The following is a 57,671-nucleotide window of genomic DNA, read 5'->3' as shown; positions in this document are numbered from 1 at the left end:
CCCGCGTTGAAGTCTCATCTTCACGGCAGACTCGCTGATCTGCAGAATTCTGCTGATCTCCTGGACAGGGTAATCCTCATAATAGTACAGATGAATCACAGTCTTATACTTCACCGGCAGTGCCAGCACGAGCTGCAAGACCGCCAGCTCCTCGGGGTTATCGGCCGTAACCGGCTCCACCCCTTCGAGCTTGACCTCGCGCTTGCGCCAGCCTCTGCCCAGCAGATTCTTGCAATGATTGGTGATGACCCGGATCAGCCAGGCCTTCTGGTGTTCGTCATCTTTGAATACGGGAGCCTTCTCCATCAGCTTGATGAAGGTGTCCTGCGTAGCCTCTTCGGCATCCTGGCGGCTGCCCAGATGAACCAGGGCAATCCGGTACAGCATATCTGCATATTGTTCGTAGCTCTTCATCACAGGATGGCCCGGCCGGGTCATGGGTTGCTGCATGAGGTTATGCCCTCCTTTATCTATAACACCCTTTAGGACGGCATCCGGTCACATTTTGTTTCCGGGAATTTATTCTGCTTGTTCTAAGCTCACCCTGATACAGCAAAAAACAGGGGATGAAGAAGTCCAAGACTTCCTCATCCCCTGCGATAGAGGCCGTATGAAGCAGCCGGCTCATCCGGCCGCTTGTCTGTTTGCAGCAATCCCGCTGTTACTCCGGCGTTCCTTGGGTTACCCCGTGTACATAAGTCTTCCAGGGGGTGTCCAGCGCCCCTTGGCCCGGATTGTAAGTGAAGAAATACTCTACGGAATCGCCTTGCTGCACGTTATTGACCGCGTAGGTGTAATTGCCGTTGCCTGCGGAGGTCATGGCTACGTTCTGCTGGCCGCCGCCGTTGATCTTGTAATGCAGATCGGCAAAGGTGGCGCCGTTCACATAAAAGAGCAGGTTATTGCCTGTTTTCTTCAAGCCGCGCACCTGATCGCCGATCACAATGGTTGCTGGCGGCGGGGAGACTACAGTGATTGTGCTGCTGGAGGTTTTGTTACCATCCGCGGTTGTTGCAGTAACGGTAGTGGTTCCCGTTGCAATTCCGGTAACAAGACCACTCTGGCTCACTGAAGCAATGTTGCTGTTCGCTACAGTCCAGTTCACCTGTTTGTTGGACGCACCGGAAGGTGCTACGTTAGCTGTTAACTGGACATTCTGTCCAATCTCCACTTGGGAGGTTGACGGAGTTACGGTAACGCCGCTAACCGGAACGGTACCCGGATTGCCCGGGTTCCCGGGATTTCCGCCGCCACTGCCTTCCTTATACACCCGTACATAATCGACCTGCATCGTTGCCGGAATATCGGACGGAGCCGGAGTCAGTCCGCCGTCGAAATGTCCGCCCACTGCCAGATTCATAATCAGATAGAAGGGCTTGTCGAAGGGAGCATTAGGGTTGTTCGGTGCCGCTACAGAATACCACTGTTCTCTATTGACCTTGAAGAAGAATTTGCCGTCCACATACCATTTCACGTTATCTTCTTCCCAGACCATGGAATATACGTGATAGTCGTTCGCAAAGGTCTGACCTTGCGGGAAATGATATTCCCCGGCAATATACTTGTTCACCGGCCATTGACCGCCGAAGTGAACCGCGCCGCTGGTCGTGCCGGGCAGCCGTCCTTTGGCTTCCATAATGTCAATCTCGCCGGATGCCGCCCAGGCACCGTAAGACGCATCCTGTGGAAGCATCCACAGGGCGGGCCAGATCCCGTTCCCTGTCGGCAGCTTGGCACGGATGTCCACCCGGCCGTACTGGAAGGACAGATGGTCTTTAGTGTTGATTTTGCCGGAGGAATATTGTGCATACCGGTTCGGGTCCTGCGGGAAGGACTTCGGATCGCTCTTGGCCCGGATATTCAGTTGTCCGTTCTGGACAAATACATTCTCGTTACTATTCGTATAATGCTGCAGCTCGTTATTCCCCCAGCCCCAGCTGTTAGGGTCATTGGTGATATAGTAACCCTGCTCATAGTTCCACTTGCTGGTATCCAGTGCGGTTCCGCTGAACTCATCCTGCCAGAGCAGGTTCATGCCCGCTACGGCAGGATCTGATGGAGTACCCAACGTAATATCTTCCTGATCGCTTTCATCTGGACGCGGGGCATTCGGATTGCCGGTGAAGGTATAATACACATAATTGCTGCCGATATTGCCGCCCTGCTGGCCGTTTAACGGATAGCCGATGCGGATCTCCATATTCTCCTGGATCGGCTGGAACCACAATCCATACACATAATCTGCCCAATAGCCCCACTGGTTCGCTGCAGACATATTGTTATAGCCGTTGCCTGCGTAGACGAAGCCGCTCTGGGCGGAATTGCTCAGATCGACCCACTGGCCGCCGATTTTGATCTGATACACATATTTGTTCAGCTCGCTGCCGATTGGTGCACCCCCGTCAATCTTAGGCAAAGGGAAACCAATTGATCCGTTGTTATCTGCAGTGAAAGCTGTGCCTTCATAGGCGGTGAGGACATAGGAATTTCTGACCGGCTGGTTGAAGGTAAGGGTGTAGATCAGATTGGCTGATGAGGTCTTAGATTGCAGCTTCACATTGATCGATTCGGTGATGTTGAACCAGTATCCGCCGCCGCCTTCGGTGAACTGGCCGAAGTTGCTGTCGTAGATCCAGCCGCTGGCTGCATTGTTATCAATGTCAATCCAGGTGCTGCTGTTCACCGGCTTCACATAAACCTTCAAATCATCGGCCACAGCTTCATAGGTGAGCGCCGGATCATTATTGAAGGTAGGGTAGGTGAAGCCAGCGCCGCCGGTGAAGCTTGCTGTAATCTGCGGCCCTTGGGTCGGCGTCATCGCGCTGATGGTGGTCTTGTTCAGGTTCTGAAAAGCCAGTGTATAATTCAGCGTAACCCCGCTATTCGCCTTGGAGTAGAGCTGGATCTCGGTTGTAGCCGAGAGGGTAAACCAGTAGCCGTTCTGGCCTCCATCGCTCCAGTGTCCCCAGTTCTGGTTGTAGACAAAGCCGCCAACGCTGTCGATGTCTACCCAATTGCCATTTACTTTCACTTTGACGCCTACATCATCCGAAACATCGCTCCAGGATGCAGTCCCGCCGTTGAATACCGGCATCACGAACCCGTAGCTCGCCTGCCCGACGCCTGATTTGGAGATGACCGGACCGTCTGCCGCTGAGAAATAAGCCATTGAGCTAACTGTAGTTCCTGCGGCCTCTGCGCGCTGAATGCCTGAAGCAGGGAGCTGGCCGATGCCGGACAGCAGCAGCAGGACCAGGAACAGACTAAGCACCTTCTGCTTGAAACCGGGTTGCGTAACATAAAGTCGCTTCATACTTGCCCTCCTTTAATAAAATGGTAGTGAAGGTAACCGCTTACATGTGAGAGAACATCTTTATTCTATCGAAACTTGTCAGCTGCTAAAAGGGACAATCCTTTTTGTTTTGACCCAATTTTTTGGGTTCTGCTGCCAGTGATGGGTTGATGCGGGGCGTGTGGACCGCATGTATGCGAAAAACCGAACACATTGGGCTGGCGCGAGGCGAGTGGACCGCATGTATGCGAAAAACCGAACACATTGGGCTGGCGCGAGGCATGTAGCCAGATGTATGCGGAAAACAGCATACAATGGGCTGGCGCTACTCGCGCGGGCCCAATGGGGTTCTGCTTTTTTCACAGCACCGTGTCCCGGTAATCCTCTTCAATGGCAGGCTTCCGGCGGATCAGCAGACGGTATTCGGTCGGCTGCATGTCCATGGCTTCGCGGAAGGCGCGGGTGAAGCTTTTGTAGCTCTCGTAGCCGACCATGGCGGCAATCTCAATGATCTTGTAATCGGTCTCGGCCAGCAGACGCCGCGCTTTGCCCAGACGCACATCACGCAGGTATTCGGCGAAGCCCTTGCCGATATTCTTCTTGAACTGGTTGGAGAAGTAAGCGTAATTCAGCGAGACATGATTGGACACCATCGCGAGATCCAGCGGCTTATGGTAATTCTCGTGGATGAAGCGGATGGCCTCATTCAGATCCTGCGAGCTTCGGTAGCTGCACTTATATTCATAATAGAACTGGTCGAGCCGCAGGAGCTGCTGCTGTAAGGCCTGGATATATTCGCGGATGCCGGGATAGTCGAACAGATTGCGCAGACACTCCAGATCCAGCGCTTCTTCACCCAGATAAGGACGGATGACACGCTCATAATCCTCCATCATCCGGACAACGGCGCGGCATAGCTGCTGGGTGTAACGGATGTGATAGCGCTGAAGCACCTCCTTGTGGAAGAGGCTGGAGATCCCTTGGCTGATTCTGCCGCTGTTACTTGTGCCGGTTAACTGGAAGAGGGCATACAGCTCCTCATAAGGAAGCTCCCAGTGCTGCTCCAGCCGCGCGATGTGCTGAGGCAGCAGGCAGCGCGTATCCGGGAAAAGAAAGCTGTGGCGGTACAGATCAAGCACCTGTGTATAACTGCCCGGCAGAGTGCTTAATCCTTGGTGCGGATCAGTCATGGCCGTGACGGCCCCGATCTGCTCTTCGTTGAGCGCAGCAGGCAAGGCTCCCGGATCTATGGCTGCATCCACGGCCAGGACCAGGTGGGGGCGGTGCTGGAGACAGATGCAGCCCTGTCTGCCGTACACACGGTAGGCCACGGCTTCGATGCTGTGACTGCTGCTGGCCCCCGGCTGGTTAATCCAGCGCTCCTCGCGCAGGTGGCAGAGGCGGTAGCTGCGCCACAGCCCCGGGTTCTGCTGCTCAGTCGCGGCAATCCACGCTTCATCGCCCGCCGCACCTTGCATATACATCCTCAGCTCCTTGCGGTCCGTCTCCCGTGCGCGCTGCGAGAGCCGCTCAATATTGCTGGTGAGCAATCTGCGCGTCTCGATCTCCTGCCAGATATGCTCCACCGAGACCTGCAGGTCTTCACGCTTCACAGGTTTGAGCAGGTACCCTTTGGCCCCGAGCTCAATGGCCTTCTGGGCATAGGCGAAATCGCTGTATCCGCTAATGATCAGATAATCCGCCTTCAGGCCTTCCTGCCGGCTTTGCGCCATAAGCGCAAGGCCGTCCATATCCGGCATGCGGATATCGGTAATGACGAGCTGGATGCTGTGCGCCCGGAGAAGCTCCAGGGCTTCAAGCCCGTTAGCGGCGCTGTACATATGCCCCGGCTGTTGCGGGAACTGGCAGAGCATCGCCTGCAGCCCGTCGCGGATATGCTTTTGATCGTCCACCACCAGAATATTGATCATGCCTACCAACCTCCAAGATTCTCATTTTCCCAGGGCAGCCTCAGGGTTACACAGGTATATTCCCCTTGAACGCTGCTGATCCACAGGCCGCAATCCATGCCGTAATGGAGCTGCAGGCGCTTATGTACATTGTCCAGCCCCAGCCCGCTACTGCTGCTGCTGATAATCGGGGTGTCAGAATCGCCCCGCAGCACAGACTGCAGGCTGTCCAGCATCCGGGGAGCTACCCCGGCGCCGTCATCGCGGATCTCGATCAGCAGCAGACTGTCATTCTCTACCCGTACCGAAATGGTGATCTGAATACTGCCGCCGGAAGGGGCCGCATGGTGTACGGCGTTCTCGACAATGGGCTGCATGCACATCTTGGGGATGCGGTAGCGCTCCACCTCCGGCGGAAGATCTGCCGCGAGCTCAATGCTCCCGCCTTCCATGAAGTTGATGAACCGGATATAGCTGCGGATGTTGGCCAGCTCCTCGCTGAGCGCGACCGTATCGCTGCGCCACTGCATACTGTACCGCAGCAGGGAGCCCAGCGAGACCAGTGCGCCTGCAATGGCAGGCTGCCGTTCCACCTCTGCGCGCATTCTGATAGATTCCAGCGCATTGTACAGAAAGTGGGAGTTGATCTGCGAATGGAGAGAGTGGAGCTGCGCGTTCTTGGCAATAAGCTGCTTATCTACTACCTGTGTCATCAGCTGCTGGATTTCGTCCAGCATACTATTGTAGCTGACGGCGACATAGTCAATTTCGTCACCGGTTTCGTTCGCGCCAAGGCCGGTATCAATCTTGGCATCCAGCTGGCCCCTGCGCACCTTGCGCATCGAGCCCAGCACCTTCTCCAGCCGGCGGAAGATGCGCCGGGTCATCCTCGATACCAGCAGCAGCATCAGCAGCAGGACGGAGGAGGTGATCGCAATGACCAGCAGGTATCCGTCGCGCGGACCTTTTGTCAGCTCATGGCGGGAAACGATGTCTACCACATAGGCGTTGAGGGGAGCGATGTAACGGTACAGCGCATAGTAGGACTGATCCCCGGACTGGACGGTAACGGGACTCTTCTGCTCCAGTACGTCCAATTGTGCATGAACCCGGCTAAGGATATCGTCCAGCTTCGCTCCGGCTTTCTGCGGCAGCTCATGCCCCGAAAGATACACATTGCGGGAAGCATCCGCGCCGTCCATGATTACCGTGAAGAAGTCGCGCCCGCTGTCTTCCAGCAGGTCATTGAACAGCACGTTGTGCTTCGCACGGACCTCCATAATGGTGGGCAGCTTCTGCTGCTGGCCCTGAAGCCGCACCAGCCTGTAATAAGACAGCGTATCCGCGCCATCCTTGAAGGCAGACAGCCGGAACGCCGCGCCGCCCTCATCCCGCAGCGTCATCCAGTAGTCCTGCGGCCAGAACTTGGAGTAATGATAGATTTCCGGCCAGATCTCATAGACCTCAGGGTTATCTACATAGAAGCTGAGACTGCTGATCATCTCATGACTCTGAATGATGTTATGCATCTGTTCGTACTGGTTCTGCTTGAACTTCACAAGCCTAAGGCCGTCTGCGCGCATATTGGAGTGGATGAAATCCACGAATCCTTTCTGGGTCAGGGCGGTCGCGGAAGCGTTCTCAAGAAGTTCTAGCCGGCTGCGCAGCCGTTCGTTCAGCCGGGCCACATGATTGCTGCCTTCGGCCATGGCCTGCTTGAAAAGCTGGCTCTCCTGGTTGCGGATGAACAGGAAGGAAACCACAACAGCGGGAACGGCAATCATCAGGCTGAAGGCCAGGAACAGCTTCTGCGAGATCGGGGCATTGCGGTATAGTCTTCGTATCGTTGTCAGCAGCTTCTTCACCGGTAACACCTCCCGTTCTGTAATCTAGCATATCGCAGAAATCTGCTCCTTCCAAGCAGGAATACCGGCCGCCTCATAGGCAGCCGGTACTGAATAAGCGGGCGGAACTATTCGGCCGCCATCTTGGCCTTGCGCGCATCCAGCTCGGTCTGGCGGTATTCCATCACCTGCGCGAACCCGTAGCCGTCACGGCGGGAGCGGAAGCTCTCGAACACCTTGTCAAAAGCCGCCTCATCCTTGGCCGTAATCAGCTCCGGCAGCACCTCTTCCCAGTTCTGGGAGATCCGCGACCAGGCGACCGCCACATCAGAATCGCCGAGCGGGTCCAGGCCTTTGTAGATCCCGCTGTCAATATCGGCCTGCGCATTCGCGAAGTCCTCCATCTGCTTGATGACCGGAGCCTTCTCCGGTCTCCACTGGTTGACGATGACCGGGTTACGCATCATCCAGTAGGTGTCCAGAATGCCGTATTCCTTCTCCAGCTTCTCGATATTGCTGCCCAGCATGTCGGCGAACTCGGCCTTAAGCTGCGGCTTGCCGCCCGCCGAATCCCAGGTCTCGCCTTCCTTGCCGAGGAACAGGTCGCGCTGGCCCTCCTCGCTGGCGAGGTAGGTCAGGAAGCGTATCGCCCGCTCCGGGTTCTCGGCGGATTTGCTGATCATGGTCACCATCCAGCCGTCCATGTTGCCGGGGAACAGCTTGGCGCTCTCGCCCTTGTTATTCTGCGGCCCGTCAACCGCGATGTAGTAAGAGTCCGGGTTAGCCCCCGCCGCGAGCATCGGATTGACCGCTGACATGCCGGTCCATTCGCGGATCATCATGAAGTAGCGGGCGTTGTTCGTTTTCTCCTCTACCTGGGTATCTGAATCCACCAGGAAATCGACGTTAATCAGTCCGCGCTCGTACGCTGTGCGGAAGGTTTTGAGCCAGGCGATGTAATCAGGATCGGTAATACGGTCATATACTTTGCCATCCTTCTCATGCGGAACCGCCAGCAGATTCTGGAGGTATTCCGTCATCCCGTAAGGCACATTGCCCTGGGCGAAAAAGGGGCTGATCGGCTGGCCCTTATACTCGGGGTACTTATCCTTCAGCAGCTGCAGCGCACCGAGGAAGCCTTCTGGAGTACTGAGGTCCGGCTTGCCCATCTCCTCGTACAGATCCTTGCGGACCAGGAAGGTCTGGTTGGCCGCCGTCATGCCGGTCTCGTGCATCAGGTTAGGACTGTAGGAGTCATTCGGCACCCCGTAGGTATTGCCGTTCTCCTGCCGGTACCACTTCAGCGTGCCGTCACCGGCGACCTTGAAGAAGTAGGGATCATACTTGTCGGCCAGTTCATTGAGCGCATAGACATGATCGCCTTCCCACAGCTTTTTGACCGCAGTCTCCCAGGAGCCCATGCTGATCAGGTCCGGCAGCTTGCCGGAGGTCATCATCAGCGTAACCTGCTCATTCGCTTCCCCTGAGGGAACCTCCAGCTTGACGTTCACGCCCGTCTTCTCGGTGACATACTTGGAGGCTAGGCTCTCACCCCAGGTGTGGGCATACCAGTTCGCGCCGACGAACCAGGTGAGATCCACCGGACTGGTATCGAGCTTCCAGGCGGGCTCCTCCGCATTCAGCTTGGTCTCGGTCTGCGGTTCCGGTGACGCTTCGGCCTGAGGCGCAGCCGTCGGCATATTCTCCTTAGTGGCGGAATTGCTGCTGCAGGCGGCTATGCTTAAGGCCAAGGTTACCGTCATCATTGCGGCCAGGATGGGGCGTACAGGTTTGCTTTTCACAGCATAATCATCCTTTCGGGTTAGGTGTGGTTAGACTTCCTACGGTTATCCCTTAATCGCGCCGATCATCACACCCTTGACCAGATAACGCTGAATGAAGGGGTAGAAGATCAGGATCGGCAGCGTAGCCACCATCATGGAGGCGAATTTGATCGAGTTGCCGGGCAGCCGGGCACCGAATTGGGCCATAGCCTGCTGCTGCATGAAGGACATGGAGTTCTCGGCGATGATTTTGTACAGCATGGTCTGCAATGGCAGCAGCTCCTGGGAATGGATGTAGATAACACCCTGATAATAATCATTCCAGTGATAGACGGCGGAGAACAGGGCGATGGTCGCAATGACCGCCATGCTGTTGGGCAGTACAATCCGGAACAGCACACCGTAATCCGAAGCGCCGTCTACCTTGGCCGACTCCTCCAGGCTGTCAGGAATGGTACGGAAGAAGCTCATGAAGATGACCATATTAAAGAAAGTATACATGGACGGGATGATGAACACCCAGAAGCTATCATACAGGCCGAGCTTCGTCATGAGAATGAAGGAGGGGATGAGCCCACCTGAGAAGAGCATGGTGATCAGAGAGATTTTGAGATAGAGCTTGCGGCCGATCAGATTCGTCTTGCTGATTCCGTAAGCGATGATTGCGGTGAAGAGCACATGCACCACCGTTCCGATAACGGTCCGCATTGTAGTGATGTAGAACCCGTTCATCAAGGTCTTATCGTTAAAAGCCACACTGTAGCTGGCCAGCGACAGCTCTGAGGGGAACCAGTTGACGGTCCCGAGTGAAGCCTGCTGCGGTGAATTCAGCGAATTGACGAGCACGAACCACATCGGGTACAGCGTCAGGAAGCAGACGGCCAGCATCAAGAGTGTATTGAAGATCTCGAAAGCGCCAATCCGCCGGAATCTTCCACGTCTTGCCATGAATCGGTTGTCTCCTTTCCAAGTGAGTGTATGTTCAAAAAATACTGTCCCCCGTAAGCTTCTTAGAACTCTGATTGGCTAACAGCAGCAGTCCCAGCGCTACAATGGAGCGGGCGAACAGGACGGCGGTGGAGAAGGAATGGCGCCCGGAGACCAGCCCCATGTTATAGATGTAGAGGTCCAGGCTCTCCGCCATCTTCATGTTCATGTTGTTCTTCAGCATGAAGATCTGCTCAAAGTTGCTGCCGAGTATTCCGCTGACGGCGAGAATGAACAGAATCGCAATCGTGGGGCGGATGCTCTGCACCGTGATATGCCACATCCGCTGCCAGCGGTTCGCGCCGTCCAGCTCCGCAGCTTCATACAGCCCCGGATCAATGCCCGCTATGGCGGCTATGTAGATGATCGCGCTCCACCCGGTCTCCTTCAGCGTATCGGTGAAGAAGGTGATCCACCAGAAGTACTGCGGCTCACTGTTAAACAGGATATCCCGGTCCTGAAGCCCCAGCGCCATCATCAGCTGGTTAATGACACCGCCTTCGCCCAGCCAGTTGAGGGCGATGCCGCCGAAGATCGTCCAAGCGATGAAATGCGGCAGGTAGGAGATCGTCTGCACCGTGCGCTTGAACCGCAGGCTGCGGATTTCATTCAACAGCAGGGCGAATAGAATAGGGATGGGAAAACCGAGAACGAGCTTGATGCTGCTCATCCCGAGGGTGTTGCGGATCGAGCGCCAGAACCGGTCATCTGTCAGGAAATCGCGGAAATGCTTCAGCCCGACAAACGGAGATTCCAGCATAGGCTTCGCGATACTGAAATCCATAAAGGCTATGATCAGCCAGAGCATGGGGATGTAACAAAAGATAAACATCCAGAGAATGCCCGGGATTACCATGCTTTGCAGCTGCCACTGCCTAAGAAGCGCTTTCATTTGTCCCGTTCGGGTGTGGAACATGTACTGTACCCCCTTCCTTCTTCATCGTATGAAAAAGGAGGGCGGAAAAAAAGGCCATGATTATTGGCCCTATCCCAATTTTTTGGATTCCTCCCGCTGGGGCCGGAAATTCAGTATGCTGTGAATACATGAAGGGAGTGGGCCAAACGATGAACAGACTGGTATGGGAGCAGGATTTCCAAGGGGGGACTGCTGATTTGAAGCTATGGAACATCCGCCTTGGCAATGATCTGCTGGACAATGACGGGAAAGCGATCTTCCCGGGCTGGGGGAATGGAGAGCAGCAATTCTATACGGGGCGGCGGGGGAATCTGTCGGTTGGCGAGGAGGGACTGCGGCTGTGTGCGCGCCGTGAGGTCACAGAGCAGGAGGGGCGGAGCTTCGCTTATACCTCGGCCCGGATCGATACAAGAGATCACTTCGCGTTCTGCTACGGCAGGCTGACCGTGCGCGCCAAGCTGCCGGCCGGGCAGGGAATCTGGCCTGCGATCTGGCTGCTTCCGCAGGATCAGGCGTATGGACCCTGGCCGGCTTCCGGCGAGATCGATATTCTAGAGGCGAAGGGGCGTCTGCCCCGGAAGATAGCTGGAACTCTGCATTACGGTGCAGACATCGAGCGGAAGATTGTTGAAGAGTTCACTTACGAATTAGAGCGCGGAACGATTGAAGAATTCCGGGATTACACGCTGGAATGGCAGGAAGGCTCCATGAGATGGCTGGTGGACGGGCACTGCTTCGCCGAGCGGCGGCTTGAGCCGGGGATGCCGTTCGACCAGCCCTTTTATCTGCTGCTTAATCTTGCCGTTGGCGGATGGTATGACCCTGTCGCGGTAGATGAAGCAGCGCTGCCTGCGGTAATGACGGTGTCGGGCATCCGGCTGTATCAGAGCTAAGGACTATCTCTCAGATCCCGGCAAAAATATCATTCAAACGGTCCCAGTTGGCCGCGATCCAATGATTCTCCTGACGGAAGCGGACGAGCGGAGGGAATTCATCCTGCTGAGGCACCGCAATCCATTCGGCTTCCTTCCACCAGATTAATTTCAGTGACCGGATGAGTGTACTTGCAGGCAAGGGAGTATATTCACGGTAGCCCGTCACGAAGGCCCGTACCCGGTCCAGCCCGATTCCGTCCTCAGATAACGCGCAGGAGAGGATCGGCCGGGCTATATCGAACTCCGGGTAGACGAAATGCAGCCGGTCGAAGTCAAGGATCGCCGCCACCTGATCTGCGCTGAACAGTATATTATCCACGAACAGGTCCCGGTGCCCCCAGCCCCGTTCGCAGTCCGCGAAGAGGCCGGTGTCCATCCGGTCGATGATCCTCCGCTGAAGCTCAAGCGCCGATAGAGTATCCTCGCTCTGCCGGGCGGTGGCCTGATGATAGCGTGCCTCCCAGTTTCTCACCATTGACGCCTTACTGCGGACCTCCCAGTACAGCGGCAACGAAGCAGGCTGAGCGTTAAGTAACTTGTGCATCCGGCCGACCACCCTGCCCAGCGAATACATCTGCTGCTCCGTGGCCGATCCGGGGGCAATACTGTGCCCGTCACACAGGGTCATCAGGACATAACGTTCCTGTGAAGGCGTTCTCAATACATAATTTCCCTCATGCGAAAATAGCTTCGGAACAGGAAGGCCTTCCAGGTACAGATGATCCTGATGGCTTAAGGAGACCTCCAGTCCGAGGGTGAGGGCTTCAGGGTAACGGATCTTGCTGTACTGCTTCATGAACAGACGGCCTTGATCACTGTCCAGCCTCCACTTCAGATTCAGGAAGCCCTGATCGATCTGGACCGCTTCAGTGACATGCAACCCGAATCTTTGTGTCATGGAGTCAAGGATCTCATCCCGGATTCTTGCGGCGGTGTCTGACATACAATATCTCCTCACCGGGGTAATATAGGGGCTGGGTTAGCGAAGTGTTCACACTAGTGTAATCTCTGTAATGCTGGAAGAGATAGGGTTACAGGAATGGAAAAAAAGAGCGCAATAGACCTCGCTTCCTTGGTGGAGACGTCAGCCTGCCAGCGGCAACCGGATAAAGCTCTTCACGCGGGGAGAGGGATGGACTGCCGGGCTTCTGCATCGTTTCCAGCGATGCGGATAATTCCTTAATCATTACTCGCATATCCTCAAGCTCTGCACGCTGCTGGAGCAGCTGTACCGAAACGATCTCGCTCGCTTTTTGATCCAGTGCATGTTCAATATACTCGATCCGGGACCATATTTTATTCATAGGGTCACCGTCTGTATATAGGCTTGGATTCTCATGCAGCGGGCCCCTTGGCAGCTTGTCGTTCGTAAGATCCGGATCTATGCCTTCCAGTGCTTCCCCCTGATTAATACGGTCTTTAATATGATTGAGCTGGCTGATTTGCTGCTCCGAGAAGGTATAATGTCCAAGACGGTCCTTTGGAAAGAAATCGGGGAACATGGCCGCCCAGCGTTTGATCGTAGTCTGGCTAACGGACAGCAGCTCCGCAGCTTCCTTAGTTTTCAGAATTTCCATTTCAATCCCTCCAGTGTAGTAGTCTTCTATGAGTAATTCGTTATTCTTCGGCGGCTCCCTGCACAGGTGACAAAGGAAGTGCTGATTCGCCAAGCAAAGTGGTATTACGACTATTCTTGCTCTCTAGAGAGCAGTGCAATACTTACATTACGGAGGTAGAATCTATAAAAAAGAAAAAGCTTTCCATAACCCCTTCCGGGTAATTATGAAAAGCTATCTTCAGATCGTTACAGACATTGTGCTGAGCTGTCTTAAGGGAGAAGGCGGTTTATAGCAGGGAGAGCTTGAACTTGAAGGTATACGGACGGTTGGCAGGTAAAGTGAACTGTTCATGGGTTGGCGCACCCCAGCTGTCATCGCCGCCCACGCCCATTTGCTTGTAATTGACACGCAGCACGGTCTTGTCAGAAGCTGGCAGCTTGTAGCCGTGGTCGCTGGCTTCAAGCTCTGCCGGAGACCAAGGCAGCGCATTGACTTCAAGCGGTACGGCCCCTTCCACGGATAATCCGTGTCCTTCGCTTCCTGCGGTGACGGAAGCATACCGGACATCGGTCTTGTTGCCGCACTCCTGAGGGCGGAGATAATTCGTGAACTGCTCACTGACCTTGCCTGTGTAGAGTCCCAGCGGAGCTCCGGCCTTACGGTCCCAATAGTTCTCATGCGGCCCGCGGCCATACCAGAGAATCGTGTCCAGGCTGCTGTCCAGCTCGAAGACCATCCCGAATTCCGGGATCTCCGGCAGGGTGCTGCTGCCCGGGTTAAGCTCCTGTACAATCTCGACCGAACCATCCGTACGAATCTCGTAGTGAACACGCAGGGTGGACTGCGGCTGCGTACCCAGCAGATAGTCAGCGGTCACGAAACCGAGGCCCCCTTCCACACGGCAGCTGAACCGGGCCAGCTGACGCTCGTAGGACGCTTCCTTCCAGATCACACAGCGCTCAGGATGCTTGTTGCCCAGATCATTGTCGGTTACAGCTCTCCAGAAGTTAGGTCTGACCGGTGCGTGCAGAACTTCCTTCCCGGAGGACTTCAGCGAGACAAGCGCGCCGGTTGCTGTCTCGAAGGCAAGCGCGAATCCGTTGCCTTCGAAGTTCACGAAGCCATCCTGTTCCTTCACTTGCAGGGTGCCGCCCGAAAGTTCCGGGTTACGGGACGGAATATACGGGGTTAACACGAACTGTTCCCAGGCAACTTCATGCGCGGCCTCAGACCAGGCGGTTGCGTCCTCTTGAACGAACGACACCGTAAGTACAGCTTCCTTGTCAGATTCCAGCAGCGCTGAATCCAGCGGAACCGTGAAGCTGACCGCTTCGCCAGGCGCTGCGGAGAGCGGCAATTGTCCTTCCTGGGCCGCTACGCCGTTCAGAGCCAGCGTCCATCTCAGCTGATAGTCTGCCAGATCCGTGAACAGGAAGTTGTTGCGGGCCTCGAAGCTCCCGCTCTTCAGATCGAGTGCGGTGATGGTGATATTCTGATAGCATTTCTTCACCTCGTAGAGCTTAGGCGTCACGCTGCGGTCCGCGAACAGCAGCCCGTTGCCGCTGAAGTTGCCGTCATGCGGCTTCTCTCCGAAATCCCCGCCGTAAGCCAGATAAGACACGCCTTCAGGAGTGGTTGTACGGATCGCCTGATCCACCCAGTCCCAGATGAATCCGCCCTGAATGCTGTCATATTTGTCGAATAGCTCCGTGTACAGATGCAGGCCGCCGCAGGAGTTGCCCATGGCATGGCTGTATTCACATAGAATGTACGGCTTCTTCGGATTGCTGAGAGCGTACTCCACGACTTCATCCGGCTTGATGTACATCGTCGATTCAATATCGCTGGCCGCGTCCGAAGGTCTGTAATGATAAGTGCCTTCATAATGCACCGGACGGGTCGGGTCAGCTTGCTTCAAGTGGTCATACATGGCCAGGAAGTTATCGCCGCCGAAGGATTCGTTGCCAAGCGACCAGATAATGACGGACGTGTGGTTCTTGTCGCGCTGCATCATGGAGTTACAGCGGTCAATGACGTTCGCGCGCCATTCCGGGCGGCTGCCGGGAACGTTCCCCTCATGCAGCTCCTTCTGCCCGTATTGCCAGGAGCCATGTGTCTCCAGGTTCGTCTCGTCAATCACATAGAGACCATATTCGTCGCACAGCTCGTACCATACTGGTTGATTCGGATAGTGGGAGGTCCGCACGGCATTGATATTGTGCAGCTTCATCAGCTTAATGTCGGTGATCATATCTTCCTTGGAGAGCGCACGGCCGGTATCGCAGGAGAATTCATGGCGGTTCGTTCCCTTGAATACAATCCGTTTGCCGTTAATCTTCATCAGGCCGTCCCGGATCTCGAAGGTCCGGAAGCCTGTCTTGCAGCTGAGCGCTTCCAGCAGCTGTCCCTGATCGTCCTTCACCGAAATCAGCAGGGTGTAGAGGTTAGGCTTCTCCGCGCTCCATTTCAGCGGGTTCTTCACGGCTGCAGACAGCTTAAGCAGCTGAGTTCCTTCTTGTTCAAAAGCAAATCCGGATGACACCGGCGCTGCCCATACCGGCTGCTGCTTGCTGTCGTAGAGCTGTACTTCAACGGTGTGTGCCCCGATGACCCGGTTATAATAGTTCTCCAGAGTCAGGTCGACCTGCAGCTCCGCATCGGTGAAGCTCTTGTCCAGCTCGGTGCGGACGAAGAAGTCGGCTACCCGTACTGGAGGCGCAGTGTAGAGATAGACATCGCGGAAAATTCCGCTCAGACGCCAGAAGTCCTGATCTTCCAGCCAGCTTGCATCACACCAGCGGTAGACTTCAACGGCCAGCTTGTTCTCGCCGGGAAGCAGATAGGCGGTGATATCGAATTCTGACGGTGTGAAGGTATCCTCAGAGTATCCGGCAAGTTCTCCGTTCACCCATACGTAGAAGGCGGATTCCACACCCTGGAAGCTGAGGAATACCGGCTGTCCGTCCCAATCCTGCGGAACGCTGAAAGAACGGATATAGGAGCCTACCGGATTGTATACCGTCGGAGCGAAGGGAGGCTTCAGATCCGGCTCGGATACTTCCCAAGGATAGCGTACATTGGTGTATTGGGGATAATCATATCCCTGGAACTGCCAGTGGGAAGGGACGGCGATATCTGCCCAGCCGGCAGCGTCGTATCCGGCCTTATAGAAGTCCTTGATCCGTGCATCCGGTGTCTCGGCAAATGCGAATTTCCATGTTCCGTTGAGCGTCTGGTAACGGGATGAGGACGCTTTATCCCCTTGCAGAGCGTCGGCTGCTGCCGGGAAGGACATCATGGAGGCGTGGGCATCTATACGGTTCAATTGAAAAATCTCAGGATTATTGTTCCATTCGGGATATCCGTTGGCAGGCTGCTGATATGAGAGTTTGTTGCGCAAGTTAACATCTCCTTATATTGTTATATTCATATTATAGAATGGGAAATGTTCTGGGTATATATAATGATTTTGTTTAGATATAATAGAATATGAAACTAAGTGATGTCAGATTGCATCTAGAGGGAGGCTGCTATGGACAGTACGATGATCTTTTGCGAAATGGAAGATATGCTTCTGCTGCCCCTGTATCCCATGACCATCGGGTATTGGGAGCATCAGGGGGAGATGTCCCGGCCTGCGGGCTTCCCGGATTATCAGCTGCACCAGGTCCTCGGCGGCAAGGGTGAAGTGAATATCAAGGGGAAATCCTATATTGCCGAGGCGGGCGATATCTTCTGTCTCTACCCGGATGTGCCCCACTCTTATACGCCGCTTACCCGCGAATGGGAGCTGGCCTGGATCTCCTTCAACGGAAGAGAAGCAGCCCAGATGCTGCTCTACGCCGGAATACGGGAGTCCGGGGTGGGACGCCTCAGAGCAGAATCCATCCTTGCTCCGCTTGAGGAGATGCTTACGCTCTCCTGCGGCAATGAGCTTCAGGATAACATGGAGCGTTCCAAGCTGCTGTACGCGCTGCTGCTCGATCTGAAGCGCAGCCTGCTTCCGGACTCGAATGAGGACAATGAGCTTGCGCGGATGAAGCCGGTCCTGCAATATATTGAGCTTCACCTGCACCGCCCGCTGCTACTGAAGGAGCTGGCCGAAGTGGCGTCAGTCTCGCCGCAGTATCTGTGCCGGCTGTTCCAGCGGACGGTCCGTGAACGGCCGGTGGCCTATATTAACAAGCAGCGGGTCAACCGGAGCAAGCAGCTGATGTTCAGCAGCCGGGGGCAGCGGATCTATGAAATCGCCCAGCGGGCAGGCTTCGAGAATGTCAGCTATTTCTGCGCCGTCTTCAAACGGATTACCGGCATGCAGCCCGAAGAGTGGAGAGGACTTCACGGATTGGACTAGAGGAGCGGCTTCAGAGATAGCTCACGCCAGCTCCAGCTTGAACACAACCGGCAAGGCGCTTGTGACCGCAGTGGTGCGGATCGTTAAGGCCACAGTATCCCGTTCCCAGGAGGGCTGCTCGCTGAACCCGAGGACTGTAATGTCCCTCAGGATTCCCTCGAAGCAGGGGGATTTCTCCCGGAGCGACTGGATGCGCACGATACCATCTTCCGGGTACACCAGTACGGTTGCATACAGGCAGCTACCCTTCACGGTGAAGCGGATGTCTTCCGGTGTGAACGTTTTGGCCTGGCCATCAGTGAATTGTCCTTCTTCAATACGTGTCGGCCCTTCACCAAATATGCGCCAGAAGGAGGTATCATAGATCGCTTCTCCGTTTGTTCCCAGCCAGCTGCCGATGGCCGTCAGAATCGCCTGATCCTCCTCTGCGAAGCTGCCATCGGCCTTGGGCCCCACGTTCAGGAGCAGATTGCCGTTCTTGCTGACGATATCGACCAGGTCGCGGATGATTTCTGCGGCGGATTTGTAATCGTTATTCTTCGTATAACACCAGGAATTACGCGCTGCCGCCGTATCTGTCTGCCAGAAGAAGGGCTTCAGCTCGGCGAATTGCCCGCGCTCGACATCGGGGACCGCACTGCCGAACATGAAGGCATCATGCTTATAATTAATAGCTGCCGGCATTCCGCGCTCTGCCGCGCGATTGTAGTAGTAGGCCGCGAACTTTTGCAGATAGGGCCGGAAGGCCGCATTCTCAATCCACCAGTCGAAGTAAAAAATCTTGGGCTGGTACTGATCGACCAGCTCGCAGCAGCGGATCAGCCAGTCCTCCAGATACTCCCCGGACGGGGGAGAGCCATAGGGATCATGATGATCCGGTTCCGGCATAGCCGGCCAGTAGAAGTCGCCGCGGACAAGCGGCTCGCGGATATCGGAGTCGAACGCCTTGCCGTGGGACATGAAGAACCAGTGCTCCGCACGGTGGGAGGAGACGCCCAGCTCCAGCCCCTGCTCTTCGAAGGCCGCCTTCAGCTCGCCGAGAATATCCCGCCCGGGACCCATGTCATAAGTGTTATAATGAGAGACAGCGCTTTTATACATCTGGAAGCCGTCATGGTGTTCCGCCACGGGAATGACATATCTGGCGCCGGAGGCCTTGAATAGTGCAGCCCACCCGCCCGGATCGAATTGCTTCGCAGTGAACAGGGGAATGAAGTCCTTGTACCCGAACTCCTTGTGGTTCCCGTAGACTGCCAGATGATGCTCATATTCTTTCGTGCCCTGAATGTACATATTGCGTGAATACCATTCATTGCTGAAGGCCGGAACCGAATACAGCCCCCAGTGAATGAAGATCCCGAATTTGGCCTGGCGGTACCACTGCGGCACCTCATAAGCGCTTAGCGACTCCCAATTCGCCTTGTAAGGGCCGTTCTTAATCGTCTCGTCAATAACCTGCAGATAATCAGTTGTGTTCATCATGCGTCAGTCATCTCCCTTTGTAAGAGGTAATACCTTCATTGTACCGGGCGGCAGGACAGGTAAGAATGTACGGCACTAACTTTTTGATGTACAAAAATAACCTTTAAGGCGGTCTGTCCCATGGACTCCCATACTCTGCTTACCAGCTACCTGGCCAATCTCAAGGTTGACCTGATCGTAGCAGACTATAACGAATGCTCTACGGACTGGAGGGATATGGACTATACTCCGGATTACAGCAAGTTTTATTACATAATCGGGGGAGAAGGCTGGCTAAAGATCGGGGATAAGGAGTATTATCCGAAGCCGGGTGAGCTGATTCTAATGCCGGAGGGTGTGAAGCAATCCTATGCCTGCATCAGCGAACGTCCTTTTCTCAAATACTGGTGTCATTTCAGTGCCAAGGTCGGGGAGATGAACCTGTTCCGTGTGCTTGAGCTGAGTCATGTCTGTATTCCTGAGAATCCCGCTGCGGTTGAGGCGGCGTTCAAGGGGATCACCGATAGTGCCAGATCTGATGCGGTCTACGCCCCGCTGCTGGCGAGAAGCAAGCTGCTTGAGCTGATGTCTTATTACATGATGAATCTCAAGCTGGATGAGCTGTCTTATAAGAATCTCGGGGCGGCCCGGAAGCTGACGGCTGTCCTGGATTATATCGCGGAGAATATCGAGCAGAATATGACCATTAATGATCTTGCCGAGATTGCATACATGCACCCGAACTACTTCATGCGCCTGTTCAAGCAGCAGATCGGCGTGCCCCCCATCCAGTACATTACCCGGCAAAAGATTGAAAAGGCCAAAGAGCTGCTGACCACCACCTCCGGTTCGGTCAGTGCGATTGCCGACCAGCTCGGCTTCGGCGATCTGTTCTATTTCTCCAAGCAGTTCAAGAAGCATGCCGGGCTTACGCCCACCGAATTCAGGAAACACAAGAGCGGAGGGATGATATAGTGATTCTGGAACAGAGCAGAGGTTATCAGATCCGGTTAATGGATGAGCAGGCGGCCAGGGAGATTGTTAATTGGAGATACGAGACACCATATGCCCTGTACAATATGCTGGATGCGGCTGATGACGCAGAGGATATCGAGGAACTGCTGGATGGCTCTTATTTCAGTGTAGCTGCGGCGGACGGAGCGTTGATCGGGTTCTTCTGTTACGGACAGAACGCGCAGGTGGGGGAAGGGATAGAGAGCGGACTCTACCTGGATGGAACTTCCCTCGATATCGGCTTGGGGCTAAGACCGGATCTGACCGGGCAGGGCCGTGGACTGGCCTTCCTGCAAGCGGGGATGAAGTTTGCAGAGCAGACGTATGACGCGAAGAGATTCAGATTGTCGGTGGCTGCCTTCAACCTGAGGGCAGTTAGCGTGTATAAGAAGGCAGGCTTCGTCCTCCTGCATAGCTTCGTACATCAGCACGGGGACAGCGAAATGGAGTTCCTGCTGATGGAGACCCGGGACATTGCTGCCCGCCTATAGCGCGAGTGGAGAATTCAGGGTGAAGTCTGTTAATATAGAACTACGGCATCATCCATATCAAAGGAGAATTCAATGTGAACGAGAACCTGAAGCAAGCGTATGTACAGTTAGGATTACCTGAAACCGTAACCAGAGAGGAACTGAACAAGCGGTTCGATCTGCTCCTGAAGCGAAGACGCGCCCTGACCACAGAGGAGGAGATAGCAGCCTACGAAGCGGATTTCCGGGCGTACAAGCTGATTCTTGATACCTGGGATGAGCAGGAGATCCAGAAGGCTGAAGATGAGCGGCTTGCCAAGTATGGACGCTTCTCCGGTACGGCAAGCAAGTGGGAGACCTTCATGCGGCTATACCGGACACATGTGATCCTCGGCATTATCGGGCTGCTGGTAGTGATTTTTGGCGGGAAGGCGCTCTATGACAATTATCAGCATAGACAATATCTAGCTTCTCTGCCGCCAGTAGATGCTAAGATTATGTTCATCGGCAACTTCGGAGTCACGGATACCAGCGGCAAGACCGAGGAGCTGGAGAAGGCGATCATCGCGGCTTATCCGGAATGGAAACGGGTGGAGACGGTGATGACTTATCTGCCCAGAACGGGCGAAGGCTCTGACTCACTGGATATGAATTATATGCAAAAGGCAGTTGTGGAGCTGGCGGCGAACCGGCCGGATATCCTTATTCTGGATGAGGCCACCGTCAAGTGGATCGGCGGACAGACCGGATTCCAGAATCTGGAGCCGATCACAGCGGACGGGAAGCTTGCCGCTGACGATACCCGCATGCAGTGGGGAGTCAATGAGGACACGGGCAAGAATGAGCTGTATGGTGTAGATATTCTGAAATCTCCGTTCATCTCAGAGCTGCCTATCAATTATAATGCGAAATCCATCATTATCGGTGTCCTGAATGACAAGGACAAGGATAAGATGCTGGCGTTCGTGAAGCATATTGCGGAGGAGCCGCCCGTTAAGTAAGCAGGAATTGGATCTAAATTCCTTTTGAAAAAACAACAAAAACCTCTCTTCTATGGCTGGTTACACCGCCATCATGAAGAGAGGTTTTTGTCTGCTGGTTATTAGCTTACTTGATTACCCGTTCAGCCTTACTGCTCCAGACGGTAGCCCCCATGGAATACAGGACCGACATACTCATTGAACGCATAGCCATTGCGGATGGCGGCGGATACGAAATCCTTCGCCTTCACCACAGCATCCTTCACCGACAAGCCGTTAGCCAGTCCGCCGGTAATTGCTGCGGCGAAGGTGCATCCCGCTCCATGGTTATGGGCAGGCTCGATCTTCGCAGTCTCCAGGACGAGGTATTCGCTGCCGTCGAAGAAGATATCAATCGCCTTGTCGCCGCCCAGCGCCTTGCCGCCCTTGACGACAACATTCTGGGTGCCGAGCTGATGAATCAGGCGGGCAGCTTCCTTCATCTGATCAAGCGTAGTCAGCTTGCCGAGACCCGAGAGCACTCCGGCTTCGAACAGATTCGGAGTAGCCACCGTAGCCAGCGGCAGCAGCAGATCGCGGATGGCATCTGCACTCTCCGGGTTCAGTACTTCATCCTCGCCTTTGCATACCATAACCGGATCGATCACGACATTGGTCTGCTTGTTGCTCTTCAGGGCCTGTTCAGTAACCTTAACAATGTCCACACTGCCGAGCATACCGGTCTTCATGGCATCCACAGGACCGCCGGCGAAGATCGTCTTAAGCTGTTCGGCAACGATGGCAGCATCGACAGGGTATACATTATGATGCCAGCCCCGGTCAGGGTCCATCGTTACAATGGTAGTCAGGGCACTAAGGCCGTAAGTACCGTATTCCTCAAAGGTTTTGAGGTCTGCCTGAATGCCTGCGCCTCCGCTGGAGTCACTGCCGGCAATGGTTAATGTCTTAATGATTTTTGACAAAGGTAACGTCCCCTTCTTGTATATGAATAGTATGCTGCTTATTATAACAAAAATCATCGGCTTAGTCCGCAAAAAAAGTATAAGCTCCAAAAACGCCCCGCAGCCCTTGGGTGAGAGCAAGGGTTCCCGCTCTGCTGTACTGCATATCATGATAGTCTAGTGGATTATGTATTCAGGAGGCTGCCATGATTGAGATCAGTTTATGTATGATTGTCCGCAATGAGGAGAAGAGCCTGTCCCGCTGCCTGGCTTCTGTGAAAGGGCTGGTCGATGAGATCATTATTGTGGATACGGGATCGGCAGACCGCACCAAGGACATTGCCGCTGCCTTTGGAGCCGTAATTTATGATTTTACCTGGATTGACGATTTCTCTGCTGCCCGTAATTTCGCCTTCAGCAAGGCGACCCGGAACTATATCTTCTGGCTGGATGCGGACGACTATCTGAAAGAAGAGGATCAGGTGCTGTTCAAGGAGCTGAAGTCTTCGCTGCCGGGACAGGTGGACAGTGTGAATATGCAGTATAATCTCGCTTTTGACGGGGAAGGGAGAGTGACGGCCTCCTTGCGGCGCAACCGGCTGGTCCGCCGGGCTTGCGGGTTCAAGTGGATCGGTCCGGTGCATGAATATCTGGAGGTGTACGGCCCATCGCTGGCAAGTACCGTCTGTGTTACCCATGAGAAGGATAAGGCGTACACGGACCGTAATCTGCGGATCTACCGCAGACGGGAAGCTGAAGGCGAGCGCTTCTCTGCGCGCGATCAATATTATTACGCCAATGAGCTGCGCGACCACGGAATTCACCGGGAGGCCTGCCGGTATTACGAGCTGTTCCTCAGCGGCGGGCAGGGCTGGATTGAAGATAATATTCAGGCCTGCCTGCGGCTGGCCGAATGCCTGGAAGCGCTGGGGGACAAGGAAGCGGCCTTCACTGCGGTCACCCGCACGCTGCAATATGATGCCCCGCGTGCCGAAGGCTGCTGCCGGCTGGGGGCCTGGCATCTGGAAAAGGGGCAGCTTTATCCGGCCATCTACTGGTTTGAGCTTGCTATTCAGCTGCCCGGACAGGCGGAGTCCATGGGGATGAAGAATGAGGCCTTCGCCACCTGGATTCCGAATCTGCAGCTTGCGCTCTGCTATGACCGGCTGGGCCAGCATGAGCGGGCCAACCGCTATAATGAGACTGCGCTGCTTCATTCCCCCAGCCATCCCAGCATGCTGTATAACCGGAATTACTTCCAGAAGCTACTGGGCGACAAGTATGTCTCCTTGCAGCAGCCTTGAACACATAAGAAGCGCTCCCCTGCCGAGGCTGGGGAGCGCTTGTTATTGTCTACGGATGTCCTGGCATTGCCGCAGGCTCCAGCAGCAGCTGGGGTTCACTCATGCGGATGAATTCCAGCACCTTGTCGTAAATAATCCGGTGGCCTTCCCGGTTGGGGTGGATGCCGTCCCGGCAGATGAACTTGGTGTAATCCGGCTGCTGCAGGAAGGCGCCCCGGACATCGATAATCTTGGTCCTGGTGCTCTCGGCGACCTTGAGGATAGCGGAGTTATAACGCTCCTGCCACCAGTAGATTTTGGTGACGCTGCCGAGGAACTTCATAATGTTCACTTCGGAATCGGGATTGTTGCCGCTGACCCACTTGAAGTAGTTGTCCGCATTCAGCGGAGGCAGACTCATCAGGATTGGCGTGATCCCCTGGTTCTTCAGGAAATGAATCATATCAGCCAGCATCCGCTCGAAGGCCGGAAAATCCGTCTTAGGACTATGCTCTGCCTCGGGATTGCTCGCAATCTCACTCCAGTGGTAGTCACAGTCATTGCCGCCGTATTCAATCAGCACCACATCCGGCTTCTCCTTCAGGACATCCCGCTTCAGATTACCGAAGCCCTTCATCAGCGTATTGCCGAATCTGGCAGTATTGCGCATAGCTCCCTTGAGCTTGCCCTGAAGCATGGATACATAATTATCCTCCAGAATGACATACTTGCTTCGGGTCTCGTCATACACAACGCCCTTGGAGATAGAATCCCCGCTGACCATATATTTGAACTGAGACCCCATGGACTCTTGCTGCTCCTCATTCCTGTTCATGCTCCCGCCTCCGATAACCCTAGTATATATACAATCAGTGTAAACCATACGTGCAGCCGTGCCTATGTATAGATGTCATGGGTTCTTAGTCTTGCCGGCAGTATTCTGGCGGATCAGTGGAAAATACAGAAAAGGTTCAACCCTAACCTCATAAGTTGGACCTTTTCCTGCATTCTCCGGAGCCTCTACCCATTCTCTGCAAAAGGTCGGCTGGAGCGCGATTTTCCCGCACCGTTCCCTTTTAAAAAGGCAGTGGCTGTCCGTTCCATGATTTTGACACTGTTCTCCCAGGTCCATGATCTTGAATCGGTCTCCCCGCGTGCGGCGATCCGGTTCCGGAGTGCGGGATCTTGAATGAGCCGCATCACATCCGCCGCAAGCCGGTTCTCATACCGGTAGGACAACAAGGAGTTCTCCTCATGGCGGGCATACTCCAGATTTCCTCCCGCATAGACAGAGACCAACGCCGCCCCGCAGCGCATCGCCTCCAGCCCGGGCAACGAGCCGGTGTCGAAAATGCTGGAGCTGACAAAAATATCAGCACCGTTATAGTGATAGCATAGCTCCTCGTCATTGAGCGGCGTGAAGAAGCGGTATTTGCCGCTGTTCATCATCCTTTTTAGTGAATCGGAGGTGAAGCATTCGTCCGGCGGACTGATGAAATTGATATTGACCCACGGGAAGTTCTGCTTCACGATATCCAGCTGATTCACCAGGTAATCCTGCTCGCGGTGCCAGGAGAAGCCGTGCTCCACCTTGCGCAGGATCGCTGTAATATTCAGCGGCTCCTGAAGCTCCTTACGGATGTTCATGTTTCGGAATGAAGCACTGATCCCTACCGGTACAATGCTTCCGCTGATTCCGTGCCCCAGCTTAATCAACTCCTGCTGCCATCTGGAGAGGACGATCAGCTTATCGGTAATGTGATAGGAGGGGAAGGATACCTCGTTCTGCGGCAGAAACAGCGGTTCATAGCACAAGGAGAGGCGGATATGCATACCTTTGCCGTTCAGGCTGGCTGCCTGTGAGACCGGAACCGTAGTGTAGAAATTGGAGACGATGATATCACTGACGGGGAAATCGGATTCGCGAAGCAGCGGGTAGTCGGTAATCAGCAGAGTGGAACGGACGTCATAGGAAACATCCCCTCCCAGCGGCATGACAATCACAACCTGGTGGCCCCGGGCAGTAAGACCGTTCGTAAGCTCCACGAGCATGCGTTGTGCCCCGCCATGGCTTAAGGTAAGAATGGGGAAAGTGAACCGCATCTGTGATCCCTTCCTTTCTGCACCATCGCCCTGCAAAAATGCGATAGGTATACTATTTTATTCAGTGAAAAGCGAAAAGTACCGCTAAGCGGTACTTTTGGAGGAAATGGGGTTATGGCCGGATTATAACGATTTGCGCAGATTACGCAGCAGATTCACAGTGTCCCGGATCTCCAGGCTGGTGACATCCTCCAGCGAGACATCGATCATCGGCTTATGCGCCTCGAGCTTGTTCAGGAACTCAGCGGTGTGGAACAGTCCGGTTCCGGGAGCGCCGTGACGAATGCGTCCACCGTCCTCATAGATTCCTTTGAGATGGGCGAGGATGATCCGGTCGCCGAACAGGCTGAAGGATTGATCGACGATCTCATCCTGGAGATGAACCTCTTCACCGATCAGGTTGCATGGGTCGAATACGACTCCGATGGAGCTTGAAGGCACCTCGTCGAGGATACGCCGCATTTTGGCCGGAGAGGACAGGGTATGAGTGCTTACGCCCTCGAGACCTAGGAATACGCCCCATTTCTCCGCCTCCTCTGCCAGCTCCTCGATTGTTGCCTTAAGGGCATCCCAGCCGATCTCCTCATAGCGGTAAGGGTCGATTTCCTGGAAGGTCGTAAATGCCCCCGTCTCCGTAGCGACCATAGGCGCGCCGAACTGGCGGGCGTAGCGCAGATGCTCCTTGAAGCGGTCAATCTCCGACCGGCGGACCGCAGGATCGGGGTGAATCGGATTAATGTAGCAGCCAAGCACACCGATGCGGATACCGGCCCTATCGAATTGCTCGCCGATGTATGAGGCCAGTCCAGGACTCAGCTTGCCGGGGGAGAGGTCGATGTCCTGTATGGCTTTGGATAAGGCGAGCTGAACGAAGTCAATATTGTAGGTCTGAAGAGCGGCGGTCAATTCCTTAAGCGGCAGGCAGCCGGCAGTGTGTGCCAACGTTCCGTAACGAATAATAAACAACTCCTTTGGAATTCTATGAATTTATATCTATAATATTAATGACGCTTACATAGACATGCAAGGTTTTAAGAATGCATGCAACACAGGAGGAATTGAGATGAATGCAATAGAGATGCGTAAGCAAGAGCTGGAGAACTGCCGTCCAGAGCCTACACTGGACCGGGAGACGATTGATGAATTCTGGAATGATCTGCTTGCGGAAGATGAAGAGCAGCCGCTGGATGTGAGCATCACCCCTGAAGATACCCCCTATCCGGGCATGAAGGTGAGCAAGGTCAGCTATATGAGCTATGGGGAGACTACGATCAATGCCTGGTATATCCAGCCTGCCGGTGATACGGACGGCATGGGAGACCGGCCGTGTGTTGTGACCTTTCCAGGTTACACCGGTGACCGGGGATATCCCGAGCGTTACGCAGATTTCTTGCTGCTTGGATACACAGTACTGGCCGTAGATGTCCGCGGTCAGCTTGGAGAGACCGGCAATCTGCTGCCGCAAGAGCATGGGATTGTCAGAGGCTGGATTACCCAGGGGCTGCTGGAGAAGGAGCAGTCCTACTATCTGGCGTTAGCCATAGATACCGTACGGGCTATAGAGACGGCAGCACAGCTGCCGGGGGTTGATCCGGCGCGTATTGCGATTACAGGAGCCAGCCAGGGCGGGGGGATCGCGCTCTTGGCAGGGGCGCTCAGCAGCCGCGTGGCTGCGGTAGCCGCAGATATTCCTAATCTGTGCCGGCTGGATTTCGGGGTGCTGAATTCCACCAGCTCACTTACTGAGATCGCGGAATACCTAAAGCGCTATCCGGAGCATCTGGAGCGTGTGTTTGAGAATCTGGCCTTTTTCGATATCGTCAATCTGACTCACCGCTTCACCGTCCCTGTTCAGATGTCCGTAGGCTGGAAGGATACGGTATGTATGCCGGAGACGATCTATGCCGCGTATAACCGGATAGAATCGCCTAAGAAGATTATGGATTATCCGTTCTCCGGGCATGAGGTGAGCGAATTCCAGCGCAGACAGACGGCGTTGTTCTTCAAGGAGCATCTGGGCTCCTAAGTGAAGCATTATAAGCCACAGTGATTAGCCGCAAGGGAATGGTGTGAAGATATAGTAAGGGTTGGCGCGAGGCCATATATAGGCAGTTTAATCACCGGGAGGGAACTACGGATGGACAATCAGACAGGTAAGCTGCCTGCAGGAGCATTGGTGGAGAGCTTTGAGTATGACAAGAAGAATGAGGAGCTTGTGAAGAAGAGCTTCTGGAGCAAAACCAGGAAAGCCGCCGGTAAAATTCCCTTCACCAGAGAAGCGATAGCCATGTACTACTGTGCTATGGATGCCAAAACACCGCTATGGGCGAAAGGGATTGCTTTTGGAGCGCTGGCGTATTTCATTTCCCCGATTGATGCTATTCCCGATGCGCTGATTGGCCTGGGCTTCACAGACGATGCTGCCGTCATGGCGGCGGGCATCCGGGCTATTGCCGGACAGGTCAAGGAGGAGCATAAGCAGAAGGCGGAGGAGTTTTTCGAAGATTCATAATAGGCTGGAAAACGGCCCCTTTTTTTAAGCAGGATTAACGTGAGTACTTGGGTGGACGCTGCGTGAACGAACCGTTGTTCCAATCGCTGTGGTCGTAAGAATTTTTTTCATTCCCCTTAGCGGTGAAAATCCGGAGACCAAGGCGACCGCTGACGCTTTTACACAATCGTTTCGTCCTCTCCGCTGTTTAAGTGGGATACGAAAATACATTTTTTCAACAAAAACAGAAAGCAGCGGTTCTCCAATATGAGAGAATCGCTGCTTTTTTAACATTTGAATCCTTTGAAACATCTGAGATCTGACTCGTCTATAGAATATCTACTTTGAGACAGTCCCTATTCTGCTATGCCCCGTTACACTCCGGTGTCTATAGCCGGACTCTCAGAAATCTGCTGCTTCGCCTGGTACTCCAGACCCCAATCTCTCATCAGCTTGATGATCGGAATCAGAGACCGGCCGAAATCAGTCAAGGAGTACTCGACCTTGGGCGGCACCTGATGATAGACCTCACGGTGTACGACGCCATCCTCCTCCAGCTCGCGGAGCTGCAGGGTCAGCATGCGCTGGGTGATGCTGGGGCAGATGCGGCGGAATTCGTTGAACCGGACTGTGGAATCCATCATATGGTACAGCAGCACACCCTTCCATTTACCGCCGATAACATCGAGGGTGAATTCTACAGGACAAGCAAAGGCATTGCTATCAGGGCAAGTGCCGAAACCGCCTTTACGGTTGCGCATCACTGAACACGCTCCTTAGTATCATTTTGTATACTACATCACAAAAATGTGCGTACTTCTAAATGTGTTGTATATCCATTACTATAGGCATGGGAACAGGAAAACGTCAATTCCTTATCATGAACGGTACACAGAAAGGGAGTATGGAGGATGGAGAACACAAGCACAGCAACTCAAATGACGAAAGAGCAGATTTTGGCAGCCTATGAGTACAGACATGCGACCAAGGAATTCGACAGCAGCAGAAAGATCAGCGGGGAGGATTTCGGCTTCATTCTGGAGACGGGACGTCTGTCACCGAGTTCGTTCGGCTTCGAGCCCTGGAAGTTTGTAGTTGTCCAGAACCCGGAGCTCCGGCAGAAGCTGCTGCCATACGCCTGGGGCGCGCAGAAGCAGCTTCCGACTGCAAGCCATTTCGTGCTTATTCTGGCCAGACAGCCGCGTGATCTGGCAGCTGACTCAGAATATATTCAGAGTATGATGTCGGAGGTACAGAAGCTGCCGGTTGAGATTGCAGAGGGCAAGCAGCGGGTCTACGGCGCATTCCTGAAAAACGATTTCGGCCTGGCTGGCAATGAGCGGGCGATCTTCGAGTGGGGCGCGCGTCAGACCTATCTGCCCCTTGGCAATATGATGACCGCAGCTGCGCTGATCGGCATCGATTCCTGTCCGATTGAAGGCTTCGATAAGCAGAAAATGGAGCAGCTTCTGGCCGACGAGGGGATTATGGACCCTGAACATTTCGGGCTGGCCTGCATGGCAGCCTTCGGCTACCGGAGCGGTGAGCCGCGTGTGAAGACCCGGCAGAACGCTTCGCAGGTGGTAGAGTGGGTCTAAGGGCGATAAGGCCTGCGAGCCGGAGGCTGTTATGAGGATCACAAAGAAACGGATGCTGCCCTGAGGGGTTGCATCCGTTTCTTTTTTTTGAAATATTAGATCAATAATGAAAGTACATAGAAGAGTCGAAAACTTATTGAAAATTTGCTGAAAACTCTGCTACTCTTAGGAAGTCAGCCTGCTGCCGGTAAGCGGCTGCTTATGCTCGTCATTTCAAGATTGAAGGGATTCCTGCATTATGAAAATCATCCGCATTATCGCCGAGGTCTGCTTGCTGTATGTGTTCTTCCTGGCCGGAGGCTATCTGCAAGAGCTGCTGCATTTGCCGATTCCAGGCAGTATCGTGGGACTGTTGCTGCTCTTCGTGCTGCTTTTGCTAAAGATTGTGCCCGTGAAGCTGATCGAAAACGGCTCGTCCTTTATACTGGCGTATCTGCCCATGTTCTTCATCCCGGCCACCGCAGGCATCATGAACCATCTGGATATCTTTAGCGGAAGAGGCTTGCTCCTGATCGGCATTCTCGTCATCAGCAGTGTGCTGACCATGGTTGTTACAGCACATTCCAGCCAGTGGATTGCCTCGCGCAGCGTCAAACGCTTAACACGCCGGACGTACCGTGCCCGTAATGTCCATGGGAAGGGGAAGGAAGCATGAGAATTCTGCTGGCTGCCAGCTTCGTGCTGATGAACGTCGTGATCTATCTGGTCATGTCCATACTGTACAGACGTTACCGTCTTCCTGTCCTTCTGCCCGCGCTGACCGCAACGTTCACGGTTGTTGTGCTGCTCATGGGCTTCCATATCCCTTATGAGACTTATATGATCGGCGGCGACTGGATTAACCGCCTGCTGGGACCAGCGGTAGTATCGCTGGCTTATCCCTTATACAAACAGCGGCATGTACTGTGGAAGAATCTCCCTGCCATTCTCGGCGGAACGGTCACCGGACTTATGGTCGGAATGTTCAGCGGGCTGCTGATGGCAGCCGGACTCGGCTTCTCCAAGCTGTATGTGCTGTCCATTCTGCCCAAGTCGATTACCACCGCTGTAGCGATTCAGATCTCCAGCAATCTCGGCGGAGATTCATCGCTGACCTCCGTGTTCGTGATGGTTGCCGGCTTCACGGGAGCAATCGGCGGCCCCTATATAATTAAGCTGTTCAGAATCCGCAGCGAGTCGGGGATCGGCATTGGCCTGGGCACAGCTTCCCATGCCCTCGGCACCGCTAAGGCACTGGAATACGGCGAAGAGTCGGTGTCCATGAGCTCTGTAGCCATGACTGTGTGCGCGATTGTCGGCTCCATCGCCGGACCGCTAGTCGCCTGGATCATGTACCATTAAGCTTGCAGCATTTAGTAATCAGCCGTTCACACGCAGCCGGATTACGTTCCAGGAAGCAGCCGGAAGCATTGCGCTCACCCGGCCGCCGTCTGCGGCTGCTGTTCCCCGGTTGTGCGGAAGCACATTCGACGGGTTGGAGCGGGTATTGGCCGCCTGAAGATCCTCATGCTCAAGAACCGTGTGCTGAATAACCTCTACAGCTCCGAAGCTCCGCAGATCAACCGCCAGCTCCATGCCTTCGCTCAGATGGCGGTTCACTGCAAACACAGTAACCTCGTTCAGCTCCTCATTATATACACTGACCGCTTCCAGATATGGAACGTCGGTGAAATCCTTGGAATCATATTTGGAACTTGTAATCAGCGGGTGCAGCACCGTTCCCCGGCCGTAGATGGAGGCATGCATGTAAGGATAATAAGTGGTCTGCAGCCAGAGCGGTCCGCCATCCTCCGTCATAATCGGTGCAATGACATTAATGAGCTGGGCGATACAGGCCATCTTGACCCGGTCTGCATGCTTAAGCAGGCTGATCAGGCAGCAGCCCACCACCAGCGCATCCTCCAGGGTATAGACATCCTCGAATTCAGGCGGTGCAATCTGCCAGTGCTGCTCGGCACGGCTAGAGCCCTGCGATTTCCATACATTCCATTCATCGAGGGACAGGTAAATCTTTTTCTTGCTTTTCTTTTTAGCCTTGATATAATCACATACTGCTGCTACGCTGTCGATGAACTGATCCATATCAAGCGATTGGGCCAGGAAATTCGCTGTATCCCCATCATTGTTATTGTAGTAAGTGTGCAGCGACAGGAAATCGACATTATCATAGGTGAGATCCAGAACTGTAGCTTCCCATTCGGCAAAAGTGCTCATGTTGCTGCCCGAGCTGCCGCAGGCGACAAGCTCCAGAGAAGGATCCACCCAGCGCATCGCTTTGGCGGTCTCATTGGCGAGTCTTCCGTATTCGACTGCAGTCTTGGCTCCGATCTGCCATGGACCGTCCATTTCATTGCCCAGACACCAGGTGCGGAATTTGTGCGGATCCTTGTAGCCATGGGAGATCCGCAGGTCACTCCAGTAAGAGCCGGAGGGATGGTTGCAGTACTCGACCAGATTCCTTGCAGCGTCGATTCCGCGTGTGCCCAGGTTCACTGCCATCATCACTTCAGAACCGGCCAGCTTGGCCCAATCGGCGAATTCATTCGTGCCTACCTGGTTAGTCTCAGTAACCCACCAGGCAAGTTCAAGAGAGCGCTTTCGTTCCGCCTTGGGTCCAACGCCGTCTTCCCAGTTATAACCGGATACAAAGTTGCCTCCCGGATAACGGATGATCGGTACGCGTAGTGCCTTGATGGCCTGGAGGGCATCGCCGCGGAACCCGTTCTCGTCAGCGGTAGGATGTCCCGGCTCATAGATTCCGCCATAGACGGCCCGGCCCAAATGCTCAATGAAGGAACCGTACAGCCTTGGATCTACCTCGGCCAGCTTGAAGTCTTTGTCGACAATCATCTTGGATTGAATGCTCATAGTTAGAAGCTCCTTTGTATTAGATTAATGAAATAGCTAATCGTTCAAGCCCGTTTATGATTACATGATACGAATTACGGGGTATACTAAGCAATAACTAATTTCAGGATTAACTTAATAACTAATTCAAAGAGCGCGGAGGGCCACCGATGTATTTAACCACAGATTCTGAATCGTTGAAGGTCTATGAAGCACTTGCCAGTGAAGTGCGGCTGCGGATCATCGATCTGCTTAGCAGCGAGGAGATGCATATTAAGGAGATTGCAGCCAGGCTGTATCTCAGCAGTGCCATTGTCAGCTCGCATGTAGCGAAGCTGCAGAAGGCCGGCATTGTCAGCTCCCAGATGAAGCGGATCGACGGGGGGACTTATAAATTCTGCTCACTTTCCGCGAATTTCTTGCAGATTAAATTATCCGGGGCCAAAGGCATCGCCCGCAAAGTAGTGGAGGTCTCTGTCCCTGTGGGCCATTACACCGACCTTGCAGCTTCACCGACCTGCGGCATTGCCACAACGGAGAAGCTGATCGGGTATTATGACGACCCGCGTTATTTCCTGGACCCGCAGCGGGTGGATGCCGGCATTCTCTGGTTCGCCAAAGGATATGTGGAATATAAGGTTCCGAATTATCTGTTCATGGATCAGACGGTCCAGGAGATTGAGATCTCCATGGAGATCGGCTCGGAGGCACCGAGTGTGAACGAGAAGTGGCCTTCGGATATCTCTTTTATGATGAATGGCATTTCGCTTGGCAAATGGACCAGCCCCGGTGACTTCGGCGTAATGAGAGGCCGTCTGACCCCAGCCTGGTGGAAATCGGATGTGAACCAGTACGGGCTGCTCAAGGTGCTCAGAATTAATGCAGGGGGAACTTATATAGACGGCCAGCAGATATCGGCAGTTACCATTGATCAGGTGGGCTGGCAGCAGGACCAGTGGAGCTTCAGGTTCACGGCAGAAGACACCACCCGAAGGCGGGGCGGCTTAACGTTATTCGGGCGCGGCTTCGGGAATTACGAGCAGGACATTGTGTTTCGTGTGTATTACGAATAAGAGGGACCTGTTCGCCGAATGGCAAGTGAATGGATAGAACAGTGAATGGATAAGACAAGTGAAAAGGATCTTTGTTCACATGAGATGTTTGCAAAAGGGGTCTGCGGGTAACTATAACTACGTAGTTCAAATCGCGTACAAGTTGCATACAAGGAGGAATTCACATGTCAGATCATTCCGGTAATGAAGCAGACATCCGCAACAAAGAGAATAAAGACGGGGATTCACTCGCAGAACGCAAAAAGATGGAGAACGGTGTGGATATTGAACCTGAAGCCGATGATTGGGAAGCCAAACCGGCCGAAACCGCTCATCCTGACCCGCTTCCTAAGAATTAGAGGATAAGGATAAGGCATGTGGCTAGGTCATAAGGTATAAGGCATATGCACATAGCAGACTGTTCCTACTGGGGCAGTCTTTTTTCTGATATAGGGATTATGATTTCACCAGACGCAGGCCGACGGAGGTAATAAGGAGTCTGGAATGTATGCGAAAAACCGCCAGATATTCCCGTCATAGCATCCGGTTCCTGGAGGCATACTAGCTCCAATTGGAAAATTAATGGGACCGGAGGCGCGAATAACTACGATGACACCGTTACTTTTACAGCATAGTTACAGTGTAGTGGCTGCGGCAAGCCCCTATCTGTTCTATTTTACTGTCTATTCGTTTCTGGGGTGGGTCCTTGAAGGCAGCTATAGCCTCTACAGCACGGGAACCTTTCGCAAAGAAGGCTTCCTCAAAGGGCCATTTAAGCCCATGTATGGCTGCGCACCGCTGCTGCTGCTGCTGGCGGCACATGAAATTAGGCTTCCCTTGCCGTTATTCCTGCTGCTTGCGCTGATTGTCCCTTCGGCGGTTGAGTTTGTCAGCGGCTGGCTGCTTAAGGGGATCTTTCGTAGACAATGGTGGGATTATTCAGGGATGCCGTTACAGCTGCAAGGGCATATCTGCCTGAAATTCTCGCTGTATTGGTGGGGACTGTCAGTGGCTTGCATCTTCGGCTTGCATCCGCTGGTACACTTCCTGTATCTGCATATGGAGCGGGTATGGATGCCCATACTTCCCGTCGTCCTGCTGTTATTCACAGCAGATCTGCTGTGGACCTTCCGCACCCGTCGCCGCGGACTACAACTACTTGAACCACCGGAGCTGGGCGAAGGTTGAAGACTTAGTGAAGAGTGGGAATATGAAAATCACAAAGAATCCAAAGATATCTCCGCCCTGTGGCTGGAGATATTTTTGGGTTACATAACCTTTTACTATCACAATTGTGCGTCAGACAAGGAATATCATACAACCATGTCAAATATAGTGCTAACCCGGTTTATCCATAAACCGTGGTGCGGGAGGGAACATGAACAACTTTTTTAGCAAATACAGCCGGGCTATTATAATTCTTGAAACGCTACTTATTGCGGTACTTTCACTATTGCTGATACGGGAATTCAACAAGCCAGTCTCTCTGGTCAGGGACCAGCGGAACTTAATTACGCATTTTGATAAGCTGGATTTGGACAGAATTACAGAAATGATACATAGATTTAAGGAAGGTAAGGGAGATAACCTCACCATGCTTCAGTGGGGTGTTGACAGTGGGCCGTATATTCATGATTTCTACAACGATGGCAGGGTACTGCACTGGACGGTGGACAATAGCCGAGACTGGGCAGGCGACGGCGGGAAGATCGAATATGTATGCAGAGCGATCCGGCTTGCTGAGACCGAGGAATTCTATAAGGTAGAGCTGACGGATTGTGAGAATCAGCCGGGTGATTTCGTGGTTTATCCGGTTTCTTTCCGCAAGGATGAGCTATAAACTGGAATTAAGAATGATATAGGGGCCAATTGAAATAAAGTGGGGGGATGCTTCATGTCAATGTCTGAGTATTACCGGGAGCTGCGCGGGAAGGCCGGCAACGGGCTGTTAATGATGCCGTCTGTAGCGGCTGTAGTAAGAGATGAACAGGATCGGATTCTGCTGATCCGCAAAAAGGATGAAACCTTATGGGGCCTGCCGGCCGGAGCGGTTGAACCTGGAGAGACCCCGTCTAGGGCGCTGCGTAGAGAGGTGTTCGAAGAGACCGGCTTAATGGTGACGCCTGAACAGATTATCGGCGTATTCGGCGGTGAGAAATTCAGATATGAATATAGCAACGGGGATCAGGTAGAGTACACGGTTATTGTATTTGAATGTGTCATTGTTAAAGGCCAGCTCAGGAGCCTGGACGGGGAGGCGGAAGAGCTGAGATTCTTCAAGGAAGATGAACTGCCCGGGCTAACAATCCCTTATCCCCCGAAGCTGTTCATGCGGGATGCAGCTGCGCCCAGGAAGGTTATATTTGATTGAAGGTTGTATTTGATTGATGAAGGAGTAGTTACGATTGCTGATTTTGAATTTACAATCCAGAATGATCTACTGCGGTGCAGTACTGCTAGCCGCCCTGCTGGGTCTTGCGACCAGGGCATACGGGAACCAGTTGCCGCACTTTGTCAGCGAACACTTTGGGGATGCGATCTGGGCAGGGATGATTTACCTTGCCTCCCGGGTGCTGCTGATCCGGCATCCGCTATGGATGTCGCTTGTCCTTAGCCTGTGCTTCAGCTTCGGAATTGAGTTCAGCCAGCTCTATCAGGCTGAGTGGATTCTGCATGTGCGTGCTACAACCCTTGGCAGCTTGATTCTCGGCCACGGCTTCCTCTGGATTGATCTGGTCCGGTATACAGCCGGAATTCTGTTCTGCTGGACGTTAGACCAAATCTTACAAAATTGATTCTGGATTATATAGGAAGAAGAATATATATTAAGTGAGGCGATCCGGTCTGTAATAATTTGGAACAAGAATGCCGGTCATCTGCCGAATGCTGCCTGATTTGGAGATGAGTAACCGTAAATGACGAACAGCTTATTAGTGGTATGTCTATTGACTCTGATTATTCATACGGCGGAGACCTTGTCGTATTCGGTGCGTTTTGCCGGAGTGAAGCTGAACAAGATCGCCATCGCCTTATCCCTGACCGGAATTATCGTGCTGGTCTCCAGAACCGCAAATATGGTACAAGGCCCCTTAACGGCGAAGTTCGTAGATTATGCCAAAGCTGACGACAGCTTCCCGCTGCTCAACTATCTGCGGATTATTATGCTGGCTTCTTCACTGGGGACATTGATCGCCATCGCCTTGTTCCCGACCTTCGTAGGACTGTTCGCAAGAGTGATCTCCAAGCTGGAGATTGAAGGATCTATCCCTAAGCTGCTGACGAGTGTAACGGTCAGCCAGCTCAAGAATACGCGCAAATATATCCGCAGACCGAAGGTCAGGCTGAGCAGCTTCCGTTATCTTGGAATTCCCAAGCGCTTCATTGTGATGAATGTCTTCGTGACGGCCTTCTACACGGTTGGCGTATTATCCTCGATGTATGCGGCCAAGCTGTTGCCGGCATTCAGCACTACTGCTTCCCAGGCATCGGGCCTGATTAACGGGATAGCAACGATACTGCTGACGGTGTTCATCGATCCACAGCTGGGAATCATTACGCATAAGGCAACCGAGAATGCGGAATACCGTGACCAGCTCGGGAAGATCTATGTACTCCTGATGGGCTCGCGCTTCTTGGGATCTCTGCTGGGTCAAGCCCTGCTGGTACCCGGAGCCTTCATTATCACCTGGCTGGTGAAGCTGCTCTGACCCTGATGAATATGCTGCTTCGGCTACTTCGGCAGCTTAAGCTCTGCGGCACGGAGCGCCGTGCTGATCTGTTGCTCCCAGCCGTACAACTGTCCGGCCATAGTACGGATCTCCTTCATCCGGTTATAAGACAGCTTCATTGCAGCCGCAGCCTGGGTGGCATCCCCCGCCTGGACAGCGGCTTTATAGCGCTTGTCGGCTTCGGTTCTTTCTGATTGTGCGGCTGAGAATAGCTTGTTCTGGGCGGCAATCTGCTTCTTGAGCAGGGTGATGGGGGCAAGGGCATCCTTAGCCGGCTTGTTCTTCGCGGCAGTTAACGCTTTGGCTTCTGCCAAGGCTGAGGTGGCCTTCTTTACTTCAGCCCTTGCTGCGGTAGCGGCAGCCTTAAGCTTATTGCGCTTCAGCTCAAGCACAGTGGCACTCTTCAGATTGCTTACCTTGCGGGCAGCGGTGATCTGTTTGCTGAGAGCAGTATACTGGTCCAGGAGCGGAGCATGCTTCTTCTGTACCGCTTCCGAGGCAGCCTTAAGCTTGGCGAGCTGGGCAGCATTAGTGGCTTGAAGCTGCTTGTTCACTGCGGCAAGTGCGGCGTTATTCTGCTTGCGCAATTCCTGATTCCGCTGGAGGTCAGACTTCAGCGTTGCCTGTAGACCCGTATAGTCTGTATACAGATTATGAATTTCGTCCAGCGCAGAATCCCAACCGGAATCTGCAGAGACACCGGACAAGGGAGATGTACAAAGTGACAGCAGTATCACCAGCACAAACAGCCTTCTTACAGCTCTTCCCGAGAAAGGTGTAACAACTCCCATCCCTCTCCAATTCGTCAAGCCCGTGAATCTAAACATTGCGTTCAGCTCCTCTGATTGTTCATTTGGCAGTAGACACAAAGAAGCACCTCCAAGAAAGGCATGAACTGCCTGTCCTGCGAGGTGCTTCTCCCGCTTAATATGTGTTACCTGTGCATTTACTATAACCCCCTGAACCTGCACCGTCAAGCATTTTAAGAACGTTAGTTCGCGAAATGGGATATTTATCTTCTTTTTGTATATGACTCTGCCGGAAAATCTAGTAGAATATATCTGTAGTTTACAATATTTTATATAGTTCGACATCTTGGTACTCACACGAATGGGAGATGCATTATGCAGCTTAGACATGTGAAAATAAAAGGAACAGGCAAATATTTGCCGGAGCGTGTAGTTAGTGATGCAGAGCTTGATCAGATCCTTGGCACAACACCGGGCTGGGTGAACAAAATCACCGGCGTCGGCACCCGCCATTATGCCAATACAGATGAAACCGCCTCCTTCATGGGCGCAAGAGCTGCTGAAGCGGCCCTCGCCGATGCAGGTCTCAGCTTCAGTGAGGTCGATTGTCTGGTATGTACGAGCGGAACCAAGGAGCAGCCGCTGCCGAGTACCGCCGTGTTCATTCAGCAGGCCATGGGGCAGGCGGATTCCGGTGTGCCGGCTTTTGATATCGATGCAACCTGTCTCAGCTTTCTAGTAGGGCTTGATGTGATGTCCTACATGGTGGAAGCGGGCAGATATAAGAATGTGCTGCTGGTGGCCACTGAGATTGCCTCGGTGGGGCTGAACTGGCAGGATAAGGAGAGTTCAGCCTTGTTCGGTGACGGAGCGGCAGCGGTAGTGATCGGACCTGCGGAGACCGGTGATTCCTCGCGGATACTTCATGCTTCGCTCAAAACCTACAGCAGCGGTGCGCGTTATTCGGAGATTGCCGGGGGCGGGACCAGACTGCATCCCCAGAATTATACAGCCGAGGATGCGCTGCCTTATCTGTTCCATATGGATGGACAGGCTATATTCCGCAAAGCGTCCAAGCTGCTTCCGGATTTCATTGCTGACATGCTGAATGCCACAGGCAATAAGATGGACGACTTCAGGCTGGTCATTCCCCACCAGGGCAGTGCAATGGCGATGCGTCTCCTGCGTAAAAAGCTGGGAATTGCCGAGGACCGCTTCCTCGACAATACCGCAGGCCATGGCAATACGATTGCTGCATCCATTCCGATGGGGCTGCATGAAGCTATCCGTCAGGGCCGGATATCGCGCGGAGACCGGATCATGCTGATCGGCACAGCGGCTGGGCTGTCTCTGGGAGGCATGATTATTGAGTACTGAAGCCCGGCGTATTCTGATTACCGGCGGACGCGCCCCGGTAGCCCTGGAGCAGGCAAGGCTGTTCAAGGCGGCAGGCCACCAGGTATATGTGGCAGAAAGCGCCGAGTATCATCTGTGCCGGGTATCCTCTGCCGTCGAAGCCAGCTTCCGGGTGCCTGCCCCAAGGCATCACCCGCAGGCTTATGTCCAGCGCCTGGCTGCGTTAACGGAAGAACTGGGCATTCACTGCCTGATTCCGACCTGTGAGGAGATTTTCTATGTCTCTGCAGGTCTTGAGTATCTAACGGGGTGCCGCGTACTTACGTCAGAACGAAGTATTCTGGCCGGGCTGCACCATAAAGGGGAGTTCATGATCCTGCTCCGTTCGCTCGGATTCAAGATCCCGGACACGGTGCTGATCAGCAGCGCAGAAGAGTGGCGGAGAGCCGTGAAGCAGGCAGCGGAGAGGGGGGAACAGCGGGTCTACAAGCCCGCATATTCCCGTTTTGCCTCTAAAGTCATTCTCCCGGATAAAAGATCCGCTTCAACTAATCCGCATAAACGCGGCCCGTGGGAGGGAGAGCCTCCAGCCGGACTATCGGCCGGGGCTCCCTGGGTATCCCAGGAGTACATTCAAGGCAGAGCGGTTTGTACGTACAGTATACTTCACGAAGGCACAGTTGTGGCGCATGCTGCGTATGACAGCAGGTACAGGACGGGGCGCAGCGGGGCCAGCGTGTATTTTGAACCGTTGGAGCATCCTGCGGCTCTGGAATGGGTACAGCGGTTCGCCGCAGCAACCGGCTTCAGCGGCCAGATCGGATTCGATTTCATCGAACCGGAGAACGGGACGCTGTATCCAATTGAATGCAATCCGCGCGCTACTAGCGGGATTCATCTGTTCACGCCGGAGGAAGGGCTGACGGAGGCGCTGTTGAATCCCGGACCGCTCGTACAGAGCGGAACAGTCATTGTCCCGCGTTCAGCCCGCACAGCCATGCTGACGCTGCCCATGCTGGGCTGCGGGCTGAAGCCGGGACCCGGGGGCTTCGGCAGCTGGCGGCAAGCGCTGCTTGGAGCAGCAGATGTGGTCTACCGCAAGGATGACCGCCGCCCTGCCCGCGAGCAGTTCCGCATAGTATACGCCGCCTGGAAGACAGCCAGGCGGCACCGCATCTCGATCACAGAGGCGTTAACTGAAGATATAGAATGGAATGGTGAGGCATGACCAAAGCGCTGGTAACAGGTGCAACCGGATTTCTTGGACGGCATACCGCCCGGAGGCTTGCCCGGATGGGCTGGGAGGTCTACGCGCAGGGACGCAACCCGGAGCAGGGAAAGCAGCTGGAGCAGGAAGGTGCAGTGTTTCTGGCCGGGGATCTGCGTGACCCGGAGACTGCCTATGGCTTTTGCCGGGGAATGGATGTGGTGTTCCATTGTGCAGCCTTGTCGTCACCCTGGGGGAAGTACAAGGAGTTCTATACATGCAATGTGGAGGCTACAAGCAATATCGTAGAAGGGTGCAAACGGCATGGCGTAGGAAGGCTGGTTCATATCTCCACGCCCAGTGTGTATTCCAGCCAGCGGCCCCGCTTCGGCATCCGGGAGAGTGATCCGCTTCCCGGCCGGCCGGCCAATGCCTATGCCGCAACAAAGCTGATCGCCGAGCAGGTAGTCCGGCAGGCAGCGAGAGAAGGGCTTACCGCTTTCATGCTCCGGCCTAGAGCCATATTCGGCCCGCTGGACAACGCCCTGTTCCCCCGGCTGCTGGCAGCGAATGAGAGCAAGGGGGTGCCGCTGATGAATGGCGGAGCGGCCAAGCTTGATCTCACCTGCGTAGAGAATGTAGTCGATGCCATGCTGCTCTGCTGTGAAGCCCCGCTCTCTGCTTCCGGCAGCGTCTACAATATTACTAATGGTGAGCCGCTAAGGTTCGAAGAGCTGGTCACCCGGCTATTCTCACTGCTCGGGGTTCCGCTGCACACCCGGCGATTGCCCTACCCGGTAGCTTATACCGCAGCGGCCTTAATGGAGGGGATCTACAAGGTGCTGCCTATTCCGGGTGAGCCGCTGCTGACCCGTTATTCTGCAGCCGCACTCGGTATCTCCCAGACACTGGATATTACACTGGCCCGCGAGCAGCTGGGTTATCAACCGCGTATAACAACAGACGAGGGACTTCGTGCCTTTGCAGAATGGTGGAGGGAACAGCAATGATTACAGAAATTCCAGTTGAATTATCTATACTGTCTGCGGGCTATTGCCTGCATCCCGAGCGTCTGACTCTGCGTGGAGGCACACTGAAGCCGGTTGCCTTCCCGGCAGGTTACGCCCTGATCCGGCATCCGGAATACGGACCCATCCTGTTCGATACAGGCTACAGCGCGCGTTTCTTTCAGGAGACAGCTAGTCTGCCAGCCTCTCTATACCGCAAGATCACTCCGGTTGTCTATAGAGAGGAAGAGAGTGCAGTGCGGCGGTTGCAGGCAGGGGGGATCTCGCCGGAGGAGGTGCGGTATGTGGTGCTGTCGCATTTTCATGCCGATCATATCGGCGGGGTACGGGATTTCCCGCAGGCGGAGTATATTTATTTGCAGAAATCTTACGATGCCGTAAGCGGGCTGGGTCCGGTGCGGGCGACGAAGGCGGGATTCCTGCCCGGGCTGTTGCCGGATGACTTCATCCTCCGCTCCATTCCTGTGGATGAAGCCTCAGCGAAGCGTGCGTTGCCGCAAGGCCTTCCGTTCACGGACGCCTATGATCTGCTTGGAGACGGCAGCCTGCTGGCGGTTGAGCTGTCCGGCCATGCCGCCGGGATGATCGGCGTATTCGTCTCCACCTCCCAGCATGATTATCTGCTCTGTGCAGATACGGTCTGGTCGAGCCGGGCGTTCCGGGAGAACCGCAAGCCGCACCTGGCAGCAGGCTTGATCATGTCCAGCCGCACAGAATACCTCCGCAATTTCGAGCGGCTGCGCCAGCTGCATGAACAATTTCCTAAGCTTCGGATTGTGCCCAGCCATTGCCGCGAGGCGCTTGCGCACTGGGGAACGGGAAGTGTGACATGAAGCGGATAAGGCTGGTAATGACCCATTACATTCTCACCAAGTGGGGCAGACGCTGGAAGAACCGGGCAGCACTCGAGCAGTGGCAGGAGAAGCGTATCCGGCTTCATGTAGAGAGGGTGAGGCAGCGTTCGAAGTTCTACAGGGAGCTGTGGGCAGGCATTCCGTCCAAGGAATGGCGGAGTTTCCCGGTGATCGGGAAGCCGGAGATGATGGAGAATTTCGATCAGCTTAACACTGCGGGTATTACGAAGGAGCAGGCCTTTGCCGAGGCCTATGAAGCGGAGAACAGCAGGAACTTCAAGCCTACGCTGCAAGGCGTGACCGTCGGGTTATCCTCGGGAACCTCCGGCAACCGGGGGATTTTTCTCGTTGGAGAAGAAGAGCAGGCTGCCTGGACCGGCACGGTGCTGGCAAAGCTTTTGCCGGGTGGACTGTGGAAGCGGGCGAGAATTGCATTTTTTCTGCGGGCAAACAGTAATCTGTATGAATCTGTGAAGCAGGGACGGCTGCAGTTCAGGTATTTCGATCTGCTGGAGCCGCTCCCCCGGCTCTTGACCCGTATGAAGGAGTACCAGCCGGATATCTGGATTGCACCGCCGTCCATGCTGCGTCTGCTGGCTGAGGCACAGCAGTCAGGTGAGATGAATCTGCATCCCCGCCGGATCATTGCGGTTGCGGAAGTGCTGGACCCGCTCGACCGGCAGCAGATTGAGCAGGCCTTCGGGCAGAAGGTGCATCAGGCTTATCAGTGTACCGAGGGCTTCCTCGGAGTTACCTGTAGTTACGGAACATTGCATCTCAACGAAGATATTGTACATATCGAAAAAGAAATACTGGATGAAAAATCACGCCGGTTCGTGCCTATCGTGACCGATTTCTCCAGAAGTGTGCAGCCCATCGTCCGTTACCGGCTGAATGATATTCTGACCGAAGCGGCAGAGCCGTGTCCCTGCGGTTCACTGTTCACGGCCATTGAGCGGATCGAAGGACGCTGTGATGATATCTTGTATCTGCCCCATACGGCAGACGGCACGCACGTTACAGTATTCCCTGATTTCGTTACCCGGGCTGTGCTGGCGGCTTCCGCAGACATTGAGCATTACCGGGTCATTCAGCACAGCCTCACTGAGCTGGAAATCTCCTATTGTACACGAACCGGCACTGATCAAGGGACGGAGCAGCAGATTACTTCAGAACTGACGCGCTTGTTCGCCAGGCTGTCCTGCATCCCGCCGCAGCTGACTTTTACCGCCTACAGCTTCGTGCCCGGAACTGTGAAGCTGCGCCGGGTGGAGAGGGGCTGGAAGCCGTGAAGGACCGGGTAACGCAATATGACCGCGATTCTGTTGCCGGGTTGGACTGGCCGGATACGGAGTACGGGCGGTATGCCCGGGAGTATCTTACACCGCTGCTGGAGCGGGGAGCGCAACCTTTTATCGATAATGTGAGTACAACTGTTAAGGTGCTGACCATTGATGGTCTGCCGGTTCCGATTACGGTCAACGAAGCAGACTATGACAATTCGTATGTATGCTCACCCTATACCCACTATGTCAGCTATGCGCGTGAGGAGCTGGCCCTGCTCAATAACCGGCTTCTAGAGGGCCTATTGTCGCTAATGCTCTCAGGCATGGGCTGGATGCTGCGACAAGCACGGTTCAACCGGGTGGTTCAGGTGAATAACTGGCTGCTGTCCACCAATCTGTATCCTGCCTTAAGTGCAGAACAGCTGACGGCGATACTGGATTACCTCCGGCAGACTTATCCGGGTTATACCTTAATGTATCGTTCGCTTAGCCGGGAGACTTCGGGAGAACACATTGTCAAATTGCAAGGATATGGCTGCAAGCTGGTTCCAAGCCGTCAGATCTACCTGCTGCATCCGAATACCTCCGGCTCGAAGGCCAGGTGGCTGGTCAAACGCGACAGGAATCTGCTGGCGAAGCACGGCTATACTGAGGTTGGCCCGGAGGAAATCACGCAGGAAGACATTCCCCGGATCGTGGAGCTGTACAGACTGCTGTATATCGATAAATATTCGGCCTATAATCCGCAGTTCACCGAAGCCTATATTGCTCTGGCGCTGGAACGGCGGACCTTGCAAATCTACGGTCTGCGCAAGGAGGGAAGGCTGGATGCGGTGCTTGGCTTCTATGAGCGGGAGGGGGCGATGACTGCGCCATTATTCGGTTATGACACAAGTCTGCCTCAGTCTCTAGGACTCTATCGTATGCTGTCCGCCGTCCTGATCGGGCTTGCGGGCAGCAGAGAACTATTACTGCACGAAAGCTCGGGCGTCGGCCAGTTCAAGCGCAACCGGGGAGCGGCCGGAGCCACCGAATATTCGGCGGTGTATGACCGGGGCACCTCACTGCTCAACCGCTGCGGTTGGTCCTTCCTGGAGCTGCTGCTCCGGCGGATCGGCATGCCGCTTATTCAGAGGCTGAAGCTGTAGGCGGATTCATAACCTGTTAACTTGAGAAAAATGAAAGGGGTGTCCCATGAACACTAATCCAAGCCAGCTCCAGGGGCATGAGCCGGTTGCGCTGATTACAGGGACCTCCAGCGGATTCGGGCTACTGACCGCAATTACGCTGGCCCGCAGAGGGTACCGGGTCATTGCCACCATGCGGGATCTTGGCCGCAGCAAGGAGCTTGTTCAGCAGGCTGAACAGGCGGGGGTACGGGAGCGCATTCATTTGCTGGCACTGGATGTCACGGACGAAGCTTCGATTGCATCTGCTATTCAGGAGAGTCTTGAGCTTGCCGGCAGAATGGATGTGCTGGTGAACAATGCTGGCTTCGCCGTAGGCGGATTCGTGGAGGAGGTCAGCATGGAGGAATGGCGGCGGCAGCTGGAGACCAACTTTTTCGGACTGGTTGCCGTAACGAAGGCGGTGCTTCCCCACATGCGGGTCCAGCGCAGCGGCCTGATCATTAACGTGAGCAGTGTCAGCGGCCTGAGCGGATTCCCGGGCTATGGTCCGTATGCCGCATCGAAGTTTGCAGTGGAAGGGTTCAGCGAGAGTCTGCGCCAGGAGATGCTCTCTTTTGGCGTCCGCGTTGTACTGGTTGAACCAGGCTCCTTCCGTACCCCCATCTGGGACAAAGGGATTACGGGGATGCACAGAAGTGAAGGCTCCCCGTATCACACCAGGCTTGAAGAGGTGCTGCGGTACTCCCGGCGGGCGTCCGAGACGGCTCCCGATCCGCAGGAGGTGGCTGATCTGATTGGAAGGATCACTGCCTTACGTGCGCCGAAGCTACGCTATCCTGTAGGCCGGGGCTCGCGGGTGCTGATGATCGGCAAGGCCCTGCTTCCCTGGAAGGTGCTGGAAGGAATTATCTCCAAATCACTGCGGGCGATGAAATGATAGCATGACAGAACAGAATTGGGGTGAATGCTTTTGCCGGGAACGGTTGGATTACATATATGTTTTGATGAGCAAGGCCGGGAGATTGAGGTGCTGGATGTGACCCGGGTCGACAAGGATATCTACCGGATTGAGGAGACGCCGATTTTTAACCCGGGGATTGCGCTTGGCGATATTATCCGAGTGAGTGAGCGTGAGGGGATCGCTTATTACGTTGAGACGGTGAAGAAGTCCGGACTTGTCCGATATGCCTGGCTGCTCAGCAAAGAGGCGGCGGCTTCCGGCGAGATCCGCAGCTTCACGGAGCGGGTTACAGAGTATGGGGGCAGATGGGAGCAGATCTTCGGCGGTCTGCTGGTGATTTATCTGCCGAAGCACTCTCTAGTAGACGCGGAGCTGGAAATGTCGCAGATTATTGAGCATTTTGAAGGCTAATTATACGAATCCGAGGTGAAGGAAGTTGAAAAAATTCTTGAAGCAGTGGGTGCCGAGTATTGCCATTGGCATTATTCTATCCCTATTTATCCGTACCTACGTAGCAGAAGCAATGCGTGTACCTACCGGCTCGATGATTCCGACGATAGCGATTAACGACCGGCTTGTGGTAGACAAAATGCTCTGGAATACCTCGCTGAAGCATGGTGATATCGTGGTGTTCCATCCGCCGGTCGCTGAAGATGCGCATAAAAGATATGTAAAACGGCTGATCGGACTGCCGGGCGATGTGATTGAGATCAAGGAAGGCACTCTGTACCGTAATCATGAGGCGGTCGATGAGCCATACCTGCAGGAAAAGATGACCTATACCTTCGGGCCTGTCACCGTTCCCGCAGACCAGTATTTTTTCTTGGGCGACAACCGTAACGTCAGCTATGATGCTCACCTATGGGAGACTCCGTTCGTAGACAAGGATGCGCTGATCGGCAAGGTGCTGTTCGATGTGAACCAGTTGTTCTAAATTGATTAGCCGGATGGAGGTTAAATACGTTGACCGGAGATTCCCTAGCCATAACCGACCGAATCAAAGCGCCTAACCCTGTTAGAGTCTTGATAGGTGTGCTAATTCCCATTATTATTCTGAGACTGCCCCCTAACCCCGACCCGGATAGACATTTCTATTTAAACTACATCATACAGGTATGGGTTGGACTCAGCATCGCGGCCTGCCTCTTCATTCTCATTAACGCGTTGCGTAAGGAAGGTCAGCTTCAGTGGGGGACAGATTCGCTTATTATTCGCAAAAAGCGCATCTCCGCGCAAGGGATTAAGGCCATTTACATAGATGGTCCGATAGTAGGAATATTGCCTGCAGGCAAATGGATTGTCCCGGTTAATCTCTGCTTCAGGTTCACAGAAGACACGGTAGCGGTAAGGAAGAGACTAATGTACTGGGCAGAAGAGAACGAAATTAGGATAAAATACAAGAGGTTTGTCAGATGGCTCTGAACAGAATATGGAAAGGCGTCTAAAGACAGGGATTCTATAGCACTAGATTACGGGGAGTTTGTGACTTTGACCGGATTGTTACTTTACCGTCTGTTGACTATGATCAAGTGGAGCATAACGGAATATTCCTATAATACAAAAGGGGTGCTGGTACTTGAAAGTACATGTCACGGATCTGAAGCACGGTGATTGTCTAATGGCAGACACTTTCAATGGTGTAGGGCTGCATGTTCTCCCCAAGGGGACGCGTGTGGAGCGGGAAGAGATTAGTATCCTGATCCGGCACAAAATTGATTATGTCGATATCGAGCCGCGCAGCGGGCTGTATACTGACGCTGAACCTGCGCCCAGCCACGGGCTGCACGATGATTTTGATCTCGCTATTTTGAATTATGAAGCGATTTTTCTGGAAGCCTTGACGAAGGGCAGCTTCTCGCAGTCTGCAGTCGATGATACGTTGAAGCCGCTTCTGGATACCTTGGAGGGGCAAAAGGATGTTGTCTCCCTGCTGCTCCTGCTGGACCGGGATGACATCGATACATATCACCACTCATTACAGGTGGGCTTATTATCCTATTACATTGCAGCGTGGATGGGTTACTCCAAGGAGGAGCGTTACCAGATCAGCCGGGCGGGCTATCTGCATGATATCGGCAAAAGCCAAGTGCCTCTGTCGATCCTGAACAAGCAGGGTCTGCTGACGGATTCCGAGAAGGATGAGCTGGCGCGCCACACCTTCTATGGCTATGATCTGATCCGCGGCTCCCAGATGGACGAGGTTACCGCGCTGGTAGCTCTACAGCATCATGAGTACGAGGATGGCTCAGGCTATCCGAATCAGCTGCTCAAAAAAGAGATTCATCCATACGCCCAGATTGTTTCGGTAGCCAACATCTATATGTCGCTCACCACCTCTACTGCAAACCGTCCAAAGCAGGGGCTGGTTACGGTGCTGCGCAAGGTGCATGAGATGGGCTTCGGCAAGCTGAATGAGACGGTGGTGCAGGCATTGACCGGGCATTTACTGCCGAGCTTTGTGGGCAAAAATGTACAGCTCAGCAACGGAGAAGTGGGTATGATCGTCATGAACAACCCGCTGGACCTCTTTAAGCCGCTGGTAAAAGTGGGCGAGGGCTTCCGGGATTTGTCGCGTGAACGCAGCCTATCCATCGATGAAGTGGTGAACTGAATAACCAGATGAAGAGGCGCTGTCAACAGCGTCCGCTTCTAAAGAACGGCCAGACTGTCCTTTTGGACGGTTTGGCTTTTTTTCGTAGGCTGAGAGAAGAAAGGAGGACAGACCTGAGGGTCCCGGTGACCGGAGGAAGGTTTGTGTTCACGTCATAGATTGGCTATGATTAATGAGAGATGGAAGAGTTGTATGGAGATTATAGTCATTCTGTACAGCAGCATAAAGGAGAAATGAAGATGCATACCGACAACCAGTTAGAGAAATTCAAGCAGCTCAAATATGAGCTTACCCGCTTTATGATGATTTACAAGTTCGCACTTGCCGAGATGGAGACCAAGATTGATATCCTCAAAGAGGAATTCCAGCTGCTTCACGACTATAGCCCGATTGAGCATACCAAGTCCCGGATCAAATCCCCGGAGAGCATTATGAAGAAAATGCTGCGCAAGAACAGTGAGCTGTCCCTCCCGCAGATCAGATCCAGTATCAAGGATATCGCCGGACTGCGGATCACCTGTTCATTCATTTCGGATATTTATCAGGTCAGCGCTATGCTGCAGAAGCAGGACGATCTCAAGGTGCTTGAGGTTAAGGATTACATTAAAAACCCTAAGCCCAACGGTTATCAGAGTCTGCATCTGCTTATCGAGGTTCCCGTATTCATGTCGGACTGTCAGGAGCATGTCTGTGTTGAGGTACAGATCCGCACGATTGCTATGGATTTCTGGGCCAGTCTGGAGCATAAAATCTTCTATAAATACAGCCAGGCGGTTCCCGAGCATCTGACCCGTGAACTTAAGAATGCGGCTGACAAGGCGTACGAGCTCGATCTGCAGATGGAGCGGCTGCACCGTGAAATTAAGGAAATCAAGGATTCGCAGGAGGACGAAGATCCATTCTCCGAGTTGCGGGATATGATTCTTAACAATCAACAGTTCAGTCTGCCGGATAACTTTGTTAAGCTGTTGAAGGAATAGGTGATGGAGGGTGGCTGTTAGAAGGCTCATGCATAGAAAAGCCTACGTTACTGATCTGGATGGAACGCTGCTGAACTCGGAACAAAAGCTGTCTGCATACACTATACAGGTGATTACAGAAGCGATGGAACAGGGAATGATTATCAGCTTTGCAACAGCAAGAGGATTTATCAGTGCTGACAGCGTAGTGGCGGATATTCCCTGGAGATATCCGGTGATTCTTTATAATGGTGCACTTATCTATGACAGCGTAGCACGTAGGGTGATTGACGGCTATTGGCTTGATCCGGCTATTTCCGGGGAAATTATAACGCTGGGCCGGGCTTACGGAATTACCCCTTTCCATTTTCTGCTGGATGCAGCAGGCAATGAGCGGGTGTTGTATGAAGCTCCTACCCGGACTGGCGATGTGGAATTCTATAATTCCCGTAAGAATGATGTGCGTTTCCGTGAGGTAGAGATGCTTGAATGCCCTGCCGGGCACCGGACCGTTGTAATGACTTTTATAGGCAGGATGGAGGAGCTGGAGCCTCTTCACCAGAAGGTACTTGAGCGCTTTGGCGCAGAAGTTCATATTCATTTTATGAGGGATATATACATAGAGGAACATTATTTTTTGGAATTTAGCCATCCGAATGCGAATAAAAGTCAAGGGCTTAAGCTATGGGCACAGCATATGGGGCTTCTTGCCACGGAAATTGTGGTGTTCGGCGATCACTTGAATGATCTGGGGCTGTTCGCTGCTGCCGGGACGAGTGTTGCCGTTGAGAATGCCCAAGAGGAGCTTAAGGCAGTTGCACATTTAATTACAGCATCCAATAATGATGATGGTGTAGCAGTGTTTCTGGCGGAGACTATGAACAAGGGAGCGATTACAGGATGAGTGACAAACGTCTTCGTACCATTGCAGTGAACCAGGCGGGATATTCAAGCGGAGGAGATAAGCTGGCTCTGTTCTCCGGGGACACCCTCGGATATCATGTAATTGACACAGGAAGTGGGGATGTGGTATTCACCGGACAGACGGGAGCTTATATTGAGGATAAGCCCAGCGGCTGCCGTGTGCGCAGCGGAGATTTCTCCGCGCTTACCTCACCCGGAAAGTACCGGATCGAGGGGGCGGAGGGTGAACAGTCCGCTGCATTTGTTATTGCAGACAAGCCGTATGAGGAGCTGCAGCGGGGATTGCTGAAAGCCTTCTATTACTACCGCTGCGGCGTGGAGCTTGAGGGAGAGTATGCGGGAGCCTGGGGGCATAAAGCCTGCCATCTGGCAGAAGGTACAGTCATCGGCCAGCCCGGGTCGAGACTGGACAGCAGCGGAGGGTGGCACGATGCAGGAGACTATGGTAAATACTCCGGTCCTGGAGCGAAGGCCGTAGCGGATCTTCTTTTGGCCTGGGAGCTGTATCCTGCAGCGTTTGCTGGTGTACATACACTACCGGAGAGTGATGGCAGCCTGCCGGATGTCCTGCTGGAATGCACCGTGGAGCTGGATTGGCTATTCAAAATGCAGGAGTCGGGCAGCGGAGGGGTCTACCACAAGCTTACCACAGCGCATTTCCCCGGCCTTGATGTGATGCCGGAGGAGGATACTGCGGAGCTGTATTTCTCGCCGGTCTCTGCGGCTGCTACCGGGGACTTCGCCGGTGTGATGGCTATGGCGGCGCGGATATACAAGCCGTTCGATGAGGCATATGCGGCGCGGTGCCTGGAAGCCGCGCGGGCTGCCTGGAGCTGGCTGATTGAGCATCCGCATGTGCCGGGCTTCACCAATCCGCGAGGGATTACCACAGGGGAATATGGCGATAAGGTAGATAGTGACGAGCGCTTTTGGGCAGCGGCAGAGCTATTCCGCACGACAGGAGATGAACAATTCCACAGTGCTGCTCTTGAGCTTGCCAAGCTGCCGTTCCCCAAATACAGCTTCGGCTGGGGGGATATGGGCGGCTATGGCACACTGGCTTACCTGCTCATAGGGGAAGCAGGTACGCTGCCATCTTTGTATGCGGAGCTAAGGGAGGGCTTGCTGGCAGAAGCAGACCGCCTGGTACGGCAGAGCCGTCATGACGGCTACAGAATCTCGCTGCTGGAGCAGGATTATATCTGGGGCAGCAATATGCTGGTCATGAACCATGCCATGCTGCTGCTGGCAGCGGAACATTTCAGCGGGGAACAGGAATATGCTGCATGTGCTCTGGATCATCTGCATTACCTGCTGGGCCGCAATGTGCTGGGAATCAGCTATGTGAGCGGGTTCGGCGAACACGCGGTCATGCATCCCCATCACCGCCCTTCTGTGGGCGATCATGTGCTTGAGCCGGTTCCGGGCCTGGTGGTTGGCGGCCCGGACCGGGGACTGCATGATGAATATGTGAAGAAGAATTTGCGGCGCAAACCCGCAGCCCAGTGTTACGCGGATCACGAGGACAGTTATTCCACGAATGAGGTGACGATCTACTGGAATTCACCGGCATTGTTCGTGACGGCAAGATTCAATTGCTGATCAGATAAGGAGACGGGCCCATGCAGTCATTCAAAGTGATTAGTCTGGATATGTTCCAGACCTTGGTGAATATTGAGAGCAGGCGGGCAGAGGTCTGGAGGCCGATTCTCCAGCAGAAGTTCAGTGAAGCATGGGCACTGCAGCTCGGCAAGCAATTGCTGAGCCGTTATTATGCCGCAGCCTGCGAAGCCCGGGAGGCGGGTACTTTTATCAGCAGCAGAGAGATTTATTACAGAGGGTTTCAGAGCGTATTCCAGGAGTCCGGCTTGGATTACGATTGCGGGCAGGCAGTGGATAACCTCTTTGCCCAGCACCGGCTGTCTGAAATGTACGCTGACACCGAGGCGTTCTTACAGCGCATATGCCGGGATTATCAGGTATGTATTGTAAGTGATACAGATGATCTTATGCTTCCTGAGTTCTACCGGAATTATCCCATCTTGCTGTTCACTTCGGAGACGTATCAGTCATATAAAAATGACACGCATAACCGTATGTTTACTGAGGTGATAGCCCATTATGATGTGGAGCCGGGGCAAATTATCCATATTGGAGATTCTGCGTCAGATATTCTTGGAGCAGCCAGAGCCGGAATCAAGTCCTGCTGGCTTAACCGGAACGGACAGCCCTGGGAGCTGGAAGTGAAGCCGGATGTTACGGCGGGAACACTGGAAGAGGCCTATGAGCTGATATCCAGTGTACAATAACAAAGGAGCTGTGAGCGAAATGAACGACAATGTGGAAGAGCAGGAGCTGGAATTGTTAAAATACCCGATTGGAAGATTCGCCGCTAAGGGGAACCGGACAGCAGAAGTGCGGGCAGCATCGGTTGAGGTCTTTAGTCAGTTGGCAGAGGAGTTGCGGGCAGCAGTAGAACCGCTAACGGCGGAACAGCAGCATACCCCTTACCGGCCGGGCGGCTGGACTGTGGTTCAGGTCGTGCATCATCTCGCCGATACGGGCATGTATGCATACCTCCGCTTCAAGCGGGGGCTGACGGAGGAAGCACCGCAGGTTCCAAGCTACAGACAGGATCTGTGGGCGGAGCTGAGCGATTCTTCCAACGAACCGGTGGAATCCTCACTCCAGCTCATCGGACTGCTTAACCGCAGATTCGCGAACTTACTGGAATCCTTGCAGCCTGAGGACTATGAGCGGACCTTTGTAAGCGGTGGTCTTGGTGAGATGACACTGGATACCGCAGTGGAAAGGTACATCTGGCACAGCCGCCATCATATCGCGCAGATTACAGCTTTGATCCAGCGAAGCGGCTGGTAACGATAACTTTGTTGTACCATGAACAGACGGAGAGGGTGTGTACCCTCCGTCTTTTTATTTTGTCCGGAACCGGAAAAGGGTGTGGAGGCCTGGCGAGTAAACGGGGAGTCTGGAGTGTATACGAAAAACCGAATACAATGGGCGTGGTGTCCCGAATGTATGTGGAAAACAGCATACATTGGGGCAGAAACGGGGCCTCCGGTCAAAATGTATGCGGAAAACAGCATACATTCGGGCGGAAGTGGGGCTCCGGGCAAAATGTATGCGGAAAACAGTATACATTCGTGAGGCTGCGGGGCATGTGAGACGTTACTCCTTTTATGGTTGCAGCCCCATCCAGCCCAGCCCGTCCGCCCAATCCATTGTCGGATTGACCTGGCCAGCTAATTATTCGGCTTAAGGGGCAAATTTACTGTGCGGCGGTGCTATTCATCGTCACCTGGGCATGGGCGGATACATATCCTATAACCAGAACGATAAAAAACGGCCCCGAGGAAAGGACGGATTTGTGTGACCTCTTATATGGACTATACGTCGCCCAATACACAGTTTACGTTTGATATGAACGGCAACACCTTATTCAAGAAGGATGACTGCAATTATATCAACGTACTGGGCATCAAAAATCTGAACACCCTGGAGAATACCTCGCTGCTCGATATCTATCTCAGCAGATCCAATGTGGTCGAGCCGCATTATCATCAAAATGCCGCTGAGCTGGTGTATTGTATCTCGGGCGCGGCTGTGGTGTCGCTGATCAACCCGTTTACGAACGAGCTGCTGCATTTTCCGATCACCCCGGGCCAGGTTGCCAATGTGCCGCAGGGCTGGTGGCATTATGAAGTGGCCACGATGGATTGCACCCATCTGCTGGCGATCTTCGATGCTCCAACACCGGAGGTCATCCTCGGCTCGGATCTTCTGAGCTTAACCCCGGCTAATGTGCTGGCACATACCTACTGCCTTAATGAAGCGCTGATTAAGGAAGCACTCGCTCCGGTGAAGCCACAGACCTTCATTGGTCCGCCTGCGGATTGCTGTCCTCCTGTGAAGGCGGCAGCCGAGAATATGAAGGGAACCTACATCGCTCCTGCCAATATGACGCCGATGATGGCTAATGCGAACATGCCGCCTTACATGCACCCGCAGCAGGCTCCGCAATCCTTCGGATACCAGCCGATGGCAGTACACGGTTATTATGCTCAGCCGTATGCCCAGTCCTACCGCCAGCAGCAATACGTCCAGGCTCCTCCGCAAGCAGTGCATGAGGCGGGAGCCGAATAACAGAAATCCAGAGGGCACAAACGGCAGCGTATTCTGTGAATGCAGAATGACGCTGCCGATTTTTTTGCAAATATAAGAAATTATATGTTTCACATGATAACTTGTCTTCAATGATGCTGATCTGGAACCTGGAAGGAACGCAGATAATTCTGAATATCCTCCTGCGGGGTCTCAAGCAGACCAGCCAGCATGCTTTGAATAGCGTACAGGGCAGCAACCTTTTCGTCGATTTCGGTGATTTTGTCGCGGACGAGTTCCTTTAAGGTATCTTCATCCATCTTCGAGCCGAGCAGGGCAAGCGCCGCCTGGATTTCTTTCAGTGAATAGCCCAAGGACTGGGCATCCTTGATGAACTTCAGCTTCACCAGAATATCTGCAGAGTAGATCCGGTATCCCTTAGCGGTTCGTTCCGGGGCTGGCAGGATGCCGCTGTCCTCATAGTAACGGATGGTTGCCGCACTCAGCCCCGCCTGCCGCGCCAGCTCACCACGGGTCATTCCCTTCATCTGGCATTACCTCCTGTATTTAGATATCTATCTACTCCTATGGTCTCTTGTGCGTGTAGGCCGGTTCAAAGGTTACTTCCGGGTATTCGGTCGATGGACCGTTCAGCAGCGCCTGCGGCTCATCTAGCAGATACTGATCGAAAAATGACCGGACATAGGTTCTGCTTATATCTACAGTATGCACCGGATCAAGGCCATTGGCGAATAAGGAGGGCGACAGCAGGGCTATATCCGTAAAACTTTGGTGAATGAAATGATCCACTGTCAGATAATGGGTATCCCGGGTGCTGCGGCTCATAACTGACTTCAGATCCGGCGTGAATTCTTCATAGATCAGGGGATCTGTGTTCGCTTCGGGATGTGCAAGATTCTGCGCAGTCGTTCCGGACATCACATACATAAAAGGCTGCGTCAGCCCTTCACGGGCAACCTTACCCCAGAACCCGCCTTCCAGACTGACACCGGCCTTAAACCGCTTGTCCTGGGCTAAAGCTTCGGCGGTTGTCGCCCCGCCATAGGAATGGCCGAAGATCCCCGCACGGCTGAGATCAAGCCTGCCTTGGAACAATCCATTCGGGTCTTGGGTATTCCAAGCCGTCAGGGTGTCCAGCACAAAACTGGCGTCCGCTGTACGGATGGCAATTCCGCTCACATTGTAGTTGTAGAGCTCTCCGGAAGTATCGAACTTTGGATCAGGCACGTAGTAGGCCGAAGCGCCGTCCGGGTAAGTGACCTTGGCTGAGGTGTAAGGATGATCGATCCCTACGACAATATAGCCGTGGCTGACCAATTCTTCGATAATCGACATACTCTGGAATCGGGTAGAGCGGATTCCCGGCGAGAACAGCAGGACCGGATAGCTGGGTTCTTGTGCCGATAGCTTCACTCCGTCTGTAACATGAGTAGGAATATCGGTCACATGGCTGAATAGCTGTTTCGGCAATCCGAATACAAGGCTAATGGCTTCGCCTAGTGCGGAAGGGTAATGCTCCTTAGGCTTACCCTCAGTCTGGTCAGGATCGGCCGGATACCATACATTAACCATCAGCTTACGTTTGCCGCCTTCCTCAGCGCTCAGCGTCTCGTCACGCTGCTCATCGGTAAGCTCGCGTGCGATCGTCCCGATGGCATATTGCCCTGTTGGCTCAGGTTGCGTGAACATCGGCAGGAGCCTGGACGCATAGACGGATACTCCTGAAAGAAGGAGGATGCATATCAGCAGCAGACTTTTCCATAACTTCGCATACCGCTTAGGCTGGCCCGTTCGGGGACGCCTCACAAGTCTGAATCCGAGTATGCTCACCAGCCCGAGCACTGCGGCGTAGGCCGGAGCCATCTGGATACGGTAATTCTCCAGCACCCCATGCAGCACCACAGCCATAACGACAGCCAGCAGCATAAGGGTATCCAGCCTCCGGTTTTTCTTGGTCCCTATCATTCCTGCTGTAACAGCTAGAATTACCACAATGACTATAATCTCAAATATTCTCATTTGTACTCCCTCCAACTCTGTTCATCTGGAATAACTAGAGTATAAAGGTTGAAGTATACTTCAGGGTCAAGGCTAAATTTAAGATGCCGGGCATAGTTGCAAAAAAAGACGGCAGCCCGTTCCAGATTCGGAAGCGAACTGCCATCGATACTGCTATACCCTCATCAATTGTGACTAAGATAAGCGGACAAGCACGCGGCCCCGGGTGCCCGACTGGAGAATATCCTGAAGCGTCGCAGGCAGCTCAGTCAGGGAAATCTCACGGTCCACCAGCGTATCCAGCACCTCCGGCTTCATGTCACCTGCCATGCGCTGCCAGAGCTTGGCCCGTTTCTCCATAGGACAAGCTACGGAATCGATGCCGAGCAGACTGACTCCGCGCAGGATAAACGGCAGGACGGTGGTCGGGACAGCCGTGCCTGCGGTTAAGCCGCTTGCGGCAACTGCGCCGCCGTAGGCGATTTTGCTCAGGACCGCAGCAAGCGGGGCGCCCCCGACTGAATCTACTGCGGCCTGCCAGAGCTGCTTGTCCAGAGGCTTCACCGCACTGCCCGCGACCTCTTCACGGGAGATCACCTCAGCAGCGCCCAGCGCCTTCAGATATCCGGCTTCATCCATTCTGCCGGTACTGGCTGTGACCTGATAGCCCAGCTTCGCCAGAATGGCAGTTGCTGCACCTCCGACACCGCCTGTAGCACCGGTGACGAGCACTTTTCCCTGGTCAGGAGTCATTCCTTGAGCTTCCAGTGCTTGCACAGACATCGCCGCCGTGAATCCGGCCGTGCCGTAGATCATCGCTTCCCGCAGCGTCAAGCCTTCTGGCAGTTCAATAACCCAGTCCGCAGGGATGCGGGCGTATTCGCTGAAGCCGCCGAAATGCGAGACACCGATCCCA

The 57,671-nt window shown here is 54.0% G+C and carries 56 protein-coding genes (2 of these 56 cut by a window edge); 35 read left to right on the top strand and 21 right to left on the bottom strand.

Annotated features, from left to right (window positions below):
- From C173_RS24945 to C173_RS24915, 7 genes are all read right to left on the bottom strand, one after another.
- Positions 1-450, bottom strand: partial view of an RNA polymerase sigma factor gene (locus tag C173_RS24945; protein WP_036729806.1) — the 5' portion only. It extends 45 nt beyond the left edge of the window; only the first 450 of its 495 coding nucleotides appear in the window; the start codon lies at positions 448-450; its stop codon lies off the left edge, out of view.
- A gap of 211 nt (positions 451-661) precedes the next feature.
- A complete protein-coding gene (locus C173_RS24940) occupies positions 662-3,313 on the bottom strand; it encodes a family 16 glycosylhydrolase (protein ID WP_036729803.1) in 2,652 nt (883 codons plus the stop codon).
- A gap of 338 nt (positions 3,314-3,651) precedes the next feature.
- Positions 3,652-5,223 carry a response regulator gene (locus tag C173_RS24935; protein ID WP_036729800.1) on the bottom strand — a complete coding sequence of 524 codons (1,572 nt, stop codon included), beginning with the start codon at positions 5,221-5,223 and terminating at the stop codon, positions 3,652-3,654.
- Between the two features lie 2 nt (positions 5,224-5,225).
- Complete coding sequence (locus tag C173_RS24930; protein WP_036729797.1) at positions 5,226-7,067, bottom strand: sensor histidine kinase; 1,842 nt, start codon at positions 7,065-7,067, stop codon at positions 5,226-5,228.
- 107 nt (positions 7,068-7,174) lie between these two features.
- Entirely contained in the window at positions 7,175-8,848 is a 1,674-nt protein-coding gene (locus C173_RS24925) for an extracellular solute-binding protein (RefSeq protein ID WP_051478361.1), read from the bottom strand.
- A 45-nt stretch (positions 8,849-8,893) separates the two neighbouring features.
- Positions 8,894-9,778: a carbohydrate ABC transporter permease gene (locus C173_RS24920; RefSeq protein ID WP_051478360.1), complete on the bottom strand. Its 885-nt coding sequence runs from the start codon at positions 9,776-9,778 to the stop codon at positions 8,894-8,896.
- 34 nt (positions 9,779-9,812) lie between these two features.
- The gene (locus tag C173_RS24915; RefSeq protein ID WP_036729794.1) at positions 9,813-10,733 is read right to left on the bottom strand and encodes an ABC transporter permease; all 921 of its coding nucleotides are present in this window, start codon (positions 10,731-10,733) and stop codon (positions 9,813-9,815) included.
- A 149-nt stretch (positions 10,734-10,882) separates the two neighbouring features.
- On the opposite strand from C173_RS24915, the gene C173_RS24910 reads away from it, so the two are divergent.
- Complete coding sequence (locus C173_RS24910) at positions 10,883-11,626, top strand: glycoside hydrolase family 16 protein (RefSeq protein ID WP_051478359.1); 744 nt, start codon at positions 10,883-10,885, stop codon at positions 11,624-11,626.
- A 10-nt stretch (positions 11,627-11,636) separates the two neighbouring features.
- On the opposite strand, the gene C173_RS24905 is transcribed toward C173_RS24910, so the two are convergent.
- From C173_RS24905 to C173_RS24895, 3 genes are all read right to left on the bottom strand, one after another.
- Positions 11,637-12,611: a phosphotransferase gene (locus C173_RS24905; protein WP_036729791.1), complete on the bottom strand. Its 975-nt coding sequence runs from the start codon at positions 12,609-12,611 to the stop codon at positions 11,637-11,639.
- An 88-nt stretch (positions 12,612-12,699) separates the two neighbouring features.
- Positions 12,700-13,245: a MerR family transcriptional regulator gene (locus tag C173_RS24900; protein WP_036729788.1), complete on the bottom strand. Its 546-nt coding sequence runs from the start codon at positions 13,243-13,245 to the stop codon at positions 12,700-12,702.
- Between the two features lie 268 nt (positions 13,246-13,513).
- The gene (locus tag C173_RS24895) at positions 13,514-16,627 is read right to left on the bottom strand and encodes a glycoside hydrolase family 2 TIM barrel-domain containing protein (protein WP_036729785.1); all 3,114 of its coding nucleotides are present in this window, start codon (positions 16,625-16,627) and stop codon (positions 13,514-13,516) included.
- A 159-nt stretch (positions 16,628-16,786) separates the two neighbouring features.
- On the opposite strand from C173_RS24895, the gene C173_RS24890 reads away from it, so the two are divergent.
- Positions 16,787-17,581 (top strand): AraC family transcriptional regulator, encoded by a 795-nt coding sequence (locus C173_RS24890; protein WP_235192008.1) that lies wholly within the window; start codon positions 16,787-16,789, stop codon positions 17,579-17,581.
- 21 nt (positions 17,582-17,602) lie between these two features.
- On the opposite strand, the gene C173_RS24885 is transcribed toward C173_RS24890, so the two are convergent.
- The gene (locus tag C173_RS24885) at positions 17,603-19,063 is read right to left on the bottom strand and encodes an alpha-L-fucosidase (RefSeq protein WP_235192007.1); all 1,461 of its coding nucleotides are present in this window, start codon (positions 19,061-19,063) and stop codon (positions 17,603-17,605) included.
- Between the two features lie 120 nt (positions 19,064-19,183).
- Here C173_RS24885 and C173_RS24880 point away from each other — a divergent pair, with 120 nt between their 5' ends.
- From C173_RS24880 to C173_RS24870, 3 genes are all read left to right on the top strand, one after another.
- Entirely contained in the window at positions 19,184-20,017 is an 834-nt protein-coding gene (locus tag C173_RS24880; protein WP_036729779.1) for an AraC family transcriptional regulator, read from the top strand.
- Positions 20,017-20,547, top strand: a complete 531-nt coding sequence (locus tag C173_RS24875) for a GNAT family N-acetyltransferase (protein WP_235192006.1) — start codon at positions 20,017-20,019, stop codon at positions 20,545-20,547. Before C173_RS24880 ends, C173_RS24875 begins: the two co-directional genes overlap by 1 nt.
- A 74-nt stretch (positions 20,548-20,621) precedes the next feature.
- Complete coding sequence (locus tag C173_RS24870) at positions 20,622-21,527, top strand: hypothetical protein (protein WP_036729776.1); 906 nt, start codon at positions 20,622-20,624, stop codon at positions 21,525-21,527.
- Positions 21,528-21,655: 128 nt separating this feature from the next.
- On the opposite strand, the gene thiD is transcribed toward C173_RS24870, so the two are convergent.
- On the bottom strand, positions 21,656-22,468 hold the full coding sequence (gene thiD / locus C173_RS24865) for a bifunctional hydroxymethylpyrimidine kinase/phosphomethylpyrimidine kinase (protein ID WP_036729773.1): 813 nt from the start codon (positions 22,466-22,468) through the stop codon (positions 21,656-21,658).
- 185 nt (positions 22,469-22,653) lie between these two features.
- Here thiD and C173_RS24860 point away from each other — a divergent pair, with 185 nt between their 5' ends.
- Complete coding sequence (locus C173_RS24860; protein WP_036729770.1) at positions 22,654-23,751, top strand: glycosyltransferase family 2 protein; 1,098 nt, start codon at positions 22,654-22,656, stop codon at positions 23,749-23,751.
- A gap of 49 nt (positions 23,752-23,800) precedes the next feature.
- Here C173_RS24860 and C173_RS24855 read toward each other — a convergent pair whose 3' ends face one another.
- The 3 genes from C173_RS24855 to C173_RS24845 form a co-directional block, all read right to left on the bottom strand.
- Positions 23,801-24,565 (bottom strand): SGNH/GDSL hydrolase family protein, encoded by a 765-nt coding sequence (locus tag C173_RS24855; RefSeq protein WP_051478358.1) that lies wholly within the window; start codon positions 24,563-24,565, stop codon positions 23,801-23,803.
- Between the two features lie 185 nt (positions 24,566-24,750).
- Positions 24,751-25,833: a glycosyltransferase family 4 protein gene (locus C173_RS24850; protein WP_063830944.1), complete on the bottom strand. Its 1,083-nt coding sequence runs from the start codon at positions 25,831-25,833 to the stop codon at positions 24,751-24,753.
- A gap of 123 nt (positions 25,834-25,956) precedes the next feature.
- The gene (locus tag C173_RS24845) at positions 25,957-26,775 is read right to left on the bottom strand and encodes a sugar phosphate isomerase/epimerase family protein (protein WP_235192005.1); all 819 of its coding nucleotides are present in this window, start codon (positions 26,773-26,775) and stop codon (positions 25,957-25,959) included.
- Between the two features lie 121 nt (positions 26,776-26,896).
- On the opposite strand from C173_RS24845, the gene C173_RS24840 reads away from it, so the two are divergent.
- Positions 26,897-27,859 carry an acetylxylan esterase gene (locus C173_RS24840; RefSeq protein WP_036729767.1) on the top strand — a complete coding sequence of 321 codons (963 nt, stop codon included), beginning with the start codon at positions 26,897-26,899 and terminating at the stop codon, positions 27,857-27,859.
- Between the two features lie 111 nt (positions 27,860-27,970).
- A complete protein-coding gene (locus C173_RS24835; protein WP_051478356.1) occupies positions 27,971-28,345 on the top strand; it encodes a YkvA family protein in 375 nt (124 codons plus the stop codon).
- A gap of 353 nt (positions 28,346-28,698) precedes the next feature.
- On the opposite strand, the gene C173_RS24830 is transcribed toward C173_RS24835, so the two are convergent.
- A complete protein-coding gene (locus C173_RS24830; protein WP_036729764.1) occupies positions 28,699-29,085 on the bottom strand; it encodes a winged helix-turn-helix transcriptional regulator in 387 nt (128 codons plus the stop codon).
- A gap of 150 nt (positions 29,086-29,235) precedes the next feature.
- On the opposite strand from C173_RS24830, the gene C173_RS24825 reads away from it, so the two are divergent.
- From C173_RS24825 to C173_RS24815, 3 genes are all read left to right on the top strand, one after another.
- Positions 29,236-29,922, top strand: a complete 687-nt coding sequence (locus C173_RS24825; RefSeq protein WP_081751322.1) for an NAD(P)H-dependent oxidoreductase — start codon at positions 29,236-29,238, stop codon at positions 29,920-29,922.
- A 238-nt stretch (positions 29,923-30,160) separates the two neighbouring features.
- Positions 30,161-30,577 carry a CidA/LrgA family protein gene (locus C173_RS24820; RefSeq protein WP_036729758.1) on the top strand — a complete coding sequence of 139 codons (417 nt, stop codon included), beginning with the start codon at positions 30,161-30,163 and terminating at the stop codon, positions 30,575-30,577.
- Positions 30,574-31,263 carry an LrgB family protein gene (locus C173_RS24815; protein ID WP_036729755.1) on the top strand — a complete coding sequence of 230 codons (690 nt, stop codon included), beginning with the start codon at positions 30,574-30,576 and terminating at the stop codon, positions 31,261-31,263. The genes C173_RS24820 and C173_RS24815 overlap by 4 nt, the downstream gene beginning before the upstream one ends.
- Before the next feature lie 18 nt (positions 31,264-31,281).
- Here the strand turns inward: C173_RS24815 and arfA are convergent, their stop codons facing one another.
- Positions 31,282-32,790 (bottom strand): arabinosylfuranosidase ArfA, encoded by a 1,509-nt coding sequence (arfA, locus tag C173_RS24810; RefSeq protein WP_036729752.1) that lies wholly within the window; start codon positions 32,788-32,790, stop codon positions 31,282-31,284.
- Positions 32,791-32,939: 149 nt separating this feature from the next.
- On the opposite strand from arfA, the gene C173_RS24805 reads away from it, so the two are divergent.
- From C173_RS24805 to C173_RS24780, 7 genes are all read left to right on the top strand, one after another.
- Positions 32,940-33,842, top strand: a complete 903-nt coding sequence (locus C173_RS24805) for an ArsR/SmtB family transcription factor (protein ID WP_036729749.1) — start codon at positions 32,940-32,942, stop codon at positions 33,840-33,842.
- Between the two features lie 164 nt (positions 33,843-34,006).
- A complete protein-coding gene (locus C173_RS34735) occupies positions 34,007-34,180 on the top strand; it encodes a hypothetical protein (protein ID WP_179090391.1) in 174 nt (57 codons plus the stop codon).
- Between the two features lie 250 nt (positions 34,181-34,430).
- Positions 34,431-35,009 carry a putative ABC transporter permease gene (locus tag C173_RS24800; RefSeq protein WP_036729746.1) on the top strand — a complete coding sequence of 193 codons (579 nt, stop codon included), beginning with the start codon at positions 34,431-34,433 and terminating at the stop codon, positions 35,007-35,009.
- Positions 35,010-35,415: 406 nt separating this feature from the next.
- Positions 35,416-35,661 (top strand): hypothetical protein, encoded by a 246-nt coding sequence (locus C173_RS35520; protein WP_327196489.1) that lies wholly within the window; start codon positions 35,416-35,418, stop codon positions 35,659-35,661.
- A 54-nt stretch (positions 35,662-35,715) separates the two neighbouring features.
- Positions 35,716-36,192 (top strand): NUDIX domain-containing protein, encoded by a 477-nt coding sequence (locus tag C173_RS24790; RefSeq protein ID WP_036729740.1) that lies wholly within the window; start codon positions 35,716-35,718, stop codon positions 36,190-36,192.
- Between the two features lie 34 nt (positions 36,193-36,226).
- Entirely contained in the window at positions 36,227-36,616 is a 390-nt protein-coding gene (locus C173_RS24785) for a ribosomal maturation YjgA family protein (RefSeq protein WP_051478355.1), read from the top strand.
- A 120-nt stretch (positions 36,617-36,736) separates the two neighbouring features.
- Positions 36,737-37,528: a lipid II flippase Amj family protein gene (locus tag C173_RS24780; RefSeq protein ID WP_036729737.1), complete on the top strand. Its 792-nt coding sequence runs from the start codon at positions 36,737-36,739 to the stop codon at positions 37,526-37,528.
- 23 nt (positions 37,529-37,551) lie between these two features.
- Here C173_RS24780 and C173_RS24775 read toward each other — a convergent pair whose 3' ends face one another.
- Entirely contained in the window at positions 37,552-38,376 is an 825-nt protein-coding gene (locus C173_RS24775) for a hypothetical protein (RefSeq protein WP_051478353.1), read from the bottom strand.
- A 297-nt stretch (positions 38,377-38,673) separates the two neighbouring features.
- On the opposite strand from C173_RS24775, the gene C173_RS24770 reads away from it, so the two are divergent.
- The 17 genes from C173_RS24770 (at position 38,674) to C173_RS24690 (ending at position 54,778) form a co-directional block, all read left to right on the top strand.
- On the top strand, positions 38,674-39,675 hold the full coding sequence (locus tag C173_RS24770) for a beta-ketoacyl-ACP synthase III (RefSeq protein ID WP_036729734.1): 1,002 nt from the start codon (positions 38,674-38,676) through the stop codon (positions 39,673-39,675).
- A complete protein-coding gene (locus C173_RS24765) occupies positions 39,665-40,882 on the top strand; it encodes a hypothetical protein (RefSeq protein ID WP_036729731.1) in 1,218 nt (405 codons plus the stop codon). Before C173_RS24770 ends, C173_RS24765 begins: the two co-directional genes overlap by 11 nt.
- Positions 40,879-41,871, top strand: coding sequence for an NAD-dependent epimerase/dehydratase family protein (locus C173_RS24760; protein ID WP_036729728.1), 993 nt, complete (start codon positions 40,879-40,881; stop codon positions 41,869-41,871). The genes C173_RS24765 and C173_RS24760 overlap by 4 nt, the downstream gene beginning before the upstream one ends.
- Positions 41,868-42,722: an MBL fold metallo-hydrolase gene (locus C173_RS24755; RefSeq protein WP_036729724.1), complete on the top strand. Its 855-nt coding sequence runs from the start codon at positions 41,868-41,870 to the stop codon at positions 42,720-42,722. The genes C173_RS24760 and C173_RS24755 overlap by 4 nt, the downstream gene beginning before the upstream one ends.
- The gene (locus tag C173_RS24750) at positions 42,719-44,035 is read left to right on the top strand and encodes a F390 synthetase-related protein (RefSeq protein WP_036729721.1); all 1,317 of its coding nucleotides are present in this window, start codon (positions 42,719-42,721) and stop codon (positions 44,033-44,035) included. The genes C173_RS24755 and C173_RS24750 overlap by 4 nt, the downstream gene beginning before the upstream one ends.
- Positions 44,032-45,177 (top strand): GNAT family N-acetyltransferase, encoded by a 1,146-nt coding sequence (locus tag C173_RS24745; RefSeq protein WP_051478351.1) that lies wholly within the window; start codon positions 44,032-44,034, stop codon positions 45,175-45,177. Before C173_RS24750 ends, C173_RS24745 begins: the two co-directional genes overlap by 4 nt.
- Positions 45,178-45,223: 46 nt before the next feature.
- Positions 45,224-46,096, top strand: a complete 873-nt coding sequence (locus C173_RS24740; protein WP_036729715.1) for an SDR family oxidoreductase — start codon at positions 45,224-45,226, stop codon at positions 46,094-46,096.
- A 27-nt stretch (positions 46,097-46,123) separates the two neighbouring features.
- Positions 46,124-46,531, top strand: a complete 408-nt coding sequence (locus tag C173_RS24735; protein WP_081751321.1) for a DUF4265 domain-containing protein — start codon at positions 46,124-46,126, stop codon at positions 46,529-46,531.
- Between the two features lie 25 nt (positions 46,532-46,556).
- Positions 46,557-47,054, top strand: coding sequence for a signal peptidase I (lepB, locus tag C173_RS24730; RefSeq protein WP_036729709.1), 498 nt, complete (start codon positions 46,557-46,559; stop codon positions 47,052-47,054).
- Between the two features lie 29 nt (positions 47,055-47,083).
- Complete coding sequence (locus tag C173_RS24725; protein WP_036729707.1) at positions 47,084-47,542, top strand: hypothetical protein; 459 nt, start codon at positions 47,084-47,086, stop codon at positions 47,540-47,542.
- Positions 47,543-47,696: 154 nt separating this feature from the next.
- Positions 47,697-48,731: an HD-GYP domain-containing protein gene (locus tag C173_RS24720; RefSeq protein WP_036729704.1), complete on the top strand. Its 1,035-nt coding sequence runs from the start codon at positions 47,697-47,699 to the stop codon at positions 48,729-48,731.
- Positions 48,732-48,970: 239 nt separating this feature from the next.
- The gene (locus C173_RS24715; protein WP_036729701.1) at positions 48,971-49,711 is read left to right on the top strand and encodes a GTP pyrophosphokinase; all 741 of its coding nucleotides are present in this window, start codon (positions 48,971-48,973) and stop codon (positions 49,709-49,711) included.
- A 28-nt stretch (positions 49,712-49,739) separates the two neighbouring features.
- Positions 49,740-50,594: an HAD hydrolase family protein gene (locus C173_RS24710; protein WP_036729698.1), complete on the top strand. Its 855-nt coding sequence runs from the start codon at positions 49,740-49,742 to the stop codon at positions 50,592-50,594.
- A complete protein-coding gene (locus tag C173_RS24705; protein ID WP_036729695.1) occupies positions 50,591-52,216 on the top strand; it encodes a glycoside hydrolase family 9 protein in 1,626 nt (541 codons plus the stop codon). Before C173_RS24710 ends, C173_RS24705 begins: the two co-directional genes overlap by 4 nt.
- Before the next feature lie 20 nt (positions 52,217-52,236).
- A complete protein-coding gene (locus C173_RS33060; protein ID WP_051478350.1) occupies positions 52,237-52,923 on the top strand; it encodes an HAD family hydrolase in 687 nt (228 codons plus the stop codon).
- Positions 52,924-52,942: 19 nt separating this feature from the next.
- Complete coding sequence (locus tag C173_RS24695; protein ID WP_036729692.1) at positions 52,943-53,494, top strand: YfiT family bacillithiol transferase; 552 nt, start codon at positions 52,943-52,945, stop codon at positions 53,492-53,494.
- Between the two features lie 522 nt (positions 53,495-54,016).
- Entirely contained in the window at positions 54,017-54,778 is a 762-nt protein-coding gene (locus tag C173_RS24690; protein ID WP_036730200.1) for a cupin domain-containing protein, read from the top strand.
- A gap of 107 nt (positions 54,779-54,885) precedes the next feature.
- Here C173_RS24690 and C173_RS24685 read toward each other — a convergent pair whose 3' ends face one another.
- From C173_RS24685 to C173_RS24675, 3 genes are all read right to left on the bottom strand, one after another.
- Positions 54,886-55,284: a MerR family transcriptional regulator gene (locus C173_RS24685; protein WP_036729690.1), complete on the bottom strand. Its 399-nt coding sequence runs from the start codon at positions 55,282-55,284 to the stop codon at positions 54,886-54,888.
- A 37-nt stretch (positions 55,285-55,321) separates the two neighbouring features.
- Positions 55,322-56,776: an alpha/beta hydrolase family protein gene (locus tag C173_RS24680; RefSeq protein ID WP_036729687.1), complete on the bottom strand. Its 1,455-nt coding sequence runs from the start codon at positions 56,774-56,776 to the stop codon at positions 55,322-55,324.
- 174 nt (positions 56,777-56,950) lie between these two features.
- A protein-coding gene (locus tag C173_RS24675; protein WP_036729684.1) for an acrylyl-CoA reductase family protein crosses the window boundary here: on the bottom strand, positions 56,951-57,671 show its 3' portion. Its footprint extends 272 nt past the window's final position; 721 of the gene's 993 nt are visible here — the last part of the coding sequence; its start codon lies off the right edge, out of view; its stop codon occupies positions 56,951-56,953.

Origin of the sequence: Paenibacillus sp. FSL R7-277, assembly GCF_000517965.1 — a bacterium.
GTDB lineage: Bacteria > Bacillota > Bacilli > Paenibacillales > Paenibacillaceae > Paenibacillus_AQ > Paenibacillus_AQ silagei.
The sequence above is the reverse complement of the archived record's forward strand: the minus strand, read 5'-3'. Positions and strand labels throughout refer to the sequence as shown.

Bases quoted from the DNA above. Each gene is read 5' to 3' on its own strand.
- C173_RS34735 (WP_179090391.1), top strand. From the start codon at position 34,007: ATGTCAGATCATTCCGGTAATGAAGCAGACATCCGCAACAAAGAGAAT.
- C173_RS24750 (WP_036729721.1), top strand. From the start codon at position 42,719: ATGAAGCGGATAAGGCTGGTAATGACCCATTACATTCTCACCAAGTGG.
- C173_RS24680 (WP_036729687.1), bottom strand. From the start codon at position 56,776: ATGAGAATATTTGAGATTATAGTCATTGTGGTAATTCTAGCTGTTACA.
- C173_RS24735 (WP_081751321.1), top strand. From the start codon at position 46,124: ATGCTTTTGCCGGGAACGGTTGGATTACATATATGTTTTGATGAGCAA.
- C173_RS24825 (WP_081751322.1), top strand. From the start codon at position 29,236: ATGGAGAACACAAGCACAGCAACTCAAATGACGAAAGAGCAGATTTTG.
- C173_RS33060 (WP_051478350.1), top strand. From the start codon at position 52,237: ATGCAGTCATTCAAAGTGATTAGTCTGGATATGTTCCAGACCTTGGTG.
- C173_RS24820 (WP_036729758.1), top strand. From the start codon at position 30,161: ATGAAAATCATCCGCATTATCGCCGAGGTCTGCTTGCTGTATGTGTTC.
- arfA (WP_036729752.1), bottom strand. From the start codon at position 32,790: ATGAGCATTCAATCCAAGATGATTGTCGACAAAGACTTCAAGCTGGCC.
- C173_RS24850 (WP_063830944.1), bottom strand. From the start codon at position 25,833: ATGCGGTTCACTTTCCCCATTCTTACCTTAAGCCATGGCGGGGCACAA.
- C173_RS24705 (WP_036729695.1), top strand. From the start codon at position 50,591: ATGAGTGACAAACGTCTTCGTACCATTGCAGTGAACCAGGCGGGATAT.
- C173_RS24910 (WP_051478359.1), top strand. From the start codon at position 10,883: ATGAACAGACTGGTATGGGAGCAGGATTTCCAAGGGGGGACTGCTGAT.
- C173_RS24905 (WP_036729791.1), bottom strand. From the start codon at position 12,611: ATGTCAGACACCGCCGCAAGAATCCGGGATGAGATCCTTGACTCCATG.
- C173_RS24855 (WP_051478358.1), bottom strand. From the start codon at position 24,565: ATGAACAGGAATGAGGAGCAGCAAGAGTCCATGGGGTCTCAGTTCAAA.
- C173_RS24755 (WP_036729724.1), top strand. From the start codon at position 41,868: ATGATTACAGAAATTCCAGTTGAATTATCTATACTGTCTGCGGGCTAT.
- C173_RS24915 (WP_036729794.1), bottom strand. From the start codon at position 10,733: ATGTTCCACACCCGAACGGGACAAATGAAAGCGCTTCTTAGGCAGTGG.
- C173_RS24715 (WP_036729701.1), top strand. From the start codon at position 48,971: ATGCATACCGACAACCAGTTAGAGAAATTCAAGCAGCTCAAATATGAG.
- C173_RS24805 (WP_036729749.1), top strand. From the start codon at position 32,940: ATGTATTTAACCACAGATTCTGAATCGTTGAAGGTCTATGAAGCACTT.
- C173_RS24770 (WP_036729734.1), top strand. From the start codon at position 38,674: ATGCAGCTTAGACATGTGAAAATAAAAGGAACAGGCAAATATTTGCCG.
- C173_RS24740 (WP_036729715.1), top strand. From the start codon at position 45,224: ATGAACACTAATCCAAGCCAGCTCCAGGGGCATGAGCCGGTTGCGCTG.
- C173_RS24885 (WP_235192007.1), bottom strand. From the start codon at position 19,063: ATGATGAACACAACTGATTATCTGCAGGTTATTGACGAGACGATTAAG.
- C173_RS24900 (WP_036729788.1), bottom strand. From the start codon at position 13,245: ATGGAAATTCTGAAAACTAAGGAAGCTGCGGAGCTGCTGTCCGTTAGC.
- C173_RS24685 (WP_036729690.1), bottom strand. From the start codon at position 55,284: ATGAAGGGAATGACCCGTGGTGAGCTGGCGCGGCAGGCGGGGCTGAGT.
- C173_RS24775 (WP_051478353.1), bottom strand. From the start codon at position 38,376: ATGTTTAGATTCACGGGCTTGACGAATTGGAGAGGGATGGGAGTTGTT.
- C173_RS24800 (WP_036729746.1), top strand. From the start codon at position 34,431: ATGACACCGTTACTTTTACAGCATAGTTACAGTGTAGTGGCTGCGGCA.
- C173_RS24935 (WP_036729800.1), bottom strand. From the start codon at position 5,223: ATGATCAATATTCTGGTGGTGGACGATCAAAAGCATATCCGCGACGGG.
- C173_RS35520 (WP_327196489.1), top strand. From the start codon at position 35,416: ATGCTTCAGTGGGGTGTTGACAGTGGGCCGTATATTCATGATTTCTAC.
- C173_RS24920 (WP_051478360.1), bottom strand. From the start codon at position 9,778: ATGGCAAGACGTGGAAGATTCCGGCGGATTGGCGCTTTCGAGATCTTC.
- C173_RS24860 (WP_036729770.1), top strand. From the start codon at position 22,654: ATGATTGAGATCAGTTTATGTATGATTGTCCGCAATGAGGAGAAGAGC.
- C173_RS24880 (WP_036729779.1), top strand. From the start codon at position 19,184: ATGGACTCCCATACTCTGCTTACCAGCTACCTGGCCAATCTCAAGGTT.
- C173_RS24690 (WP_036730200.1), top strand. From the start codon at position 54,017: ATGGACTATACGTCGCCCAATACACAGTTTACGTTTGATATGAACGGC.
- C173_RS24695 (WP_036729692.1), top strand. From the start codon at position 52,943: ATGAACGACAATGTGGAAGAGCAGGAGCTGGAATTGTTAAAATACCCG.
- C173_RS24780 (WP_036729737.1), top strand. From the start codon at position 36,737: ATGACGAACAGCTTATTAGTGGTATGTCTATTGACTCTGATTATTCAT.
- C173_RS24830 (WP_036729764.1), bottom strand. From the start codon at position 29,085: ATGCGCAACCGTAAAGGCGGTTTCGGCACTTGCCCTGATAGCAATGCC.
- C173_RS24890 (WP_235192008.1), top strand. From the start codon at position 16,787: ATGGAAGATATGCTTCTGCTGCCCCTGTATCCCATGACCATCGGGTAT.
- C173_RS24840 (WP_036729767.1), top strand. From the start codon at position 26,897: ATGAATGCAATAGAGATGCGTAAGCAAGAGCTGGAGAACTGCCGTCCA.
- C173_RS24710 (WP_036729698.1), top strand. From the start codon at position 49,740: ATGCATAGAAAAGCCTACGTTACTGATCTGGATGGAACGCTGCTGAAC.
- C173_RS24940 (WP_036729803.1), bottom strand. From the start codon at position 3,313: ATGAAGCGACTTTATGTTACGCAACCCGGTTTCAAGCAGAAGGTGCTT.
- C173_RS24835 (WP_051478356.1), top strand. From the start codon at position 27,971: ATGGACAATCAGACAGGTAAGCTGCCTGCAGGAGCATTGGTGGAGAGC.
- C173_RS24790 (WP_036729740.1), top strand. From the start codon at position 35,716: ATGTCAATGTCTGAGTATTACCGGGAGCTGCGCGGGAAGGCCGGCAAC.
- C173_RS24815 (WP_036729755.1), top strand. From the start codon at position 30,574: ATGAGAATTCTGCTGGCTGCCAGCTTCGTGCTGATGAACGTCGTGATC.
- C173_RS24760 (WP_036729728.1), top strand. From the start codon at position 40,879: ATGACCAAAGCGCTGGTAACAGGTGCAACCGGATTTCTTGGACGGCAT.